The 54,048-nt window shown below is 63.5% G+C and carries 59 protein-coding genes and 1 pseudogene (2 of these 60 only partly in view); 40 read left to right on the top strand and 20 right to left on the bottom strand.

Going from position 1 to position 54,048, the window contains the following annotated elements; translation table 11 throughout:
* From PVZ80_RS21615 to PVZ80_RS21655, 9 genes are all read left to right on the top strand, one after another.
* On the top strand, positions 1-188 hold the final stretch of the coding sequence (locus PVZ80_RS21615) for a response regulator (protein ID WP_007926317.1). Its footprint begins 544 nt before the window's first position; only the last 188 of its 732 coding nucleotides appear in the window; the start codon falls outside the window, past its left edge; it ends in the stop codon at positions 186-188.
* Positions 189-219: 31 nt separating this feature from the next.
* On the top strand, positions 220-1,647 hold the full coding sequence (locus PVZ80_RS21620) for an ATP-binding protein (protein WP_198421981.1): 1,428 nt from the start codon (positions 220-222) through the stop codon (positions 1,645-1,647).
* A 244-nt stretch (positions 1,648-1,891) separates the two neighbouring features.
* A complete protein-coding gene (locus tag PVZ80_RS21625; protein ID WP_273864521.1) occupies positions 1,892-3,151 on the top strand; it encodes a D-mannose isomerase in 1,260 nt (419 codons plus the stop codon).
* A 118-nt stretch (positions 3,152-3,269) separates the two neighbouring features.
* On the top strand, positions 3,270-4,577 hold the full coding sequence (locus tag PVZ80_RS21630; protein ID WP_081360031.1) for an ABC transporter substrate-binding protein: 1,308 nt from the start codon (positions 3,270-3,272) through the stop codon (positions 4,575-4,577).
* Between the two features lie 190 nt (positions 4,578-4,767).
* Positions 4,768-5,676: a carbohydrate ABC transporter permease gene (locus tag PVZ80_RS21635; protein ID WP_008032969.1), complete on the top strand. Its 909-nt coding sequence runs from the start codon at positions 4,768-4,770 to the stop codon at positions 5,674-5,676.
* Positions 5,669-6,514, top strand: coding sequence for a carbohydrate ABC transporter permease (locus PVZ80_RS21640; protein WP_273864522.1), 846 nt, complete (start codon positions 5,669-5,671; stop codon positions 6,512-6,514). The genes PVZ80_RS21635 and PVZ80_RS21640 overlap by 8 nt, the downstream gene beginning before the upstream one ends.
* 3 nt (positions 6,515-6,517) lie before the next feature.
* Positions 6,518-7,678, top strand: a complete 1,161-nt coding sequence (locus tag PVZ80_RS21645; RefSeq protein ID WP_009050404.1) for an ABC transporter ATP-binding protein — start codon at positions 6,518-6,520, stop codon at positions 7,676-7,678.
* 121 nt (positions 7,679-7,799) lie between these two features.
* Entirely contained in the window at positions 7,800-9,149 is a 1,350-nt protein-coding gene (locus PVZ80_RS21650) for a carbohydrate porin (RefSeq protein ID WP_009050403.1), read from the top strand.
* 245 nt (positions 9,150-9,394) lie between these two features.
* Entirely contained in the window at positions 9,395-10,249 is an 855-nt protein-coding gene (locus tag PVZ80_RS21655) for a D-hexose-6-phosphate mutarotase (RefSeq protein ID WP_016703855.1), read from the top strand.
* 140 nt (positions 10,250-10,389) lie between these two features.
* On the opposite strand, the gene PVZ80_RS21660 is transcribed toward PVZ80_RS21655, so the two are convergent.
* Positions 10,390-11,250: a MurR/RpiR family transcriptional regulator gene (locus PVZ80_RS21660; protein ID WP_169914959.1), complete on the bottom strand. Its 861-nt coding sequence runs from the start codon at positions 11,248-11,250 to the stop codon at positions 10,390-10,392.
* A gap of 209 nt (positions 11,251-11,459) precedes the next feature.
* On the opposite strand from PVZ80_RS21660, the gene zwf reads away from it, so the two are divergent.
* Genes zwf through PVZ80_RS21675 form a run of 3 tightly spaced genes read left to right on the top strand, consistent with a single transcriptional unit; the run spans position 11,460 to position 14,312 of the window.
* Positions 11,460-12,929 (top strand): glucose-6-phosphate dehydrogenase, encoded by a 1,470-nt coding sequence (zwf, locus tag PVZ80_RS21665; RefSeq protein ID WP_273864523.1) that lies wholly within the window; start codon positions 11,460-11,462, stop codon positions 12,927-12,929.
* On the top strand, positions 12,916-13,629 hold the full coding sequence (pgl, locus tag PVZ80_RS21670; RefSeq protein WP_053269755.1) for a 6-phosphogluconolactonase: 714 nt from the start codon (positions 12,916-12,918) through the stop codon (positions 13,627-13,629). The genes zwf and pgl overlap by 14 nt, the downstream gene beginning before the upstream one ends.
* 17 nt (positions 13,630-13,646) lie before the next feature.
* Positions 13,647-14,312 carry a bifunctional 4-hydroxy-2-oxoglutarate aldolase/2-dehydro-3-deoxy-phosphogluconate aldolase gene (locus PVZ80_RS21675; RefSeq protein WP_007921959.1) on the top strand — a complete coding sequence of 222 codons (666 nt, stop codon included), beginning with the start codon at positions 13,647-13,649 and terminating at the stop codon, positions 14,310-14,312.
* A 228-nt stretch (positions 14,313-14,540) separates the two neighbouring features.
* Here the strand turns inward: PVZ80_RS21675 and PVZ80_RS21680 are convergent, their stop codons facing one another.
* Positions 14,541-15,722 carry an aminotransferase class V-fold PLP-dependent enzyme gene (locus PVZ80_RS21680; RefSeq protein WP_273864524.1) on the bottom strand — a complete coding sequence of 394 codons (1,182 nt, stop codon included), beginning with the start codon at positions 15,720-15,722 and terminating at the stop codon, positions 14,541-14,543.
* Between the two features lie 10 nt (positions 15,723-15,732).
* Positions 15,733-15,969, bottom strand: coding sequence for a DUF3820 family protein (locus PVZ80_RS21685; protein WP_007925076.1), 237 nt, complete (start codon positions 15,967-15,969; stop codon positions 15,733-15,735).
* Between the two features lie 205 nt (positions 15,970-16,174).
* Here PVZ80_RS21685 and PVZ80_RS21690 point away from each other — a divergent pair, with 205 nt between their 5' ends.
* The 4 genes from PVZ80_RS21690 to PVZ80_RS21705 all read left to right on the top strand — a co-directional run bounded on the left by PVZ80_RS21690 (position 16,175) and on the right by PVZ80_RS21705 (position 19,854).
* On the top strand, positions 16,175-16,642 hold the full coding sequence (locus PVZ80_RS21690; protein WP_009050397.1) for a ferritin-like domain-containing protein: 468 nt from the start codon (positions 16,175-16,177) through the stop codon (positions 16,640-16,642).
* Between the two features lie 156 nt (positions 16,643-16,798).
* The gene (locus PVZ80_RS21695; RefSeq protein WP_101283250.1) at positions 16,799-18,787 is read left to right on the top strand and encodes an FUSC family protein; all 1,989 of its coding nucleotides are present in this window, start codon (positions 16,799-16,801) and stop codon (positions 18,785-18,787) included.
* Positions 18,774-18,980, top strand: a complete 207-nt coding sequence (locus tag PVZ80_RS21700; RefSeq protein WP_007925079.1) for a DUF1656 domain-containing protein — start codon at positions 18,774-18,776, stop codon at positions 18,978-18,980. The genes PVZ80_RS21695 and PVZ80_RS21700 overlap by 14 nt, the downstream gene beginning before the upstream one ends.
* Positions 18,981-18,990: 10 nt before the next feature.
* Complete coding sequence (locus tag PVZ80_RS21705) at positions 18,991-19,854, top strand: efflux RND transporter periplasmic adaptor subunit (RefSeq protein ID WP_016703861.1); 864 nt, start codon at positions 18,991-18,993, stop codon at positions 19,852-19,854.
* A 167-nt stretch (positions 19,855-20,021) separates the two neighbouring features.
* On the opposite strand, the gene PVZ80_RS21710 is transcribed toward PVZ80_RS21705, so the two are convergent.
* A complete protein-coding gene (locus tag PVZ80_RS21710; protein ID WP_009050394.1) occupies positions 20,022-20,492 on the bottom strand; it encodes a MaoC family dehydratase in 471 nt (156 codons plus the stop codon).
* Positions 20,493-20,544: 52 nt separating this feature from the next.
* Positions 20,545-21,489: an alpha/beta hydrolase gene (locus PVZ80_RS21715; RefSeq protein ID WP_016703862.1), complete on the bottom strand. Its 945-nt coding sequence runs from the start codon at positions 21,487-21,489 to the stop codon at positions 20,545-20,547.
* 211 nt (positions 21,490-21,700) lie between these two features.
* Between PVZ80_RS21715 and fadD2 the strand changes: the two genes are divergently transcribed.
* Positions 21,701-23,389 (top strand): long-chain-fatty-acid--CoA ligase FadD2, encoded by a 1,689-nt coding sequence (fadD2, locus tag PVZ80_RS21720; protein WP_273864525.1) that lies wholly within the window; start codon positions 21,701-21,703, stop codon positions 23,387-23,389.
* 390 nt (positions 23,390-23,779) lie between these two features.
* A complete protein-coding gene (gene fadD1 / locus PVZ80_RS21725; RefSeq protein WP_009050391.1) occupies positions 23,780-25,468 on the top strand; it encodes a long-chain-fatty-acid--CoA ligase FadD1 in 1,689 nt (562 codons plus the stop codon).
* A 161-nt stretch (positions 25,469-25,629) separates the two neighbouring features.
* On the opposite strand, the gene PVZ80_RS21730 is transcribed toward fadD1, so the two are convergent.
* Positions 25,630-26,007, bottom strand: a complete 378-nt coding sequence (locus PVZ80_RS21730) for a hypothetical protein (RefSeq protein WP_009050390.1) — start codon at positions 26,005-26,007, stop codon at positions 25,630-25,632.
* A 211-nt stretch (positions 26,008-26,218) separates the two neighbouring features.
* Here PVZ80_RS21730 and PVZ80_RS21735 point away from each other — a divergent pair, with 211 nt between their 5' ends.
* From PVZ80_RS21735 to def, 3 genes are all read left to right on the top strand, one after another.
* Positions 26,219-26,410, top strand: coding sequence for a CsbD family protein (locus PVZ80_RS21735; RefSeq protein WP_009050389.1), 192 nt, complete (start codon positions 26,219-26,221; stop codon positions 26,408-26,410).
* A 172-nt stretch (positions 26,411-26,582) separates the two neighbouring features.
* Complete coding sequence (locus tag PVZ80_RS21740; RefSeq protein ID WP_007925094.1) at positions 26,583-27,530, top strand: YihY/virulence factor BrkB family protein; 948 nt, start codon at positions 26,583-26,585, stop codon at positions 27,528-27,530.
* 2 nt (positions 27,531-27,532) lie between these two features.
* A complete protein-coding gene (def, locus tag PVZ80_RS21745) occupies positions 27,533-28,072 on the top strand; it encodes a peptide deformylase (protein WP_009050388.1) in 540 nt (179 codons plus the stop codon).
* 43 nt (positions 28,073-28,115) lie between these two features.
* On the opposite strand, the gene PVZ80_RS21750 is transcribed toward def, so the two are convergent.
* Together PVZ80_RS21750 and PVZ80_RS21755 are read right to left on the bottom strand one after the other, a co-directional pair.
* Entirely contained in the window at positions 28,116-28,934 is an 819-nt protein-coding gene (locus tag PVZ80_RS21750) for a class I SAM-dependent methyltransferase (RefSeq protein WP_038634413.1), read from the bottom strand.
* 60 nt (positions 28,935-28,994) lie between these two features.
* Complete coding sequence (locus PVZ80_RS21755; protein ID WP_273864526.1) at positions 28,995-29,432, bottom strand: GNAT family N-acetyltransferase; 438 nt, start codon at positions 29,430-29,432, stop codon at positions 28,995-28,997.
* A gap of 365 nt (positions 29,433-29,797) precedes the next feature.
* On the opposite strand from PVZ80_RS21755, the pseudogene PVZ80_RS21760 reads away from it, so the two are divergent.
* Positions 29,798-29,905: pseudogene (locus tag PVZ80_RS21760) on the top strand (fatty acid desaturase); the annotation flags it as partial.
* Between the two features lie 111 nt (positions 29,906-30,016).
* On the opposite strand, the gene gstA reads toward PVZ80_RS21760, so the two are convergent.
* Positions 30,017-30,619 (bottom strand): glutathione transferase GstA, encoded by a 603-nt coding sequence (gene gstA, locus PVZ80_RS21765; protein WP_016703866.1) that lies wholly within the window; start codon positions 30,617-30,619, stop codon positions 30,017-30,019.
* A 96-nt stretch (positions 30,620-30,715) separates the two neighbouring features.
* On the opposite strand from gstA, the gene PVZ80_RS21770 reads away from it, so the two are divergent.
* Positions 30,716-31,588, top strand: a complete 873-nt coding sequence (locus PVZ80_RS21770; RefSeq protein WP_273864527.1) for a LysR family transcriptional regulator — start codon at positions 30,716-30,718, stop codon at positions 31,586-31,588.
* A 67-nt stretch (positions 31,589-31,655) separates the two neighbouring features.
* Here PVZ80_RS21770 and PVZ80_RS21775 read toward each other — a convergent pair whose 3' ends face one another.
* The 4 genes from PVZ80_RS21775 to PVZ80_RS21790 form a co-directional block, all read right to left on the bottom strand.
* Positions 31,656-32,165: a hypothetical protein gene (locus PVZ80_RS21775; RefSeq protein WP_009050381.1), complete on the bottom strand. Its 510-nt coding sequence runs from the start codon at positions 32,163-32,165 to the stop codon at positions 31,656-31,658.
* Positions 32,166-32,344: 179 nt separating this feature from the next.
* Positions 32,345-33,766, bottom strand: a complete 1,422-nt coding sequence (locus tag PVZ80_RS21780) for an MFS transporter (RefSeq protein ID WP_273864528.1) — start codon at positions 33,764-33,766, stop codon at positions 32,345-32,347.
* Between the two features lie 289 nt (positions 33,767-34,055).
* Positions 34,056-34,685 carry a glutathione S-transferase family protein gene (locus PVZ80_RS21785; protein WP_273864529.1) on the bottom strand — a complete coding sequence of 210 codons (630 nt, stop codon included), beginning with the start codon at positions 34,683-34,685 and terminating at the stop codon, positions 34,056-34,058.
* Positions 34,686-34,768: 83 nt separating this feature from the next.
* Positions 34,769-35,200 carry a PACE efflux transporter gene (locus PVZ80_RS21790; RefSeq protein WP_124325259.1) on the bottom strand — a complete coding sequence of 144 codons (432 nt, stop codon included), beginning with the start codon at positions 35,198-35,200 and terminating at the stop codon, positions 34,769-34,771.
* Between the two features lie 148 nt (positions 35,201-35,348).
* Here PVZ80_RS21790 and PVZ80_RS21795 point away from each other — a divergent pair, with 148 nt between their 5' ends.
* Complete coding sequence (locus PVZ80_RS21795; RefSeq protein WP_273864530.1) at positions 35,349-36,272, top strand: LysR family transcriptional regulator; 924 nt, start codon at positions 35,349-35,351, stop codon at positions 36,270-36,272.
* A 10-nt stretch (positions 36,273-36,282) separates the two neighbouring features.
* Here PVZ80_RS21795 and PVZ80_RS21800 read toward each other — a convergent pair whose 3' ends face one another.
* Positions 36,283-37,245 carry a LysR substrate-binding domain-containing protein gene (locus PVZ80_RS21800; RefSeq protein WP_110175330.1) on the bottom strand — a complete coding sequence of 321 codons (963 nt, stop codon included), beginning with the start codon at positions 37,243-37,245 and terminating at the stop codon, positions 36,283-36,285.
* Positions 37,246-37,311: 66 nt separating this feature from the next.
* On the opposite strand from PVZ80_RS21800, the gene PVZ80_RS21805 reads away from it, so the two are divergent.
* Positions 37,312-37,929 (top strand): LysE family transporter, encoded by a 618-nt coding sequence (locus PVZ80_RS21805; RefSeq protein WP_009050375.1) that lies wholly within the window; start codon positions 37,312-37,314, stop codon positions 37,927-37,929.
* A 7-nt stretch (positions 37,930-37,936) separates the two neighbouring features.
* On the opposite strand, the gene PVZ80_RS21810 is transcribed toward PVZ80_RS21805, so the two are convergent.
* Positions 37,937-38,968 (bottom strand): LacI family DNA-binding transcriptional regulator, encoded by a 1,032-nt coding sequence (locus PVZ80_RS21810; RefSeq protein WP_009050374.1) that lies wholly within the window; start codon positions 38,966-38,968, stop codon positions 37,937-37,939.
* Positions 38,969-39,183: 215 nt separating this feature from the next.
* Here PVZ80_RS21810 and PVZ80_RS21815 point away from each other — a divergent pair, with 215 nt between their 5' ends.
* Both PVZ80_RS21815 and PVZ80_RS21820 read left to right on the top strand, forming a co-directional pair.
* The gene (locus PVZ80_RS21815; protein WP_007925131.1) at positions 39,184-39,717 is read left to right on the top strand and encodes a gluconokinase; all 534 of its coding nucleotides are present in this window, start codon (positions 39,184-39,186) and stop codon (positions 39,715-39,717) included.
* Positions 39,718-39,800: 83 nt separating this feature from the next.
* Positions 39,801-41,153: a GntP family permease gene (locus PVZ80_RS21820; protein WP_009050373.1), complete on the top strand. Its 1,353-nt coding sequence runs from the start codon at positions 39,801-39,803 to the stop codon at positions 41,151-41,153.
* A gap of 182 nt (positions 41,154-41,335) precedes the next feature.
* Here the strand turns inward: PVZ80_RS21820 and alaC are convergent, their stop codons facing one another.
* Positions 41,336-42,547, bottom strand: a complete 1,212-nt coding sequence (gene alaC, locus PVZ80_RS21825) for an alanine transaminase (protein WP_007925133.1) — start codon at positions 42,545-42,547, stop codon at positions 41,336-41,338.
* A 256-nt stretch (positions 42,548-42,803) separates the two neighbouring features.
* On the opposite strand from alaC, the gene PVZ80_RS21830 reads away from it, so the two are divergent.
* The 5 genes from PVZ80_RS21830 to PVZ80_RS21850 all read left to right on the top strand — a co-directional run bounded on the left by PVZ80_RS21830 (position 42,804) and on the right by PVZ80_RS21850 (position 45,527).
* Complete coding sequence (locus PVZ80_RS21830; protein ID WP_273864531.1) at positions 42,804-43,466, top strand: LysE family translocator; 663 nt, start codon at positions 42,804-42,806, stop codon at positions 43,464-43,466.
* A gap of 66 nt (positions 43,467-43,532) precedes the next feature.
* On the top strand, positions 43,533-44,021 hold the full coding sequence (locus PVZ80_RS21835) for a GyrI-like domain-containing protein (protein ID WP_016703874.1): 489 nt from the start codon (positions 43,533-43,535) through the stop codon (positions 44,019-44,021).
* 309 nt (positions 44,022-44,330) lie between these two features.
* The gene (locus PVZ80_RS21840) at positions 44,331-44,834 is read left to right on the top strand and encodes a GNAT family N-acetyltransferase (protein WP_009050370.1); all 504 of its coding nucleotides are present in this window, start codon (positions 44,331-44,333) and stop codon (positions 44,832-44,834) included.
* Positions 44,835-44,926: 92 nt separating this feature from the next.
* Positions 44,927-45,208, top strand: coding sequence for a type II toxin-antitoxin system Phd/YefM family antitoxin (locus PVZ80_RS21845; RefSeq protein ID WP_009050369.1), 282 nt, complete (start codon positions 44,927-44,929; stop codon positions 45,206-45,208).
* Positions 45,186-45,527, top strand: a complete 342-nt coding sequence (locus PVZ80_RS21850; protein ID WP_038634394.1) for a hypothetical protein — start codon at positions 45,186-45,188, stop codon at positions 45,525-45,527. The genes PVZ80_RS21845 and PVZ80_RS21850 overlap by 23 nt, the downstream gene beginning before the upstream one ends.
* A gap of 167 nt (positions 45,528-45,694) precedes the next feature.
* Here PVZ80_RS21850 and PVZ80_RS21855 read toward each other — a convergent pair whose 3' ends face one another.
* Both PVZ80_RS21855 and PVZ80_RS21860 read right to left on the bottom strand, forming a co-directional pair.
* Complete coding sequence (locus PVZ80_RS21855; protein ID WP_038634391.1) at positions 45,695-46,300, bottom strand: pyridoxamine 5'-phosphate oxidase family protein; 606 nt, start codon at positions 46,298-46,300, stop codon at positions 45,695-45,697.
* A 20-nt stretch (positions 46,301-46,320) separates the two neighbouring features.
* A complete protein-coding gene (locus tag PVZ80_RS21860; protein ID WP_009050366.1) occupies positions 46,321-46,818 on the bottom strand; it encodes a GNAT family N-acetyltransferase in 498 nt (165 codons plus the stop codon).
* Positions 46,819-47,003: 185 nt separating this feature from the next.
* On the opposite strand from PVZ80_RS21860, the gene PVZ80_RS21865 reads away from it, so the two are divergent.
* The 4 genes from PVZ80_RS21865 to PVZ80_RS21880 all read left to right on the top strand — a co-directional run bounded on the left by PVZ80_RS21865 (position 47,004) and on the right by PVZ80_RS21880 (position 49,646).
* Complete coding sequence (locus PVZ80_RS21865) at positions 47,004-47,438, top strand: YybH family protein (RefSeq protein WP_009050365.1); 435 nt, start codon at positions 47,004-47,006, stop codon at positions 47,436-47,438.
* A gap of 67 nt (positions 47,439-47,505) precedes the next feature.
* Complete coding sequence (locus tag PVZ80_RS21870) at positions 47,506-47,850, top strand: YciI family protein (RefSeq protein WP_007925146.1); 345 nt, start codon at positions 47,506-47,508, stop codon at positions 47,848-47,850.
* 54 nt (positions 47,851-47,904) lie between these two features.
* Positions 47,905-48,396 carry an SRPBCC family protein gene (locus PVZ80_RS21875; RefSeq protein WP_124309340.1) on the top strand — a complete coding sequence of 164 codons (492 nt, stop codon included), beginning with the start codon at positions 47,905-47,907 and terminating at the stop codon, positions 48,394-48,396.
* Positions 48,396-49,646, top strand: coding sequence for an RNA polymerase sigma factor (locus PVZ80_RS21880; RefSeq protein ID WP_273864532.1), 1,251 nt, complete (start codon positions 48,396-48,398; stop codon positions 49,644-49,646). The genes PVZ80_RS21875 and PVZ80_RS21880 overlap by 1 nt, the downstream gene beginning before the upstream one ends.
* Before the next feature lie 104 nt (positions 49,647-49,750).
* Here PVZ80_RS21880 and PVZ80_RS21885 read toward each other — a convergent pair whose 3' ends face one another.
* A complete protein-coding gene (locus PVZ80_RS21885; protein ID WP_273864533.1) occupies positions 49,751-50,605 on the bottom strand; it encodes a LysR family transcriptional regulator in 855 nt (284 codons plus the stop codon).
* Between the two features lie 90 nt (positions 50,606-50,695).
* Between PVZ80_RS21885 and PVZ80_RS21890 the strand changes: the two genes are divergently transcribed.
* A complete protein-coding gene (locus PVZ80_RS21890; protein ID WP_028683196.1) occupies positions 50,696-51,139 on the top strand; it encodes a multidrug/biocide efflux PACE transporter in 444 nt (147 codons plus the stop codon).
* A 12-nt stretch (positions 51,140-51,151) separates the two neighbouring features.
* Here PVZ80_RS21890 and PVZ80_RS21895 read toward each other — a convergent pair whose 3' ends face one another.
* The gene (locus tag PVZ80_RS21895; protein ID WP_028683195.1) at positions 51,152-51,799 is read right to left on the bottom strand and encodes a TetR/AcrR family transcriptional regulator; all 648 of its coding nucleotides are present in this window, start codon (positions 51,797-51,799) and stop codon (positions 51,152-51,154) included.
* A 144-nt stretch (positions 51,800-51,943) separates the two neighbouring features.
* Between PVZ80_RS21895 and PVZ80_RS21900 the strand changes: the two genes are divergently transcribed.
* The 3 genes in view from PVZ80_RS21900 to PVZ80_RS21910 are tightly spaced (each overlapping or abutting the next) and all read left to right on the top strand, a layout consistent with a single transcriptional unit that may run on beyond the window.
* Entirely contained in the window at positions 51,944-52,552 is a 609-nt protein-coding gene (locus PVZ80_RS21900) for a paraquat-inducible protein A (RefSeq protein ID WP_009050359.1), read from the top strand.
* Positions 52,552-53,166 carry a paraquat-inducible protein A gene (locus PVZ80_RS21905; protein WP_009050358.1) on the top strand — a complete coding sequence of 205 codons (615 nt, stop codon included), beginning with the start codon at positions 52,552-52,554 and terminating at the stop codon, positions 53,164-53,166. The genes PVZ80_RS21900 and PVZ80_RS21905 overlap by 1 nt, the downstream gene beginning before the upstream one ends.
* On the top strand, positions 53,159-54,048 hold the 5' portion of the coding sequence (locus tag PVZ80_RS21910) for a PqiB family protein (protein WP_016703882.1). 799 nt of this gene lie beyond the right edge of the window; the window shows 890 of its 1,689 coding nt (coding positions 1-890); its start codon is at positions 53,159-53,161; its stop codon lies beyond the right edge, outside the window. Before PVZ80_RS21905 ends, PVZ80_RS21910 begins: the two co-directional genes overlap by 8 nt.

Here is a 54,048-nt window from a genome sequence, read left to right on the forward strand (position 1 = left end):
ACCGCGACACCATCGGCAATGCCACCCGCGGGCGCGAACTGATGCCCCTGGACCGCATCGTCGACATGGCGGTCAGCCGCCTGCGCCAACGCCTGCGCGACACCGAAAAGCCGCCGCGGCTGATCCGCACCGTGCGCGGCAGCGGTTACCAATTGGCAGCCAATGTGGTTGCCGGCAATGCTCACTGAGTGGCCGCGCAAGCTGCTGGCGCGGGTGCCGGTGCCGCGTTCGCTGCTGGGCCGGATGTTGCTGCTGACGCTGCTGGCGGTGTTGTTCGCGCAGACCTTGTCCAGCGTGATCTGGGTTTCCCAGCTGCGCGCCACCCAGCTCGAAGGCCTGGTCACCAGCGCCCGCAGCCTGGCCCATTCGATGACCGCCAGCGTCAGCTACTTTCGTTCGCTGCCGGTGGCGTACCGGCCGCTGGTGCTCGACCAATTGCGCAGCATGGGCGGCACCCGTTTTGTCGTGACCCTCAACGACAAGCCGCTGGGCATGGAAGTGCTGCCTATCACGCCGCGCAAGCAGGCGGTGCTCAAGGCGGTGGACGAAGTGCTGCGCCAGTCCCTGGGCAACGACGCCTATATCTCGGTGACCTTCGTCAGCCCCGAGGACCTGCGGATTTTCAACGGCGGCCTGAAGCTCGATGAGTTGCCGCGTTCCTGGGCCCACTACGCCCTGACCCTGGAGCCGGTGAACCCGCCGGTGCTGGTCACCCAGATCCAGATGGCGCCGGGCGAATGGTTGTACATCGCCTCGTTGTTGCCCGAGCCCTACACCAGCCTCGAAGAACAGGGGCTGCCGGCGCAGCAGGTGTGGTTCATCGTGCTCACCAGCGGTTTCCTGCTGCTGTTCATCGGCCTGCTGGTGCATTGGCAGAGCCGGCCACTCAAGCGCCTGGCGCGGGCCGCGCGGGACATGTCACTGGGCGCCGATGTGCAGCCGGTGGCCGAAGGCGGCGGCAGCGAAGTGGTGGAGGTCGGCCGGGCCTTCAATGCCATGCGCGAGCGCATCAGCCGTTACCTGACCGAGCGCAGCCAGCTGTTCAGTGCGATTTCCCACGACCTGCGCACGCCCATCACCCGCCTGCGGCTGCGGGTCGAACTGCTGGAAGACGAGCAGTTGCAAAGCAAGTTCGGCCGCGACCTGGATGAGCTGGAGCTGCTGGTCAAGGGCGCGCTGCAGTGCGTCAAGGACACCGACATCCACGAGAACATCGAGCCGGTGGACCTCAACCAGGTGCTCGACTGCCTGGTGGAGCCTTACCTGGCGCCCAATGGCAACGGCCGCGTGACCCAGCAGGGGCGGGCGCTGGCGCCGTATCCGGGCAAGCCCCTGGCGCTCAAGCGCTGCATGGGCAACCTGATCGACAACGCGCTGAAGTACGGGCAGAACGCCCACCTGCACATCGACGACGATGCCAACGCGTTCATCCTGCATGTCGACGACGAAGGCCCGGGCGTGCCAGAACAGCGCCTGGAGCAGGTGTTCGAGCCGCACTTTCGCCTGTCCGGCCAGCAGCAAGGCTACGGCCTGGGCCTGGGCATCGCGCGCAACATCGCCCACAGCCATGGCGGCGAGGTGAGCCTGCAGAACCTGCGCGAAGGCGGTTTGCGCGTGACCCTGTACCTGCCGCGTTCCATGGATTGATGCCCCTGTAGCCGCTGGCGAAGCCTGCGATCGGCCGCGTAGCGGTCGTAAAATTTCATGCCGCGCTTGGCTGTATGACCGAGGCGCCAGTTTTGCGAGCCCTGCGGTCTCGAGCGCAGCTTGCGGCAGCGGCTACAGGGAGTTTTGTCACGGCTTGGTGACATTTCCTGTGACCTTCGTTACCTGCCCGCGCGAACCCGTTGTTTAGACTCAAGTCCCTGATAAAAACAACAACAGGTCCGCCATGAACCCTATTCCCCTGACGTTCAGCAGCTGGCTGAACGCTCCTGCCCATCATCAATGGCTGGCCGCCGAAGGCCAGCGCCTGCTGGGTTTCGCCCGCGCGGCCCGACTGCCCGACGGCTTCGGCGACCTGGACGAACGCGGGCGCCTGCCGAGCGATGCCCGGGCCGGCACCATGAACACCGCGCGCATGACCCACAGTTTCGCCATGGCCCATATCCAGGGCATTCCCGGCTACGCCGCGTTGGTGGACCACGGCATTGCCGCGCTCAACGGCGCGCTGCGCGATGGCGAGTGCGGCGGCTGGTTCGCCACTCCCGGGCATGCCGACGGCAACAGCGGCAAGGCCGCCTACCTGCATGCCTTCGTCGCCCTGGCGGCGAGTTCCGCGGTGGTGGCCGCGCGCCCCGGCGCCGAGGCCTTGCTGGCGGAGGCGATCCGGGTCATCGAAAGGCATTTCTGGAGCGAGGAGGAGGGCGCGATGCGCGAGTCCTTCAACCGCGACTGGAGCGGCGAGGAGGCCTATCGCGGCGCCAACAGCAACATGCACGCCACCGAGGCGTTCCTCGCCCTGGCCGATGTCACCCAGGACCCGCGCTGGCTCAACCGCGCCCTGCACATTGTCGAGCGGGTCATCCATCAGCATGCCGCCGCTGGCGATTACCGGGTCATCGAGCATTTCGACCGTCAGTGGCAGCCGCTGCCGGATTACAACCAGGAGCATCCGGCCGACGGTTTCCGCCCCTATGGCACCACCCCCGGGCACGCTTTCGAGTGGGCTCGCCTGCTGCTGCACCTCGAAGCCGCGCGTTGCCAGGCCGGCATGCTCAGCCCCGGCTGGCTGCTGCTGGATGCCCAGAAACTGTTCGAAACCGCCTGCCGTGACGCCTGGGACGTCGATGGCGCGCCGGGCATTGTCTACACCCTGGACTGGCAGCAGCGCCCCGTGGTGCGCCAGCGCCTGCACTGGACCCACGCCGAGGCCGCGGCGGCGGCCAGCGCCTTGCTGCAACGCACCGGGGAAGCGCAGTACGAAACCTGGTATCGGCGCTTCTGGGAATTCACCGCCGAGCACTTCATCGACCCGCTGCACGGCAGCTGGCACCACGAGCTGGACAGCAACAACAGGCCCAGCGCCGAGATCTGGGCCGGCAAGCCGGACCTGTATCACGCCTGGCAGGCGGTGCTGATTCCGCGCCTGCCTTTGGCGCCGAGCATGGCATCGGCGCTGGCCGAAGTGTCTAGACTGCAGGCTGTGTAACCATGTGGTGACATTCGCGCATCCCTTCGTTACCTGCGCGGGTAGGCCCCCTGTTTAGAATCCTATGCAGCGCAAGCACCAGACTTGCATGCATAACAACAAGAAAGGTACACCTCAGATGAATGCGATTTCTCGTCTAGCTGCTGTCATTTCCGTTGCCTCGTTGTTTCCCCTCAGTGCATTCCCTCTCGTTTCCGTTGCCGCCGACGCCAAAGGCTCCGTGGAAGTCGTCCATTGGTGGACGTCCGGCGGTGAAAAAGCGGCGGTCGATGTGCTCAAGGCCCAGGTCGAAAAAGACGGCTTCACCTGGAAAGACGGCGCAGTCGCCGGCGGTGGCGGTGCCACAGCCATGACCGTGCTGAAAAGCCGCGCCGTTTCCGGCAACCCGCCGGGCGTTGCCCAGATCAAGGGTCCGGACATCCAGGAGTGGGGCAGCACCGGCCTGCTCAGCACCGACGCCCTGAAAGACGTGGCCAAGTCGGAAAACTGGGACGGCCTGCTCTCCAAGAAAGTCTCCGACACCGTGAAGTACGAAGGTGACTATGTTGCCGTGCCGGTGAACATCCACCGCGTCAACTGGCTGTGGATCAACCCGGAAGTCTTCAAGAAGGCCGGGATCGACAAGGCCCCGACCACCCTCGAAGAATTCTATGCCGCCGGTGACAAGCTCAAGGCCGCCGGCTTCATCGCCCTGGCCCACGGCGGCCAGCCATGGCAGGACAGCACCGTGTTCGAAGACGTGGTGCTCTCGGTCATGGGCGCCGATGGCTACAAGAAAGCCCTGGTCGACCTGGACCAGAAGACCCTCGCTGGCCCGGAGATGGCCAAGGCCTTCACCGAGCTGAAGAAAGTCACCAGCTACATGGATCAGAACCGCGCCGGGCGTGACTGGAACATCGCCGCCGCCGACGTCATCAACGGCAAGGCCGGCATGCAGATGATGGGCGACTGGGCCAAGAGCGAGTGGACCGCGGCGAAGAAAGTCGCCGGCAAGGACTACCAGTGCGTGGCCTTCCCGGGCACCGACAAGGCCTTCACCTACAACATCGACTCCCTGGCGGTGTTCAAGCTCAAGGCCGATCGCAAGGGCGATATCGCCGCGCAGCAGGACCTGGCCAAGGTCGCCCTGGGCAAGGACTTCCAGAAGGTCTTCAGCATCAACAAGGGTTCGATCCCGGTGCGCACCGACATGCTCAACGACATGGCCGCGCAAGGCTTCGACTCCTGCGCCCAGGCGGCGGCCAAGGACTTCCTGGCTGACGACAAGACCGGCGGCCTGCAACCGAGCATGGCGCACAACATGGCCACCTCCCTGGCCGTGCAGGGCGCGATCTTCGATGTGGTGACCAACTTCATGAACGACAAGGACGCGGACCCGGCCAAGGCCAGTGCGCAGCTGGCATCGGCCGTCAAGGCCGCCCAGTAACTCCGAACGCCGCAAGCCTGCTTGCGGCGATTTATCTGACGGCGCTTTCCCCCTGTAGGAGCGAGCTTGCTCGCGATAGCGATCGGTCTGTCGGCATCCATGTTGAATGTCCCGCAGTCATCGCGAGCAAGCTCGCTCCTACACAAGAGGGGATCGCTTCGGCCTTCATTTCTTCAACTGGATTATCCCGATGAGCTCTGTGGCGGTTTTCAGCAAAGCCTCACCGTTCGACGCGCTGCAGCGCTGGCTCCCCAAGTTGGTCCTGGCGCCAAGCATGCTGATCGTCCTGGTCGGTTTTTATGGTTACATCATCTGGACGTTCATTCTGTCCTTCACCAATTCCAGCTTCATGCCGAGCTACAAGTGGGTCGGCCTGCAGCAATACATGCGCCTGATGGACAACGACCGCTGGTGGGTGGCGAGCAAGAACCTGGCGCTGTTCGGCGGCATGTTCATCGGCATCAGCCTGGTGCTGGGCGTATTCCTGGCGGTGCTGCTGGACCAGCGCATCCGCAAGGAAGGCTTTATCCGCACCGTCTACCTGTACCCGATGGCGCTGTCGATGATCGTCACCGGCACCGCCTGGAAATGGCTGCTCAACCCTGGCCTGGGCCTGGACAAGATGCTGCGTGACTGGGGCTGGGAAGGCTTCCGCCTGGACTGGCTGGTGGATCAGGATCGCGTGGTGTACTGCCTGGTGATCGCCGCCGTGTGGCAGGCCTCCGGCTTTGTCATGGCGATGTTTCTCGCCGGCTTGCGTGGCGTCGATCAGTCGATCATTCGCGCCGCCCAGGTCGATGGCGCGAGCCTGCCGACCATCTACCTGAAGATCGTCCTGCCGAGCCTGCGCCCGGTGTTCTTCAGCGCCTTCATGATCCTCGCGCACATCGCGATCAAGAGCTTCGACCTGGTGGCGGCAATGACCGCCGGCGGCCCTGGCTACTCGTCCGACCTACCGGCGATGTTCATGTACTCCTTCACCTTCAGCCGTGGCCAGATGGGCATAGGTTCGGCCAGCGCCATGCTGATGCTGGGCGCCGTGCTGACCATCCTGGTGCCGTACCTGTACTCCGAACTGCGAGGCAAACGCCATGACTAACCAGCTCGGAAAACCTGCGCTGAACTTCAGCCGCATCGCCATCTACGCCACCCTGCTGCTGGCAGCGGCGGTGTACCTGGTGCCGCTGGTGGTGATGCTGCTGACCAGCTTCAAGACCCCGGAAGACATCCGCACCGGCAACCTGCTGAGCTGGCCGGCCGTGATCGACGGCATCGGCTGGATCAAGGCCTGGGACACCGTGGGCGGCTACTTCTGGAACTCGGTGAAGATCACCGTGCCGGCGGTGATCATCTCGACCTTCGTCGGCGCCATGAACGGCTACGTACTGTCGATGTGGCGCTTTCGCGGTTCGCAGCTGTTCTTCGGCCTGCTGTTGTTCGGCTGCTTCCTGCCGTTCCAGACCGTGCTGCTGCCGGCGTCCTTCACCCTCGGCAAGTTCGGCCTGGCCAACACCACCAGCGGCCTGGTGCTGGTGCACGTGGTCTATGGTCTGGCGTTCACCACTTTGTTCTTCCGCAACTACTACGTGAGCATCCCGGACGCCCTGGTCAAGGCCGCGCGCCTGGACGGCGCAGGCTTCTTCACTATCTTCGGCAAGATCCTGCTGCCGATGTCGGTGCCGATCATCATGGTCTGCCTGATCTGGCAGTTCACCCAGATCTGGAACGATTTCCTGTTCGGCGTGGTGTTCGCCAGCGGCGATGTGCAACCGATCACCGTGGCCTTGAACAACCTGGTCAACACCAGCACCGGGACCAAGGAATACAACGTTGATATGGCGGCGGCGATGATCGCCGGGCTGCCGACACTGCTGGTCTACATATTCGCTGGCAAGTATTTCCTGCGTGGGCTGACGTCCGGCGCGGTCAAGGGGTAAAAGATGGCAACTCTCGAATTACGCAACGTCAACAAGACCTACGGTACTGGCCTGCCGGATACCCTGAAGAACATCGAACTGAAGATCGATGACGGTGAGTTCCTGATTCTCGTGGGACCTTCGGGCTGCGGTAAATCCACCCTGATGAACTGCATCGCCGGCCTGGAAAACATCAGCGGCGGGGCGATCCTGGTGGACGACGCCGACATCAGCGGCATGAGCCCGAAAGACCGCGACATCGCCATGGTGTTCCAGTCCTACGCGCTGTACCCGACCATGAGCGTGCGCGACAACATCGCCTTCGGCCTGAAGATCCGCAAGATGCCGGCCGCCGAGATCGACGAGGAAGTGGCGCGGGTGGCCAAGCTGCTGCAGATCGAACACCTGCTCAGCCGCAAGCCCGGCCAACTGTCCGGCGGCCAGCAACAGCGCGTGGCCATGGGCCGGGCCCTGGCGCGGCGGCCGAAGATCTACCTGTTCGACGAACCGCTGTCCAACCTCGACGCCAAGCTGCGGGTCGAGATGCGCACCGAAATGAAACTGATGCACCAGCGCCTGAAAACCACCACGGTCTACGTCACCCACGACCAGATCGAAGCCATGACCCTGGGCGACAAGGTGGCGGTGATGAAGGACGGCATCATCCAGCAGTTCGGCACTCCGAAACAGATCTACAACGACCCGGCCAACCTGTTCGTGGCCAGCTTCATCGGTTCGCCGCCGATGAACTTCATCCCCCTGCGCCTGCAACGCAAGGACGGCCGCCTGCTGGCCCTGCTGGACAGCGGCCAGGCCCGTTGCGAGCTGCCCCTGGGCATGCAGGACGCCGGCCTGGAAGACCGGGAAGTGATCCTCGGCATCCGTCCGGAGCAGATCGGCCTGGCGAACGGCGAGGGCAACGGCCTGCCGACCCTGCGCGCCGAGGTCCAGGTCACCGAGCCGACCGGCCCCGACACCCTGGTGTTCGTCAACCTCAACGGCACCAAGGTCTGCTGCCGCCTGGCGCCGGATGTGGCGCCGCAGGTCGGCGAAACCCTGACCCTGCAATTCGATCCGGCCAAGGTTCTGCTGTTCGATGCCAAGAGTGGCGAGCGCCTGGGTGTTGCGGCCCCTGCGCAGACCGAAGCCCATGCCAGCAACGTGGCGCAGTTCAAGGGGCGTTGAAGCCGGCGTTATTGGAGCAGGGACGTACCGAATGCGCGGCGGATGGCCTGTCATCCGTCGCATCAGGTGTAAACCGCGTTAGAGAAAAACAGTTAATAACAATAAAGACGAGGATGTAGGGATGAAAAAGAAGAGCACCAATGCACGCTTGATCTGCCAGTTGTCAGCGATTGCGGCAATGACCCTGGCCGGTAGCGCGCACGCTGACGAAGCGTTCAGCGCCGATTCGAAATGGATGACCGGTGACTGGGGTGGCGAGCGGACCAAACTGCTCGAGAAAGGGATCGACATCAAGGCCGATTACGTTGGCGAAATGGGCGCCAACCTGCATGGCGGCTACAACGACGACAAGACCGGGCGCTACAGCGACCAGTTCGGCCTGGGCGTGGCGCTGGACCTGGAAAAGCTCTGGGGCTGGGATAACACCCAGGCGAAGATCCAGCTGACCAACCGTAACGGCCAGAACATCTCCAACGACCGTATCGGCGACCCGCGTGCCGGCACCTTGAGCTCCTCCCAGGAAGTCTACGGCCGTGGCCACATGGTGCGTCTGACCCAACTGTGGATCCAGCACCAGTTCCTCGACGGCAAGCTCGACGTCAAGGCCGGTTACTTCGGCGAAGGCGAAGACTTCAACACCTTCCCCTGCGACTTCCAGAACCTGGCGTTCTGCGGCTCCCAGGTGGGCAACTGGGCGACCAACATCTGGTACAACTGGCCGGTCAGCCAGGCGGCACTGCGGGTGAAGTACCACATCACGCCTGAGCTGTATGCGCAGATCGGCGCGTACAACCAGAACCCGTCGCAACTGGAGCACGGCAACGGCTTCAAGCTCAGCGGCAGCGGTACCAAGGGCACCGTGCTGCCGGTCGAGCTGGTCTGGTCGCCGAAGGTCAACAACCTGCCGGGCGAATACCGCGTCGGTTACTACAAGAGCACGGCCGATGCCAGCGACGTGCGCGAGGACGTCAATGGCCAGGACGCCGCCGTCACCCGTGACAGCTATCGCGTGCACAGCAGCAAGCACGGCTACTGGTTCGTCGGGCAGCAGCAGCTCACCACTCACAACGGCGATGCGACCCGCGGTCTGAACATCGCGGCCAACGCCACGTTCCACGACAAGGACACCAACTTCATCGACAACTACCAGTCGCTGATGCTGGTGTACAAGGGCCCGTTCGACGCACGTCCCAAGGATGACGTCGGCATCGGTTTCGCCCGTATCCATGTCAACGACGACGTGAAGAAAAACGCCCAGTTGCTCAATGACACCAACGGCGTCAGCAACTACGACGATCCGCTGTTCTCGCCGATCCGCGAGACTGAGTACAACTACGAAATCAACTACGGCTTCCATGTCACCAACTGGCTGACCGTGCGTCCCAACCTGCAGTACATCACCCATCCAGGCGGTGTGGATGAAGTCGACAACGCCCTGGTGGCCGGCCTGAAAATTCAGTCGGTGTTCTAACGCTGTTGCGATAAGCTCCTCCTCAATGTGCGCATTTTTGCGGATGGCCCAGGCTATCCGCTTTTTTTTGGGGACGAACCCGTTCCCTGTAGCCGCTACCGCAGGCTGCGATCGGCCGGGACGGCCGTAGCGTCCTCAAGATCGCTGAAGGCCTGCGGCCTTATCGCAGCCTGCGGCAGCGGCTACGGGGTTTTGCGCATCAATGATGAATATCGGTACAGCAATGATCTTCAGGACCGTGGCCCATGCATGAGCATCCGCTACAACGCTTTTTCAAATCCTTGCGCGAGCGCCCGATCTTCGCGTGGGAGCGCTATCAGATGCGCGACGTGCTGGTGATCGACCATCCGCTGTGCCAGGCGGTGTTCAGTCGCCAGGGCGCGCAGCTCCTGCATTTCCAGCCGACCGGGCAGAAGCCCTGGCTGTGGTGTGCGGCGAAGTGGCCGCAGGTCGGGGCGATCCGTGGCGGGGTGCCGGTGTGCTGGCCCTGGTACGGCCGTCACCCGAGCGAAAACGCCTGGCCATCCCATGGCTGGGCCCGGCTGATCGACTGGAAGCTGCTCGACAGCCGCAGCGATGACGAGGGCGTGTACCTGCACTGGCAGTTGCAGCTGTGCGACTGGCAGGTCGACCTGCACGCGCACCTGGGCGAAAGCATGGACCTGCGCCTGAGCACCGAGCACCAGGACAGCCTGCCGTGCCAGCTGAGCCAGGCTTTGCACGCCTACTGGCGTATTGGCGACGTCGGCGAGGTAGCGCTGTCTGGGCTCGACGGCGCCGAGGGTTACGACCAGTTGAGCCGCCAGGCGTGCCGGCAAACAGGCGAGCTGCGGGTCGATGGTGGCTGTCAGCGGGTGTTCCAGCACGAGGGCGAATTGCAGCTCAAGGATCACGCCTGGCAGCGCGAATTGCGCATCGATACTGGCGATACCGCCGACACCGTGGTCTGGCATCCGGGCAGCCGGCCGTTGCTGGGGGTGAGCTGGAGCGAGGTGTCCGGGTTCGTCTGCGTCGAAGCGGCGGCGGGGGGCACCGACAGCCTGTGCCTGGCGCCGGGGGAGCGGGCGCACCTGAGTCTGCAGGCGCGGGCGGGGGCGTAGTGGCGGGTTGGCGGTGTGGCTGGTGCCGTCATCGCGGGCAAGCCTCGCTCCTACAAGTCAATGTGTTCTGTAGGAGCGGCCGGTCGACGCTCGATTGCCCGTGATAAGGCCGAAGGGGCTGGCGCCGGGTTTCGCGAAACTCAGTTGTACTCGTCGCCCACCGGATAGCGGCTGGCGTTGAGGCTTTCCTTGATCTTGCGCAGGTGCGGCTGGAAGTCCACGCCGCGGCGCAGGGTCATGCCGGTGGCGAGGACGTCGAGCACGGTGAGCTGGATGATCCGCGAGGTCATCGGCATGTAGATGTCGGTGTCTTCCGGCAGCGGGATGTTCAGGCTCAGGGTGCTGGCCTTGGCCAGCGGCGAGCCGGCGGCGGTCAGGCCGAGTACCGAGGCGCCGTTTTCCCGGGCGATGCGCGCCACTTCCACCAGCTCGCGGGTGCGCCCGGTGTAGGAGATGATCACGAACAGCTCGCCGGTGTGGGCCACCGAGGCGATCATCCGCTGCATCAGTACATCGGCGTGGGCGGTCACCGCCAGGTTGAAGCGGAAGAACTTGTGCTGGGCATCGAGGGCCACCGGGGCCGAGGCGCCGAGACCGAAGAAGTGGATCTGCCGGGCCTGGATCAACAGGTCGACGGCACGGCTGATCAGGTTCGGGTCCAGGGCCTGGCAGGCGCTGTCCAGCGAGGCGATGGCGCTGCCGAAGATTTTCTGGGTGTAGGCTTCGGGGTTGTCGTCGGCTTCCACTGCGCGGCTGACGTAGGCCGCGCCGCTGGCCAGGCTCTGGGCCAGTTGCAGCTTGAGTTCGGGGTAGCCGCTGACACCGAACGAGCGGCAGAAACGGTTGACCGTCGGCTCGCTGACCGAAGCGGCCTGGGCGAGGGCGGCAATACTGAAGCGGGTCGCCTGCTGTGGGTTGAGCAGGATGACTTCGGCGACTTTACGTTCCGCCTTGTTCAATTCTTCAAGGCGATTCTGGATCTGTTCCAGAAGATTTCGCACGCGGTCCATTAGGGTTTTCCTGGTTCGGCAATGCAAAGGAAGCCGGTCTTAACCGGTCTTTGGCGGTGGCCTATCCTACTGATGGCTCCGACGGACCACCACTTCGAATCTGTATTTTGCTAAAATGTTGTGGTTATTACTACATTTTCCCTTGAGTGATGCCTTGAAAAAAGGTATTTGTAGCTTAACTTGATAAAAGAACAAACATCATGCCTTCGATAACGGTTGAACCGTGCACCTTCGCCTTGTTCGGCGCGCTGGGCGATCTGGCGCTTCGCAAATTGTTTCCTGCCCTCTACCAGCTCGATGGCGCCGGCCTGCTGCATGACGACACGCGCATTCTGGCCCTGGCCCGCGAGCCGGGCAGCGATCAGCAGCACCTGTCTTTCATTGAAGCGCAATTGCGCAAGTATGTAGGTGCCAAGGAGATCGACGCGGCAGTGCTGGAGCGCTTCCTGGCGCGCCTGACCTACCTGCACGTCGACTTCCTCAAGGCCGAGGATTACCTGGCCCTGGCCGAGCTGGCCGGGCGCGAGCAACGCCTGATCGCCTATTTCGCCACGCCGGCGGCGGTGTACGGGGCGATCTGCGAGAACCTGTCGAAGGCCGGGCTGGCCGAAAACACCCGCGTGGTGCTGGAAAAGCCCATCGGTTCGGACCTGGACTCGTCGCGCAAGGTCAACGACGCGGTGGCGCAGTTCTTCCCGGAGAACCGCATCTATCGCATCGACCACTACCTGGGCAAGGAGACGGTGCAGAACCTGATAGCCCTGCGTTTCGCCAACAGCCTGTTCGAGACCCAGTGGAACCAGAACTACATCTCCCATGTGGAAATCACCGTGGCCGAGAAGGTCGGGATCGAAGGCCGCTGGGGTTACTTCGACAAGGCCGGCCAACTGCGGGACATGATCCAGAACCACCTGCTGCAACTGCTCTGCCTGATTGCCATGGACCCGCCCGCCGACCTCTCGGCCGACAGCATCCGTGACGAGAAGGTCAAGGTGCTCAAGGCCCTGGCGCCGATCAGCCCGGAAGGCCTGACCACCCAGGTGGTGCGTGGCCAGTACATCGCCGGGCACAGCGAAGGCAAGGCCGTGCCGGGGTACCTGGAGGAAGAGAATTCCAACACCCAGAGCGATACCGAGACCTTCGTCGCCCTGCGGGCCGACATCCGCAACTGGCGCTGGGCCGGGGTGCCGTTCTACCTGCGCACCGGCAAGCGCATGCCGCAGAAGCTGTCGCAGATCGTCATCCACTTCAAGGAGCCGTCGCACTACATCTTCGCCCCCGAGCAGCGCCTGCAGATCAGCAACAAGCTGATCATCCGCCTGCAGCCGGACGAAGGTATCTCCCTGCGGGTGATGACCAAGGAACAAGGCCTGGACAAGGGCATGCAACTGCGCAGCGGTCCGTTGCAGCTGAATTTTTCCGACACCTATCGCAGCGCGCGGATCCCCGATGCCTACGAGCGGTTGTTGCTGGAAGTGATGCGTGGCAATCAGAACCTGTTTGTCCGCAAAGATGAAATCGAAGCCGCGTGGAAGTGGTGTGACCAGCTGATCGCCGGGTGGAAGAAATCCGGCGATGCGCCCAAGCCGTATGCGGCCGGGTCGTGGGGGCCGATGAGCTCCATCGCACTGATCACGCGGGACGGGAGGTCATGGTATGGCGATATCTAAATTGAAACTGCCCGCGGGCGTACACGCCCACGAGTTCCGCAGCCCGATGCTGCTGGCCGAAGGCCTGGCGCTGAAGGTGGCCGGGCAACTGAGCCAGGCGATCCAGGTTCGCGGCGAAGCCACGCTGGTGGTGTCCGGCGGGCGCAGCCCGGTGGCGTTTTTCCAGCACCTGGCCAAGCAGCACCTGGACTGGTCCAAGGTCCTGGTCACCCTGGCGGACGAGCGCTGGGTACCGGTGGAGCATGCCGACAGCAACGCCGGCCTGCTCAAGCGCTACTTGCTGCAGGGCCCGGCGGCCCAGGCGAAGTTCCTCAGCCTGTACAACGCCGCGGCGAACCTCGAACAGGCCGCGGAGCAAGCCGATCGTCTGCTGGCCGAGTTGTCGGCCATCGACGCGCTGGTGCTGGGCATGGGCGATGACGGTCATACCGCCTCCCTGTTCCCCAACAGCCCGAACCTGGCCGAAGCCCTGCAGGCCGACGGTCAGCGTCGCTGCTGGCCGATGCTGGCGCCGAGCGTGCCGCATCAGCGCCTGAGCATGAGCCGCGCCTTGCTGGCTTCGGCCACGTACAGCGTGCTGTCGATTTCCGGTCAATCCAAATTGACCACCCTGAGTGCCGCACTGGCCGGTGACGATGTCGCCGCGATGCCGATTCGTGCCTTCCTGCAACCTCCGTTAGAGATTTACTGGTGCCCATGAGCCAAGGATCAGCCGCTATGACAATCCCACAACCGACCGTTTCCATGGCGGACAAAGTTGCCCTGATCGACAGCCTCTGCGCCAAGGCGCGGATTCTGCCGGTGATCACCATCGCCCGCGAACAGGACGTGCTGCCCCTGGCCGACGCCCTGGCCGCCGGTGGCCTGACCGCTCTGGAAGTGACCCTGCGTTCGCAGTTCGGCCTCAAGGCCATCCAGATCCTGCGCGAGCAGCGTCCGGAGTTGGTGACCGGCGCCGGCACCGTGCTCGATCGGCAGATGCTGGCCGCCGCCGAAGCCGCCGGTTCGCAGTTCATCGTCACCCCGGGCATTACCCGTGACCTGCTGGAAGCCAGCGTCGCCAGCCCGATCCCGCTGTTGCCGGGGATCAGCAATGCCTCCGGGATCATGGAGGGTTACAGCCTGGGCTATCGCCGCTTCAAGCTGTTCCCGGCGGAAGTCAGTGGCGGCGTGGCCGCGATCAAGGCCCTGGGCGGCCCGTTCGGCGAGGTGAAGTTCTGCCCGACCGGCGGTGTCGGCCCGGCCAATATCAAGAGCTACATGGCGTTGAAGAACGTGATGTGCGTTGGCGGTAGCTGGATGCTCGATCCCGAGTGGATCAAGAACGGCGACTGGGCGCGGATCCAGGAGTGCACGGCCGAGGCCCTGGCGCTGCTGGACTGACAGGTTTCCTGCTTTTTTCAAAGATTCGTTGGTGTGTTCTACGGCTTTACGGTGCGCTTGGTCGGTGCACCGTTTTTTTTTGCCTGGAGAAAAGCTGGCCGGCTATTGCCGGGTCTTCTGTAGGAGCGAAGCTTGCTCGCGATCCGCGTAGCGGCCATTCAATCGCGTTGCCTGTTCCACCCTCATCGCGCGCAAGCTGCGCTCCTACATGAGGACGTACGAAAGATCTCAACCCAACTGCACCAGCGCCTCGACCAGCAGCTGGATATCCGAGGCTGGCGTGGTAAAGCCCGGAGTCACGCGGATACAGGGTCCGCAACGCGAACCGCTGCGCGCCACGGTGAACAGGTTGTATTCCTTGAGCAGCCGTTCGGCCATCGCCTGCTGGTCCGGCTGGCGGGTGAAGCGAAACGAGGTGATGCCGCAATACAGCCGTGGATCGTCCGGGGTCATGACTTCAATCCCGGGCAGCTCGCGCACCTGGCTCACCCACAGGTCGCGCAGGTAATTCAGGCGCGCGCCCTTGAGGGCCGAGCCGCCCATGCTGCGGTGTTCCTCGAACATCCGGGGCAAGGTCAGCCAGGCCGGGATGTTCGGCGTGCCATAAGGCGCCCGTGAGCGGATATCGTCCAGGGCATAACGTTGCTCGCCCATGTCCGGGTCGATATCGGCCAGGCGTTGCGGGTCGATGTAGACAAACCCCAGGCTCAGCGGTGCGCCAATCCATTTCTGCAGGTTGTAGCCGGCGAACGCCACGCCGAGTTCGCTGAGCTGGAAATCGACCTGGGCCAGGGCGTGGGCGCCGTCGAGGATGACGTCGATTCCCCGTTCGCGGGCCTCCAGGGCAATGGCCTGGACTGGCAGCACCAGCCCGGTGCGGTGGGTGACGTGGGTCAGGGCCATCAGCTTCAGCCTTGGGTAGCGCTCGAAGGCCTCGCGGTAGCTGGCCAGCAGGCTGTCGAAACTCGCCGGGTGGGCATGCTCGATTTCGATGACCTCGACCCCGCGATGGCGCGCCAGCCAGCGCATGGCGCCCTTGACGCTGTCGTATTCCAGGTCGCTGAACAGCACCTGGTCGCCCGGCTGCAGGCGGTTGTAGTTGCGGATCAGCGACTGCAATGCCTCTGAAGCACTGCGGGTGAGGGCGACGGCTTGGCGGTCGACGCCGAGCAGTTCGGCCAGTTGCTGTCGAATCTGCAAATTGCCGATCTGTTCGAAATGCTGGCGCACATGCACCGAGTTGCTGCGGTTCACGAAGTCGATCTGGCGCTGGTATTCCTCGACCACGGCGCGGCTCATGCGCCCGAAATAGCCGTTTTCCAGGTTGATCGGCCCGGGTTCGACGTCATAGCGCTGGGCAATGGTCAGCCAGTAATCTTCGTCGCGGGCGAGTTGGGCATTGCTGGGCATGGCGGGCTTCTTAATGACGGGGTTTGGGTTTGCCGTGTTTGGCGCGCAGCGGGTCCAGTAGATCGGAAAGACCGTTGTGATCGATTTCCTGCATCAATGCCAACAGGCCGCCCAGCTCGCCGTGGGGAAAACCTTCGCGGGCGAACCAGTTCAGGTAGGGGCCGGGCAGGTCGGCGAGGATGCGGCCCTTGTACTTGCCGTAGGGCATTTCGCGGGTGACCAGAAGTTCAAGTTTTTCGGGATTCATGGCGGCTGTCTGTAGAGGTGACGAACACCTTGGAAAATACAGGCATTCTGCATGCAGGCCAAATGACAGATCATGCAAATAACGCGGATACAGAAAGCGGTAAAAAACTTAACTTTTTGAAAAGTAATGGAAAAATTTTCATTCCAGGGCTGGCACGCAGGGTGCAACACCTATCACAACTCCCTCAACCTGGAAGGAATGGAAAATGACTGGCATCAACAAAGAAGCGATTTCGATCCTCAACGATCTGATCGAAACCAGTAAGGACGGTCAGGAGGGGTTCAAGACCTGCGCAGAAGACATCAAGCATCCTGAGTTGAAAGCGCTGTTCGTCAAGCGCTCCGCCGATTGCGCCACCGCTGCGGCCGAATTGCAGGCCAGCGTGCGTTCGTTGGGCGGCGATCCGGAAACCTCCACCAGCGTCAGTGGCGACCTGCACCGCCGTTGGGTCGACCTCAAGTCCCTGGTGACCGGCAAGGATGAAGAAGCGGTGCTCAACGAGGCCGAGCGCGGTGAAGACCATGCGCTGAAAGCCTACAAAAACGCGCTGGAGAAAATCAGCAAACACAACCTGGTCGGCATCCGCGACCTGGTGGAGCGTCAGTACCATGGCGTACAGCGCAACCACGATCAGGTCAAAGCCCTGCGCAACCAGGCCCGTGCCCGTTCATAACGGGTCAAACCTGTCAAAAACGCCAGCCTGTCTGGCGTTTTTTTATGCCTGAAAATTAATACTGGACGACTGATAGTTAGCTAGCTAATAATTTGCGGGTGTCATTTCTCGCTTCAGTACATCTATCGTTGTTTTGTCCTTCCCAGGGTTCTTTCCGTGCGTATCACTTTGCAGGCGCTGTTCGCCCCCAATCTCCCGGCCGTGCAGTTCGCGATCAAGACCGTGCTCGGCGCCGGCCTGGCGCTGTGGCTGGCCATGCGCTGGGGGCTGCAGCAGCCGTCCTGGGCGCTGATGACGGCGATCATCGTTGCCCAGCCGCTGTCCGGGATGGTCCTGCAAAAGGGCATGGCACGGCTGGTGGGGACGTTGGTGGGCACCTGCATGTCGGTGCTGTTCATGGGGCTGTTCGCCCAGACGCCCTGGCTGTTCCTGCTGGCCCTGGCGCTGTGGCTGGGGCTGTGCACCGCCAGTTCGACCCTGCTGCGCAGCGCCTGGTCCTATTCGTTCGTGCTGGCCGGCTACACCGTGGCGATCATTGCCTTGCCGGCGATCTCCCACCCGTTGTCGATATTCGACCAGGCCGTGGCGCGTTGTACGGAAATTTCCCTGGGCATTATCTGCGCCACCGCCAGCAGTGCCTTGCTCTGGCCGATGCGGGTCGAGCGGCAGTTGACCGCCCAGGCGCGCAGCGCCTGGCAAAGCGGCATGCAGGCGGCGCGGGCGACCCTGGCCGGTGATGCCCTGGCGCGCAAGGGGCTGCTGGAAATCCTCGGGCGCATTGTCGCCGTGGACTCGCAGCGCGAACATGCCTGGTTCGAAGGCCCGCTGGGCCGGCAACGGGCGCGGGCGATCAGCGCCTTGAGCCAGAAGCTGCTGATGCTGCTGCGGATCTCCCGTTCGGTGCGCCGGCAATGGAAACAATTGGACCAGGCCGAGGCGGACCAGCTGGCACCCTGGATGGAACAGGTGCAGCAGGCCCTGGCGGCCATGGACAAGCCGACCTTGCAGGCGTTGCGGCCGCAGTTGCTGGACGCTTCCCACGACGCGGCCATCAGCTCGGCGCAAAGCTATTGCCTGGCCCGCTTCACCCTGTTGCTGGATACCGCCCTGGCCGCCGGCGCGGCGCTGCAGGCGGTGGAGGAGGGCACGGCGCCGGTCGAGCAGCCGGCGACCCTGAGCCCCCATCGCGATCTGTCGCTGGCGCTGTTGTTTGGCGCGCGTAGTGCCCTGGCCTTCCTCACTGTGGCCTGCTTCTGGCTGGCCACCGCCTGGCCGGCGGCCTCGGGGGCGATGCTGCTGACCTGTGTGGTGTGCGGCCTGTTCGCCAGTCGGGAAAACGGTGCGCAGATCGGCATGAGTTTCATGCGCGGCATCTTCCTGGCGATCCCGGTGGCCTTCGTGGTCGGGCAGATCCTGCTGCCGCAGTGGAGCAGTTTTGCCTTGCTGGCGATGGCCATGGGCGTGCCGCTGTTTTTCGGCGCGCTGGGCATGGCCAAACCCCAGATCGGCGCCACGGCCACCTCGTTCTGCCTGCACTTCGTGGTGCTGATTTCGCCGCAGAACCAGATGACGTTCGACGTCGCGAACTTCCTCAACAGCGCCCAGGCGATGGTGCTCGGCGTGGGCGCCGCGGTGCTGGCGTTCCAGCTGCTGATCCTGCGCGACCCGGCCTGGCATGGGCGGCGCCTGTTGGCGGCGACCCTGCAGGATCTGGTGCGCCTGACCCGGCGCAACCTGCGCGGCGCGGAAAGCTGGTTCGGTGGGCGCATGGCCGATCGCCTGCTGCAACTGGCGCGGCACTACCCGGAATTGCCGGAGCAGGCGCGCAGCCGCTGGGACGATGGCCTGCTGGGCCTGGATATCGGCGACGAACTGATGCACCTGCGCTTGAGCCTGGCGGTGGCCCAGGTGCCCGCGGATGCTTCGCAGCGACGTTATTTCGAGTATCTGGAGCAGGTGCTGGAGCGCGGGCCGGGGGCCGGTCGCGGCGACGCGCTGGCCGACGCCAGCACCGCCTTGCTCGAGGCCCTGGACAGCCAACCGCCCAGCGATGCATTGAAGCTGGCCCAGGGCGCGGTGGTGCAGTTGCAGAAGAGCTGGCGCACCTGGTGCCGGCAGCAGGAGGAAAACCATGGGGCTGCGTGAGTGGTCGCTGGGCGGAGTATTGCTCAGCCCGTTTCTGATTTATGTGGTGCTGGCGCTGGTGCTGACCGGGGTGCTGCGCATGCTGTTGCGCGCAACGCCGCTGGGACGCTGGATCTGGCACGAAGCACTGTTCGATGTGGCCTTGTACGTCTGTGTCCTGACGTTGGTCACTGTCGTACTCGGACCTTTATAAGGAGTTGTTCATGCGTGCTTCCGTACGTATCGCTTTTACCCTGTGCCTGGTGGCGGCGGCGCTGTTTGCCGGCTTTCACCTGTGGCAGTACTACATGCTCACGCCCTGGACCCGGGATGCGCGGATTCGCGCCGACGTGGTGATAGTCGCCCCCGACGTCTCGGGCTGGGTGCGTGAGCTCAAGGCTCATGACAACCAGGCGGTGAAGGCCGGCGACCTGTTGCTGAGCATCGACCGCGATCGCTTCGAGGCGGCGCTGGAAAAGGCCCAGGCAGTGGTGCAGACCCGCCAGCAGCAACTCAACCTGAAAGAGCGCGAAGCCAGCCGCCGGGCCAGCCTCGGCCCGCAGGCGATCAGCGCCGAACTGCGGGAAAACGCGCAGATCAATGCCGGGGTGGCCCGTGGCGAGCTGCGCCAGGCCCAGGCCGACGCCAAGGTCGCCGAACTCAACCTGGCGCGCAGCCAGGTCCGCGCGCCGCGCAGCGGGCACATCACCAACCTGCGCCTGGCCGAAGGCAACTATGTGAATGCCGGGCAATCGGTGATGGCGCTGATCGACGATTCGACCTTCTACGTGCAGGCCTATTTCGAGGAAACCAAACTGCCGCGGATCAAGGTCGGCGACCCGGTCAAGGTGTGGCTGATGAGCGCTGGGGAAGCCTTGCAGGGGCATGTGGAAAGCATCAGCCGCGGCATCACCGACCGCAATGCCACGCCGGACGGGCAATTGCTGGCCGAGGTGGAGCCGACGTTCAACTGGGTGCGCCTGGCGCAGCGGATTCCGGTGCGCATCAGGCTCGACAAGGTGCCCGAAGGCGTCAACCTGAGCGCCGGGATGACGGCGAGCGTGCAGGTGGAGGAGGGGAGTCGCTAATCCCGCCTGTAGCCGCTGCCGAGCCTGCGAGGCTGCGATCGGTTTGGGCGGCACTCCGACGTAGCAATCGCAAGCCTCGAGTCCCGGATCTGCCCGGGAAACGCAGTGGCTGATTTTGCGATTGCTACGCAATCGATCGCAGGCTGCGCCAGCGGCTACAGGGCGGCTTAGCCGATATTGATGGCCGGCAAGGTCGGCAGGGTAACGGTCTGTTGTTTGCGCGGGGCGAGGATTTCGGCTTCGCCGTCCACCACCAGCTCATCGCGCTGGTTGAACACGCGGGTGGCGATACGCACACGGAACTTCGGCAGTTTTTCGAGGATTTCCAGGCGCACGGTCAGGGTGTCGCCGATCTTCACCGGCTTCTGGAAGCTCATCTTCTGGCCGATATAGATGGTGCCCGGCCCAGGCAGCTCGCAGGCCACCGCGGCGCTGATCAGCGCACCGCTGAACATGCCGTGGGCGATACGCTCCTTGAACATGCTGGCGGCAGCGAATTCGGCGTCCAGGTGCACCGGGTTGTGGTCGCCGGACATGGCGGCGAACAGCTGGATGTCACGCTCTTCCACGTGCTTGCTGTAGCTGGCGGTCTGGCCGACTTCGAGGGCTTCGTACGGGGTGTTGGTAACTTGGGTCATCTCTCTCAAGTCCTGTGCTGAGCGTTGATTGGCGTATTGATTGGAAACAGGGTCATTCAGTCTTCGGCGGTCGGCGATGCTGCAGGGCCTGGTCGAGCCAGGCCAGTACATCGGCCGTCACTTCGTCGCGGTTGCTTTCATTGAATAGTTCGTGCCGCGCCTGCGGGTAGATATTGAGCTGCAGGCACTGGCTGCCGGCCTCGCGCAAAGCACCGGCCAGATCCTTCAGACGTATGCCATTGCTCACCGGATCACATTCTCCGCCCAGTATCAGCAATGGCAGGCCCGGATCGATCTGGGCCAGGTTGGAGGCCTTGCTGATTTGCTGCAGGCCGCCCAGCAGGTCGATCCACAGCTGATTGCTGCAGCGAAAGCCGCAGAGCGGGTCCTGGGCGTATTTGTCGACTTCGTCGGGGTCGCGACTGAGCCAGTCGAAGGCCGTGCGGTTGGGCTTGAAGGCTTTGTTGAACGAGCCGAAGGACAGCCATTCGATCAACGCGCTGCGGCCCAGGGCGCCCTGGCGCCAGCGTTCGAAGCGGGCGATCTGGCGGGCGGCGCGGTACAGCGCCACCGGCTGGAAATTCGAGCCGCTGAGGATGGCCCCGTACAGGCTGGCGCTGTGGTGCAGCAGGTAGGCCTGGGCGATGTAGCTGCCCATGCTGTGGCCCAGCAGCACGATCGGGGTTCCCGGGTGCTGCTGGCCGATGTGCTGGTTGAGGCTGGCCAGGTCGCCGACCACCTTGCACCAGCCGTCATCGTCGGCGAAGTGCCCGAGTACCCCGTGCTCGGCGGTCTTGCCGTGGCCGCGCAGGTCCAGCGCATAGACGCCGTAGCCTTCATTGCACAGCGCCTCTGCCAGCCTGGCGTAGCGCCCGCTGTGTTCGGCCATGCCGTGGGCCAGCAGGATCACGGCCTTGAGCGGGGCCGCTGGGAGCCACTGGTTCACGTAGAGCTGGCTGTGGTCGCTCGCGGTCAGCCAGAAAGAGTGGTGGATCATGGCGATTCCTTTGCACGGGGTCGTTGCATTGTATAGCTCATCGTCGCGGCCCCGTCCGATCTGCGCGCGCCATGGCGGCAAGATTCACGTTGTCAATGACGCCGCCGCCCGTATTTGCCCTATTCGCCATAGCTGCTAACGTCCGCAGAGCCCCGCCTTTCGTAGCGTCAGAGAAGCGGCCCGGACAGCTCAGGTAAAGAGGACAAGAACAATGCAGCCTGATTTCTGGAATGACAAACGCCCGGCCGGAGTGCCCGTCGATATCGACCTGGGTGCCTATAAGTCGGTGATCGAGGTGTTCGAGCGTTCCTGCAAGAAATTCGCCGACCGCCCGGCCTTCAGCAACATGGGCGTGACCCTGACCTACGCCGAGCTGGAGCGCTACAGCGCGGCCTTTGCCGGTTATCTGCAGAGCAGCACCGACCTGGTGCCGGGCGATCGCATCGCGGTGCAGATGCCCAACGTCCTGCATTACCCGATCGCCGTGTTCGGCGCCCTGCGCGCCGGGCTGATCGTGGTCAACACCAACCCGCTGTACACCACCCGGGAAATGCGCCACCAGTTCAAGGATTCCGGGGCGCGGGCCCTGGTGTACATGAACCTGTTCGGGCAGAAGGTCGAGGAGGTTCTGCCCGAGACCGACATCCAGTTCCTGATCGAGGCGAAGATGGGCGACCTGATGCCGTCCGCCAAGGGCTGGCTGGTCAATACCCTGGTCGACAAGGTCAAGAAGATGGTGCCGGCCTATCGCTTGCCCCAGGCCGTGTCCTTCAAGAGCGCGCTGCGCCTGGGCCGTGGCCAGCCGATCAAGTCTTTGAACGCCCGCCTGGACGACGTCGCCGTGCTGCAATACACCGGCGGCACCACGGGGCTGGCCAAGGGCGCGATGCTGACCCACGGCAACCTGGTGGCCAACATGCAGCAGGCCCGTGCCTGCCTCGGGCAACTGGGGCCGGACGGTCATCCGCTGCTGCGCGAGGGCCAGGAGGTGATGATCGCGCCGCTGCCGCTGTACCACATCTATGCCTTCACCGCGAACTGCATGTGCATGATGGTCACCGGCAACCACAACGTGCTGATCACCAACCCGCGGGACATCGGCGGTTTCATCAAGGAGCTGAAGAAGTGGCGCTTCTCGGCGCTGCTGGGGCTGAACACGCTGTTCATGGCGCTGATGGATCATCCCGAGTTCAAGACCCTCGACTTCTCCAATCTCAAGCTCACCAACTCCGGGGGCACGGCGCTGGTCAAGGCCACCGCCGAGCGCTGGGCGCAGTTGACCGGCTGCCGCATCACCGAAGGCTACGGCCTGACCGAAACCTCGCCCGTGGCCTGCACCAACCCTTACGGTGACCAGTCGCGCCTGGGCACCGTGGGACTGCCGGTGCCGGGCACGACCCTCAAGGTCATCGATGACCAGGGCGTCGAGCAGCCGTTGGGCGAGCGCGGCGAGCTGTGCATCAAGGGGCCGCAGATCATGAAGGGCTACTGGCAGAAGCCGGAGGCCACTGAGGAGGTGCTGGATGCCGATGGCTGGTTCAAGTCCGGCGATATTGCGGTGATCGATCCGGATGGCTTCGTGCGCATCGTCGATCGCAAGAAGGACATGATCATCGTCTCGGGTTTCAACGTGTACCCCAACGAAATCGAGGACGTGGTGATGGCCCATCCGAAAGTCGCCAACTGCGCGGTGATCGGTGTGCCGGACGAGCGTTCGGGGGAGGCGGTGAAGCTGTTCGTGGTGGCCCGCGAGTCGGGGGTCAGCCTCGAAGAGCTGAAGGCCTACTGCAAGGAAAACTTCACCGGCTACAAGGTGCCGAAGCACATCGTGTTGCGTGAGTCGTTGCCGATGACGCCGGTAGGCAAGATCCTGCGTCGGGAGCTGCGCGACATCGCCTGATGTTTCACCGGATGTAACAGTCCCGCGCCAGGGCGCGACCATCGCGAGCAAGCCTCGCTTTTACCGGAACCCAGGGTTTCTGTAGGAGCGAAGCTTGCTCGCGATGCTTTTTGGGGGCCGCAAAAGCCCGTTCCAGAGCCCTATATGGTTGTATAGAATTTTTACTCTAAAAATGACTATTGAATATTCTTGAGTCACTAAAGTGACTGTTTAGGCCGATTTTGGCTCTAGGCGGCCTTTGGCAAAGCTGCTACTCTCGGCGCGCTTTGTGACTTCTCGGCCTATGTAGACAGCCAGACTCACCAACAATAGACATCAATAAAAAACACACACAAATAATAATCGCATCAAGTGCGCTGACGAATTCGCGTTGCTGAGGAGTGGGCTTCCATGATCCAAGACTTTTGGAAGGATAAGTACCCAGCTGGGATTGCTGCCGATATCAATCCAGACGAGTATCCGAATATTCAGGCGGTGTTGAAGCAGTCCTGCCAACGTTTTGCCGACAAACCGGCCTTTAGCAACCTCGGCAAGACACTCACCTACGGTGAGCTGTACGAACTGTCCGGTGCTTTTGCCGCGTACCTGCAACAGCATACCGATTTGCAACCCGGCGATCGAATCGCCGTGCAACTGCCCAACGTCCTGCAGTACCCGGTCGCAGTATTCGGCGCCATCCGCGCCGGCCTGATCGTGGTCAACACCAACCCGCTGTACACCGCGCGGGAAATGGAACACCAGTTCAACGACTCCGGCGCCAAGGCCCTGGTGTGCCTGGCCAACATGGCGCACCTGGCCGAAGCCGTGGTGCCCAAGACCAGCGTCAAGCATGTGATCGTCACCGAAGTGGCGGACCTGCTGCCACCGCTCAAGCGCTTGCTGATCAACAGCGTCATCAAGTACGTGAAGAAGATGGTGCCGGCCTATCACCTGCCCAAGGCCGTCAAGTTCAACGATGTGCTGAGCCAGGGCCATGGCCAGCCGGTCAAGGACGCCAACCCGGCCAGCAGCGATGTCGCCGTGCTGCAATACACCGGCGGCACCACCGGCGTGGCCAAGGGTGCGATGCTGACCCACCGCAACCTGGTGGCGAACATGCTGCAATGCCGGGCGCTGATGGCCTCCAACCTCAATGAGGGTTGCGAGATCCTGATCACCCCGCTGCCGCTGTACCACATCTATGCCTTCACCTTTCATTGCATGGCGATGATGCTGAGCGGCAACCACAACATCCTGATCAGCAACCCGCGCGACCTGCCGGCGATGGTCAAGGAACTGTCGAAGTGGAAGTTCAGCGGCTTCGTCGGCCTCAACACCCTGTTCGTCGCCCTGTGCAACAACGAAGCCTTCCGCAAGCTGGATTTCTCGGCGCTGAAAGTCACCCTGTCCGGCGGCATGGCGCTGCAACTGGCGGCGGCCGAGCGGTGGAAGGAGGTGACCGGTTGCCCGATCTGCGAAGGTTACGGCATGACCGAGACCAGTCCGGTGGCCACCGTCAACCCGGGCCAGAATATCCAGATCGGCACCATCGGCATCCCGGTGCCGTCGACCCTGTGCCGGATCGTCGACGATGCCGGCAACGAGCTGCCCCTGGGCGAAGTCGGCGAGCTGTGCGTCAAGGGCCCGCAGGTGATGAAGGGCTACTGGCAGCGCCAGGACGCTACCGATGAAGTGATGAGCGACGGCTGGCTGAAGACCGGCGATATCGCGTTGATCCAGCCCGATGGCTATATCCGCATTGTCGATCGCAAGAAAGACATGATCCTGGTCTCCGGCTTCAATGTGTATCCGAACGAGCTGGAAGACGTGCTGACGGCCCTGCCAGGCGTGTTGCAGTGCGCGGCGATCGGCGTGCCGGACGAGAAGTCGGGCGAGTCGATCAAGATCTTCATCGTCGCCAAGCCGGGCGTGACCCTGACCAAGGAACAGGTGATGGAGCACATGCGCGCCAACGTCACCGGCTACAAGGTGCCCAAGGCCGTCGAGTTCCGCGATGCGCTGCCGACCACCAACGTCGGCAAGATCCTGCGTCGCGAACTGCGCGACGAAGAGCTGAAGAAGCTGGGCGTGAAGAAGTAAAACGCCAGGCCAACAAAAAGCCCCGCATTCGCGGGGCTTTTTGTTGGGCGCTTGTGTAGCCGCTGCCGAAGGCTGCGATCGACCTCGCAGAGGGCGTCGTTTTTGCCGGCGCGGGAGGTCCTGCGGACCTTGCGCAGCCCGCGGCAGCGGCTACAGGTGGATCACTGCTGGAACTGCGCGAAGTTCACGCCGGTGCCGGCGGGGCGTACGTCCTTGAGGAAGGAGTCCTTGTCGGCGCTCAGCTCCAGGCTCAGGGCCGCCTTGCGCTTGCCGGCGTTGCGGACCACCAGGCCTTCGAGCTTTTCCCGCAGGAACACCGTCGGCACCTTCAGGTGCAGCAACTGGTCGGTGTTCGGGGTGTACAGCAGCAGGTGGACCCATTCGTACTGCCCGATGGCCAGGCGGCTGACCGGCAGATCGAACCACCAGATATTCCGGCTGCGGCTCAGTTCCGCGAAGTGGCAGTTGTTGACGCCCAGCACCGCACCGCCCAGTTCCTGGTTCCGGCGGGCGATGGCCAGCTTTTTATCGAGTTTCATAACATTCCTACGGGATTGGATCTTCAGCGCAGCGCCTGAATACGTTGCGCATTCTCGTGGGTTGGTCGCCAAACATAAAGCGCAACCTGCGTGCGGCGGGCAAATAAGGCGATGAAATACCCCGCTGAAAATAATTGAAACTCCGCGCGACGGCCTCGGGTCAACCTCAGGGCAGGACCCCAAACCCTCGATTGTTCTACGGAGAAATACCATGGGCAGCACAGCGGACAAGGCAAAAGGCCTGGCCAACGAGGCCGTTGGCAATATCAAGCAAGGTGTCGGCAAAGCGACCGATAACGATCGGTTGGAAACCGAAGGCAAGATTCAGGAAAAGAAAGGTGAAGCGCAGCAAGCCCTCGGCAAGGCCAAGGATGCGCTGAAAAAGACCATCGACAAGGCCTGATCCACCGGCTCGCACTGCACCACGACGGCCATCCGCGGATGGCCGTTTTTACATCGGCCATGGCACCAAATGAGACGAAACGGTTCAAAATCGCCAAACTAGGCTAGTTTGTTGTACAAAACGGCCCCTGAGTCGCCACCGACCCTGAATGCTTGCGGCGAAAGGAGACGCTATGTTCTTGCCGAATTTGAAAGGCCTGCCCCTGCATCGTGTGCTGGTGCGCACGGTCACTGAGTTCATCGACGATGAAATGTCGACCTATGCTTCGGCACTGGCCTATCAGATGCTGTTTTCGTTGTTCCCCTTCATTCTGTTCCTGATCGCCTTGATCGGTTTCCTGCACCTGCCGGACTTCTTCTCCTGGTTGCGCCTGCAATCGGAACTGGTGTTGCCGCCCCAGGCGCTGGAGCAGGTCAACCCGGTGATCGACCAGTTGCAGCAGTCCAAGGGCGGCCTGCTGTCGGTGGGTATTGTGATTGCCCTGTATACCGCCTCGGCCGGCGTGCGGCTGATGATGAGCGCGATGAACGCCGCTTATGACGTGGTCGAGAAGCGCCCGTTGTGGAAACGTTTTCCGCTGTCGATTTTCTACACCATCGGCATCGCCGGCATGCTCCTGGCGGCCGCGGCCTTGATGGTGCTCGGGCCGCAGGTGATGGGCTGGATCGCCGCGCAGGTCGGCCTGGAAGACTTCATCGTCACCGTCTGGACCATCCTGCGCTGGCCGGTGATCGTGATCCTGATGATGGTCGCCGTGGCGCTGATCTACTACGTGATGCCCGACGTGAAGCAGGAGTTCCGCTTCATCACCCCAGGCTCGGTGCTGGCGGTGGTGGTGTGGATCATCGCCTCGTTGGGCTTCGCGTTCTACGTGAAGACCTTTGCCAACTACAACGCCATGTATGGCAGTATCGGGGCGATCATCGTCCTGCTGCTGTACTTCTATATTTCCTCGGCGGTGCTGTTGCTGGGGGCCGAGATGAATGCGGCGATCGAGCACATGTCGTCCGACGGCAAGAACCCTGGAGAAAGGGTTCCCGGCGAGCACGACGAACCCAAACAACACGTATCGGGACTGGGCCGGGACCACTCGCTCAAGCCGACCACTGACGAAGTCTGATCATGATCCGTGAAATCCTCAAAATGGGCGACGAGCGCCTGCTGCGCATCGCGCCACCGGTGCCGCCCGAGATGTTCGACAGCCCCGAGCTGTGGCAACTGATCGATGACATGTTCCAGACCATGGAAAGCGTCGGCGGGGTCGGCCTGGCCGCGCCGCAGATCGGCGTCGACCTGCAACTGGTGATCTTCGGTTTCGAGCACAGCGAGCGTTACCCGCAAGCCGAGGCCGTGCCGCAGACCATCCTGATCAACCCGCTGATCACGCCCTTGAGCCCGGTGCTGGAAGAGGGCTGGGAAGGCTGCCTGTCGGTGCCGGGGCTGCGGGGCGCGGTCGAGCGCTATCAGCACATTCGCTACGAAGGCGTCGACCCCAAGGGCGAGCCGATCGTCCGGATCGCCTCGGGTTTCCATGCGCGGGTGGTGCAGCATGAATGCGATCACCTGATCGGCCGCCTGTACCCGTCGCGGATCAGCGACTTCAGCAAGTTCGGTTTTACCGAGGTGATGTTCCCCGACCTCGATCCCCACGCCGACGATTGAAGGATAAGGATCGCAGCCTGTCCGCAGGCTGCGATCCGCGCGGTTATTTCGCCGGTTTCACAAAGCGCAGCGTCATCCGGTCCGACTCGCCGATCGCCAGGTACTTGGCCTTGTCCTCGTTCCCCAGCTTGAGCGCTGGCGGCAGGGTCCAGACGCCTTGGGCGTAGTCCTTGGTGTCTTGCGGGTTGGCGTTGATCTCGCTTTGCCCCTCCAGCGCAAACCCGGCGTCGGTTGCCAGCTTCACCACGTAGGCAGTGGTCAGGTAGCCGCTGTGCTTGATGTCTTCCAGGGAGGCGCCGTCCTTGGCGCGATGATCCACCACGCCCAGCACGCCCCCCGGTTTCAGCACCTTGAAGAACGCCTGGAACATCGCCGGCGCGGTGTCGGCCAGCACCCAGTTATGCACGTTGCGAAAGGTCAGCACGGCGTCAGCCGAACCGGCCGGACCGAGCACCGGTGCCTTGGGGTCGAACTCGACGAACCGGGCCTTGGCATAGCGGGCCGGGTCGGCGCTGAATTTCTGCTTCAGGCTGTCCGCCGATTTCTGGAAATACTCGCCGCTGGACGGGGCCTGGAGGGCGGCGATGTACTGCCCGTGGTCCTTGAGCAGTGGCGCGAGGAGCTCGCTGTACCAGCCGCCACCGGGAGTGATCTCGATCAACTTCTGGTCGGCCTTGAGGCCGAAGAACTGCAGGGTCTGCTGCGGATGGCGGTAACGGTCGCGGGCACTGTTCTGCGGCGCTCGCCAGTCGCCGGCCAGGACCTTGGCGTATTGCTGGGGCGAGACCGCGGCGTCGGCGGCATGGGTGAATACGGGTAGCAGCAGGGCACTGAGGGAGACAGCCAGAAGCGTCGGTTTCATGGATCATCCTGATGGAGGCCGATTTGCCGCCGAGGCTAGCACGCGCTCCAGGGCCCGCGATCACACATTATCGCTGGTCGACCTAACCAAAGGATCTATGCCCATGGCGATCAGGCTCTTGCTCCTGCGATAACGCTCCAGGCGATCCGCCAGGGTCTGAGGCAGGGCGGGGGCCGTGGCAAAGCCCATGCGTTCGTACAGGGCTTGCAGGTCCGGGTGACAGAACAGCCACAGCGGCCCCGGCAGCTGCGCGCGTGCCCGTTCGACCAGCATTGCGGCAATGCCCTGGCCGCGACGGGCCGGGTCGACGAACAGCCCGGTCAGCCAGTGGCCCTGAGCTATGGGCGTGAGGCTCAGCCCGGCAATGATCGCTCCGCGTTTCGCCACCCAGGATTGCCCTTCGCCGGCGGCGCGCATCGGCGAATTGTGGGCGCGATAGAACTTGTTCAGCAGCGGTCGCAGGGTGTCGGCAAGCAGCAGGTATTCGGTGTCGGGCATGGGATTTCGCAGGTGGGCCGGGGCGGTGGATTATAAAAGTACGGAGCGCTCGGGATAGGTGTATACCTGATGAACGATCCCCTGCGAGTGGAGTGTGCATCATGTCCAAAGGTATGAATGCCAAAAAGACGGCGAAGAAAAAACCCAGCCGGACCGCCGATGAAAAGCGTGCGGACAAGAAAGCCAAGAAGACCGAACACAATATTTTCGGTCATTGACCCTCCCAGGAAGCCCGCCCCGCGGGCTTCCTGGTTTTTGCTTCCAAGTAAATAACCCATCGATCTGCAAGTTTCCCCTTCTCGTTGCACAGAACAGCAAGACGCCGAAGGTTCGCCCTTCGGCCAGCCCCTGTCCTGAGTAGCGCCATGGCCCATTACTTCGATCCGCTGCATCGCGAACAAATCGACACCCTGCGCCAGACCTTCACCGCCCGCACCGAATGGCCCACCTGGCTGTTGCCTCTCAACCTGCACCGGGAGCATCAAGATTTGCCAGGACCATCCTGTTTTTACTCGTCGCGATCCTATCGGGATTGCTGCGAGCGGGATAAGGCAGAGGTTGCTGCGGCATCTCTGCTTCGATCCTTACGCCGCTTCGGCCGCCAGCGCCGCTTGCACCGCTTCGCGCTGGGCGATGCGGGCCTGGAAGCGCGCCAGCGCCGGCCACTGTTCCAGGTCGATGGCAAAGCCGACGGTCCAGCGCAGCACGGTGAACAGGTAGGCGTCGGCGACACCGAAGGATTCGCCCAGCAGGTAGCTGTGCTGTTGCAGCGTGCGGTCCAGCAGCGCCAGGCGCTTGAACAGTTTTTGTCGGATCAGCGCCTGGGTCGCTTCGGGAAACTCGGGGTTGAACAGCCAGCCGAGGCCGCCATGGATCTCGCTGGAGACGAAGTTGAGCATCTCCTGCAGCCGCACCCGTTGCCAGCTGCCGTTGGCCGGCGCCAGGCCTGCTTGCGGCTTGAGGTCGGCCAGGTATTGCAGGATCGCCGGTCCTTCGGTCAGCACCTGGCCGTCCTCCAGTTCCAGCGCTGCCACATACCCCTTGGGATTGATCGCCAGGAAGTCGGCGCCGTCGGCCGTGGTCTTGTTGCGGTTGTCGACCCGCACCAGGTTGAACGGCAGGGCCAGTTCGCGCAGCACGATATGCGGGGCCAGCGAGCAGGCGTTGGGCGAGAAATACAGGTTCATCGAGGGCTCTCCAAAGGGGGGAGATCAGTGTCATAGTCCGCGCTGTTCTCAGTAAAATTAATCTTTCAGAAAAATCCCATAAGGACAGCTACTGCCATGATGAACCTGATGCACTGGCGCATGCTGGTGGCCGTGGCGGATACCGGCAACATCACCCGTGCCGCCGAGCGGGTCGGCATGACCCAGTCCGGCGCCAGCCAGGCCCTGGCGCTGCTCGAAGACAACCTGGGCGTGCAGCTGTTCACCCGGGAGAACCGCCAGACCCTGCCCACCGCCGTCGGCGAACAGGTGGTCGAGCAGGCGCGGCTGATGCTCGCGGCGTTGCAGAACATCCGCGACACCGCGGACGCCTGCCGGGACATCCAGCGCGGCACCATTCGCCTGGCGAGTTTCCCCATGGTGCTGGCGACTTTCCTGCCGCCGCTGCTACGGCGCTTCAAGCAGTTGTATCCGGGTATCCAGGTGGTGGCGCTGGAGGTCAGCGACGACGAGGTCGAGGCCTTGCTCGAAGCGCGATTGATCGATGTCGGGGTGCTGCTCAATCCTGCGCCCGAGCGCAGCGTCGGCCTGCTGGGGCGCGATGCCTGGGTGGCGGTGCTGCCGGCTGGGCATGCCCTGGCGCGCCGCGCTCAGGAGCAGGGGGTGACCTTGCAGGAACTGCTAAGCCAACCCTTCGTACTGGCCACCGGCGGCTGTTCGGTGAATGCCCGCAGCCTGGCGGCGGATGCCGGCCTGGAGCTGGCGGATGTGCGGGTCGAGGTGCGGGAGTGGAGCAGCGCCTTTACCCTGGTTCGCGAGCAGGTGGGGGTGACGCTGGTGCCGCAGATGACCTTGCCGGAGCAACGCCACGGGTTGTGCGTACTGCCGTTGGACGTGCCGATCCCGCGCACCTTTGCCCTGGTGCTGGCCGAGGGCAGCGAGCCGTCGCCGACGCTGCGGGCCTTGCTCGACATGCTGGCCCAGGGCTGAGCGCAGCCGCTCAAGCCGACCCATGAAAAAGGGTTCCCATGGGGAACCCTGTTTCGACTGGCCGTTTTTAAAGCGCCGCGAGGAACTTGTCGGTGACTTGCTTATCGACGCCGCTGGCGTCCTTCTCGACTTGCGCCAGCTTCAGCTTGTCCTGGACCCGCTGGGCAATTTCCTGAGCCACCGCCTGCTGTTTCTCCGGTGGCATGTTTTTCAGGTCTTCCTCGGTAATGCCCATCTCCTCGAGGATGCGGTCGCGCATACGCTGCTCGGGGGACTTGCTCATGTAGTCCTTGAACTCGTCCAGGGCCGAGCTCTGGGTCGCGCTATTGGCCTGCGCGGTGCTGGCGGTCGGCGGGGTGGCCTGGAGCAGCACGCGGGTCTTGGCGAAGGCCGCCGCGACATTGTCGTTGACCGTGTTGCTGGCCTGCTGCACGGCCTGGGATGTCTGGAAGCTTGCCGCGTTCTGCACGTTCTGCATCAAACCGCTGTACAGCGCGCTGGCGGCCGCGGTGCTCGGGTCCATGTCGGACCGCTGGGTGGGCTGGATCGCCGAGGTTTTCTGGGCACTGACCAACATGATTGGGTACCTGTGTGTAAGGGCTATCGCAGGCTGAGCAGCAAGTTGCATGCCGCCGTGCTGGAGCGCTCTGCAGGGCCCTGGAACAGGGCTCTGCATTGGGGCTCTGCGCCGGTTGCCCGGCAAGGCTGGCGGCACGCGGCGGACAAGCCTTGCCGCTTGCGGCCAGCGGCGACCGGTCAACGGTGGGCGATATTCTCCAGGGCCAGGTTGCGGGTACGCGGGCCGAAACGGCCGATGGTGAACATCACGATCAGCATGCTGCTGACGATGAACGCCAGGACCCCGGGCGTACCGAAGCGGTCGAGGAAAAAGCCGATCAACAGGCTGCTGAACACCGTCGACAGGCGGCTGAACGAATAGCAGAAACCTACCGCCCGGGCGCGGATATTGGTGGGGAACAACTCGCTTTGATAGGAGTGGTAACTGAAGCTCAGCCAGGCGTTGCAGAAGGTGATCATCACCCCGCAGACGATCAGCCCCAGGGCCGTGCTCTGCCAGGCGAACAGGGTGCCGAAGGTCATGGCGCCAAGGGCCGAGCCGACGATCTGCCACTTGTTCTCGAAGCGGTTGGCGAACTTGACGAACAGCAGCGGCCCCAGTGGATAGGCGAGGGTGATGATGAAGGCGTACATCAGGCTGTGGGTGACGCTCACGCCCTGGCCCGAGAGCAGCGCCGGCAGCCAGTTGCCGAAACCGAAGAAGCCGATGGCCTGGAACACATGGAACACGATCAGCATCAGCGCCCGGCGCCGATAGGGCGGTTGCCAGATATCGGCGAAGCGCCCCGAACCCTGGACGCCGAGGGCCTCGGGCTGCGGGGTGTCCAGCGGCTTGCCATGGTCCTTGGCGCAGCGTGCCTCGATGCCGTCCATGATCCGCTCGGCCTCGGCGAAGCGCCCATGCTGGGCCAGCCAGCGCGGCGACTCCGGCAGGCGTGAACGCAACCACCAGATAAACAGCGCGAACACCGCGCTGGCCAGCACCACCCAGCGCCAGCCGGCGATGCCGAACGGGTCTTGCGGCACCAGCCACCAGGACATCAGCGCCACCGCCGGCACCGAAAGAAACTGCACGAAAAAGGCAAAGGCGAAGGCCGAACTGCGCATGTGCTTGGGCACCAGTTCAGAGAGGTAGGCGTCGATGGTCACCAGCTCGATGCCCAGGCCGATACCCACCAGAAAGCGCATGCCGATGATCCCCAGGGCCGTGGTCTGCACGCCCATCAGCACCGTGGCCACGGTGTACCAGATCAGGGCGAAGGTGAAGATCGCCCGGCGCCCGAAGCGGTCGGCGATCGGGCTCAGCAGGCTGGCGCCGAGGAACAGGCCGAGAAAGGTCGCCGAGGCGAAGGCCGCCTGGTCGGAGAAACCGAACACACCCTGGCTGCCGGTGGCGAAGATCCCGTCGCGGATCAGGCCGGGGCTGATATAGGCAGTCTGGAACAGGTCATACAGCTCGAAGAAACCGCCAATGGACAGCAGCGCCACCAGGCGCCAGACCGTGGCGACGGCGGGCAGGCGATCGATGCGGGCGGAGATATCGGCGGCGCGGAGCGGGTCGAGGCCATCGGTAGCGATAGTGGGGGCGAGGGACGACATGGGCGGGATTCCAGGTTTCGATGAAGAGGAATCTTAGCTGGCTAACGGAAATCAATGATTGTGAATGCCGGCCCGGAAGATGGGCCATGCGCTGATTTATTGTCGTATTTCGTTACATTTTGCTGGTTTATGCCGCTGCATCAACCGAAGCGGCATCCAGCGTCTGTAGGAGCGAGGCTTGCCCGCGAAAGCGCCCGTAATCGCAACACCGGTTCAGGGATCGAGTTGGGTGGTGTCTGGGACGGCCTTATCGCGGGCAAGCCTCGCTCCTACAGAAGAAAAAGACGATTCAGGGAATGCCATTGCGTCCATGCAGCAGGAAGGCCGGACGCTCGCTGAGGCGTTGGTAGTAGGCGGCGACGGCGGGGAAGTCGGGGCGCTCCATGGGCGTCATCATCCAGCGATGCACCGACAGCCCGAGGACGATATCGGCCAGGCTGAACTGCTCGCCGAGCACATAGGCCCCGGTGCTTGCCAGTTGCTGTTCGAGCAGGGCCATCTTGGCGTTCCAGCCGCGAATGCCGACGGCGATCCGCTGCGGGTCCTGAAAGTCCGGGTTCTGCCGGACCAGGGCGACGAAGGCGTAGCTCCACGCGGGGTTGAGTTCCGTGGCCTGCCAGTCCATCCATTGCTCCACCAGTGCCCGGGCCCGGGGCTCGCCGGGCAGCAGTCGTTGCCCGGCGACCTTGCTGGTCAGGTAACGACAGATGCTGTTGGATTCCCAGAGCGCGCCGGCGTCATCGATCAGCACCGGCACCTGGGCGTTGGGGTTGAGCTTGAGAAAGTCCGGCGTGTGGGTCGACTGGAAGCCGCTGCCCCAATCCTCGCGTTCGTAGGACAGGCCCAGCTCTTCGCAGGTCCACAGCACTTTTCTGACGTTGATCGACGAGGCTTTACCGAGAATTCTCAGGGTTCCCATGGGAGCTTTCCTTGGCGGGTGGAGGGCCCTGGAAATCTAACAGCGTCGCCGACTCTCGGCGATGCCGATTTGCGCCGGGATGCTCAGGCCGGGTCCGGCAGCGCCGACGCCGGCAGGCCGAAGATCCGGTCGAACAGCCAGTTGAAGACGAAGGTGTAGCAAGGAATGAACAGGATCAGCGCCAGGTCCAGCAGGAAGGCCTGCACCAGGCTGATGTGCATCCACCAGGCGATCAACGGAATCAGGAACAGGATCAACGTCAGTTGGAAACCCACGGCGTGGGCGATCCGCCGCTTGACCGTGCGGGTCCGCGAGACCTGGCGGCTTTCCCAGCGCTCGAACAGGCTGGTGTAGATGAAGTTCCAGGTCACCGCGATGCTGGTGATCACCACCGCCAGCGGACCGGTGCTGCTCGGCGAGGTGCCGGACAGCAAGGCCAGGCCCAGGGCCGAGAAAGTCATGCCGAACACCTCGAACAGTGACACGTAAACCAGTTTGCGCTTGATGCCTTGCATGCTTTTTCCTCCGCGTTCGTTGGCCCGGGCCGCTCCTTTTACAGGAATGGCTGGCGAATGCGGCGCAAGATAGCTTCAATATGCCTGACAGAAAAAGTCAGAAGCTTTCAGGTTTTCTGATAGATCGGCATCCTAGACAGGCGTCCCCATGAATTTCTCCAGCGACAGCATCCAGTTGTTTCTCGCCGTGCTCGAGCGCGGTTCGTTTTCCGCGGCGGCGCGGGCCCTGGGCAAGGTGCCGTCGGCGGTGAGCATGGGTATCGCCAACCTCGAGGCGGAGCTGGGTTATCCCTTGTTCGATCGCAGCCATCGCGAGCCGGTGCCCACCGCCATGGCCAACGCCCTGGCGCCCCACGCGCGGCTGATCGCCGAGCAGCTCAAGCAGCTGCAGGTGCATGCAGTGGAGTTGTCCCTGGGGTTGGAAAGCCGGCTGTCCATCGGTGTAGTCGAGGACATCGACAAGTCCCGGGTGCTGGCGGCGATCAAGCTGATCGCCGAGCGCCATCCGTTGCTCGACATCGAGGTGCTTAGCGCGCCCCAGGACGATGTGTTGCAGCTGCTGCACACTGGCCGGATCGCGGTCGGCGTGGCTTTCGCCGGGCTCAGCCTGAACGTGCTGGAGTATTTCCAGTACGTCGGCAGCGAACGGATGATCGCCTGCATTTCCGCGCGCCATCCGTTACCCGAGGCGCCGGACGCCACCCTCTATCTGGAAGAGCTGGTCAACGTCCGCCAGGTGGTGGTTGCCAGCCGCGACCTGCCGATCCGCGACACCCGGCCGCTGATCGCCGAGTCCTACTGGCGCACCGACAGCCTGGCCATGGCCCTGGATATGGTCGAGTCCGGTATCGGCTGGGGCAACTTCCCGCAGTCGGTGATCGCCCCCTTGCTCAAGGCCGGAAGGCTCAAGCGCCTGACCTTCAAGAACATCGACAACGGCCTGCTGCTGCCGGTACACGCGGTCTGGCTGAAGAACCAGCCCCTGCAAAAGGCTGCTCAGGCGTTTGTGCAGTTGTTGGGTGGGCAGGATCCGGCACTGACCTCGGAGGCTCATGCAGAGATGAGGCTGTAGGAGCTTCCGCTCATGTGCCTGGGCGGGTGGCGTCGTGCGGCTCGCTGCCCGGCAGCGCCTGGTGGCGCAGCCATTCGAGCAAGCGGGCGACGGCTGAGTTGGGTTCGATCGTCTCGGGTGACAACAGGTAGTAAGCGCTGCCGTCGGCGATAAAGCCGAAAGGCGCGACCAGCAGGCCCGACTCCAGGTCGTCGCGCACCAGTTGCCAGGGCGCGATCGCCAGTCCCAACCCGGCGACTGCTGCTTGCAGGCTGAAGTAGAAATGCTCGAAGACCTGCTCCTTGCCCGGCGCCTGTTCCATTCCCTTGAGGGTCAACCATTGCTCCCAGGCCTGCGCCCGGGTCGCACTGTGCAGGCGCGGCGCAGTGCTCGATAACTGGGCCGTGCCTGCTGCATTGCGTGCCCAGTGGGCGGCCTGTTCCGGGCGGCATACCGGGCCGATGGCTTCATCGAACAGCCACTGCGCATGGGTGTGCGGCGGCCAGGGAAAGTCGTTGCGGCGGATTGCCAGGTCGATGCCTTGAGCAAAAGCGAAGGGCCCGCCGCCGGCCACCAGTTGCAGGGGGATATCCGGATGAGCGGCGAAGAATGCCGGGATCCGGGGAATCAGCCAGCGCATCAGCAGGGTCGGTTCGCAGGACAGCACCAGGGTCGCGGCCTTGTCCGGCGTTCGCAGTTTGCGTGCGGCGGCGTCGATCAGGTCGAAGGCATGCTCCACGCTGTGCAGCAATTCGCGGCCGGCCTCGGTGAGAAATACCCGGTGGCTGCGACGCTCGAACAACCGCGTGCCGAGGTCTTCTTCCAGGGCGCGCACGGCACGGCTGATGGCGCCGTGGGTCAGGTGCAGGGCTTCGCCGGCGCGGGTGAAGCTCTCCAGGCGAGCGGCGGCCTCGAAACAGCGCAGGGCGCTCAGGGGCGGCAGGCGGCGATTGATTGTCTGTGATTTTTTATCACCGAAAATGTCAGTTTTCATCGTTCGCTCTGTGAGGGTTCGTGCTCATAAAGTATGGGCCGGATTCTATAGCGAAGGCGTTTGAAAATGACTGAACTGTTAGTGGTAATCACCATCACTGTGCTGGCGGTGCTGAGCCCGGGGCCGGATTTTGCCATGGTCACGCGCAACAGCCTGGTGCTGTCGCGTCGGCATGGGGTGTTCACGGCACTGGGGATCGGGCTCGGGGTGATGCTGCATATCGGCTACACGCTGTTTGGCGTCGGCCTGCTGGTCAAGGAGTCGCTGCTGTTGTTCGGCGCGTTAAAGATCGCCGGGGCGCTGTACCTGGTTTATCTCGGTATCCGGATGCTGCGTACTCGCGCAGTCGAGGAGGAGGTGGCGATGGATACGCCGCGGGTTTCGGCATGGACGGCGCTGCGCACCGGCTTTTTGACCAATGCGCTGAACCCCAAGACCATGATTTTTGTGGTCAGCCTGTTCATGCAGGTGATGCAGCCGGGGACCGCGCCGGGTGTGCGGATCGGCTATGGCGCGATCATTGTCCTGGCCCATGTGCTGTGGTTCGTGGCGGTGGCGCTGTTCTTCTCGACGCCGGGCATCCGGGCCCGGCTCATGGCTTACAAGCGGCGTATCGACCAGCTGTTCGGCGTTCTGCTGGTGGGCTTCGGTGTGCTGCTCAGCGCCCTGAGCCTGCGTTCCTGAACGCGGCTCAGGTGCTCTCGCGCACCTTCAATTCGAAGCCCATGTCCACCACCGGCTTGGCCACGCTGTTACCGGCCATCAGGGTCAGCAGCTGCTCCGCGGCGCGGCGGCCGATGGCTTCGCGCGGGGTGCTGATGCTGCTCAGGCGCGGCACCATGTGCGCGGAGGCGGGCAGGTCGTTGAAGCCCATCACCGCCACTTGCTCGGGGATCCTGATGCCGCAGCGCATGGCTTCCAGCAGGGCGCCGTGGGCCAGGTCGTCGTTGCCGAAGAAGATTGCGTCGACGTCCGGGTGGCTGTGCAGCAGTTGCAGGAAGAGTTCACCACCCAGGCCCACCGACGACGGGCGCGGGGTGAGGACTTCCAGTTTCGGGTCGTACAGGCCGGCTTTCTCCAGGCCACGGCGGAAACCTTCGCCGCGCATCAGGGTGCGCTGGTCGAGCTGGGCGCCGATGTAGGCCAGGCGCTTGCGGCCGCGGGAGATCAGGTGCTCGGCGGCGGTTTCCCCGGCGTTGTGCTGGGAGAAGCCCACGCAGTTCAGGCCGGCCTCGGGGTTGAGGTCCATCATGTAGACGCAGGGGACGTTGCTGGCTTCGACCATCCGTCGGGCACTTTCGGTCCGGTCGAAGCCGGTCAGCAGCAAACCGCGTGGCTGGTAGGCCATGTAGTTGCGCAGCAGGTTTTCTTCTTCGTCGGGGGAATAGTGGAAGTTGCCGATCAGCACTTCGAAGCCCTTGGGCCGCAGAACCTGATGAATGGCTTCCAGGGTGTCGATGAACAGCAGGTTGGACAGCGACGGCACCAGCACCACCACTGAATGGCTCTGGGCCGAGGCCAGGGCGCGCGCGGCGGGGTTGACCACGTAGTTGAGTTCGCTGGCGGCCTTGCGCACCTTTTCCACCAGTTCGGTGGCCACCGTGTCGATGCCGCGCAGCGCTCGCGAGGCGGTGATCGGGCTGACGCCGGCCAGGCGCGCGACTTCGTTGAGGGTAGGGCGCCCCGTGGTGCGGGTATTTTTATCGTTCTTGGAGGAGGTCATCAGACGGCTTGCCAAACAAAATTCAAGTCACTAAGGTAGCGCTGTCTCGAAACAGCTGCAATGCGTGAGCGCGGTCGGCCTGACCCGCACTCTTTGGTTTCGCGGCCTATATACGCGGCAACCCACAAAAATGACAAGAAGGCGTCGGCAGAAACTATTTTTGCACTAGCATTTTCAAGAGCGAAGGTAGCGCTGTCTGCGCGCTGAGGTGTTACATGAGTCAACCCATCACCGCCCTGGTCATCATGGGCGTTGCCGGCTGCGGCAAGTCCAGCGTCAGTGAAGCGCTGTGCCAGCGCAGCGGCGCCACGGCCATTGAAGGCGATACGTTCCACCCTGCCGCCAATATCGCCAAGATGAGTGCCGGTATTCCCCTGAACGACGACGACCGTGCCGGCTGGCTCGACAGCCTGTGCGACGAGTTGCGTCGTGCCCTGGCCGCCGGACAGCGTCCGGTGCTGACCTGCTCGGCGCTCAAGCGCAAGTACCGCGACCGCCTGCGCAGCGCCACGCCCGGCCTGGGCTTCGTTTTCCTGCAATTGACACCACAGGTGGCCGCCGATCGCGTGGCCCACCGTCCGGGGCATTTCATGCCTTCGACCCTGATCGACAGTCAGTTCGCCACCCTCGAATCTCCCGTGGGCGAACCCCTGACCCTGGCATTGGACGCCACCATCCACAGCGTTGACCGGCTGGCCGAACAGGCCCATGGCTGGTGGCTGGAGCACGGGCTGGATTCATCCCGATAAGCTTCGGTTCACACAGATAGCGCTATCCCACTCGGCTCACGTTTTTAACGCTTGAATAAAAACAACAAACCGGAGGCAACCCCATGTTTGGCATGTCCCAAGAGACCTATCTGCTGGTAGACGCAGTGGTCACCATTATCGGGCTGATCGTACTGATCACCCGATTCAAGCTGCATCCCTTCATCGCCCTGACCATCGCCGCGGGTTTCCTCGGCCTGACTTCGGGCATGCCGGTGGACAAGATCATCAAGGCGTTCCAGGACGGCTTCGGTGGTGTACTCGGTTTCGTCGGGATCATCCTCGCGCTGGGCACCATGCTCGGCAAAATGATGGCCGAATCCGGTGGCGCGGATCAGATCGCCCAGACCCTGATCCGCTCGTTCGGCAAGGAGCGGGTGCAGTGGGCGATGATGTTCGCCGCCTTCCTGGTGGGCATCCCGCTGTTCTTCGAGATCGGCTTCGTGCTGCTGATCCCGCTGGTGTTCATCGTCGCCCGGCGTACCGGCGTGTCGATCATCAAGATCGGCATCCCGCTGCTGGCCGGCCTGTCCGCGGTGCACGGCCTGGTGCCGCCGCATCCGGGCCCGCTGCTGGCCATCGGCGTGTTCGGCGCCGACATCGGCAAGACCATTCTCTACGGCCTGATCGTTGCCCTGCCGACCGCGATCATCGCCGGTCCGATCTACGGCACCTTCATCGCCAAGCACATCCCGGGTCATCCGTCCCAGGAACTGGTCGACCAGCTGGCACGCGAAAACACCTCGGCCAACCTGCCGAGCTTCAGCGTGACCCTGCTGACCGTGCTGCTGCCGGTGTTCCTGATGCTGCTCAAGACCTTCGCCGACGTGGCCTTCCCGGACGGGCACTTCTTCCGCATCTGGATGGACATGATCGGTCACCCGATCAGCGCGCTGCTGCTGGCTTTGCTGCTGTCGCTCTACACCTTCGGTTCGCGCCAGGGCATCGGCTCCAAGCAGATCCTCAAGTTGCTCGACGCCAGCCTGGCGCCGACCGCGGCGATCATCCTGATCATCGGTGCCGGCGGTGGCTTCAAGCAGATGCTGGTGACCAGCGGCGTGGGTGACGTGATCGGCCATATGGCGGTCAACGCACAGATCTCGCCGATCCTCCTGGCGTGGCTGGTGGCGGCGGTGATTCGCATCGCCACCGGTTCGGCAACCGTGGCGACCATCACTGGCGCGGGCATCGTGGTACCGGTGGTCGGTATGATTCCCGGGGTCAACCGTGAGCTGCTGGTGCTGGCCACCGGTGCCGGTTCGCTGATCCTGTCCCACGTCAACGACGCCGGTTTCTGGCTGGTGAAGCAGTACTTCAACATGACCGTGGCGGAAACCTTCAAGACCTGGACCGCGATGGAAACCATCCTCTCGGTGGTGGGCCTGATCTTTATCCTGCTGCTGTCGCTGGTGGTGTAAGCCGAGCCCTGTAGCCGCTGCCGAAGGCTGCGATCGGCCGGCACGGCCGTAGCGATCTTGCAATCGCTGAAGGCCCTTCGGTCCTTATCGCAGCCTGCGGCAGCGGCTACGGGGTCGGCAGACAGGCACAAAAAAACCGCAGCGATGCGGTTTTTTTGTGCCTGCTTGTTTGTCGGTGGGTATCAGCCTTTCTGCACCAGGCCATCGGCGCGGAACATGCCGCGGATACCACGCACGGCCTGGCGGATGCGGTCCTGGTTTTCGATCAGGGCGAAACGCACATGGTCGTCGCCGTACTCGCCGAAACCCACCCCTGGCGAGACGCAGACCTTGGCCTCGGCCAGCAGCTTCTTGGCGAACTCCAGCGAGCCCAGGTGCGCGTAGGCCTCGGGAATCTTCGCCCAGACGTACATCGAAGCCTTGGGATTCTCGACCATCCAGCCCAGTTCATGCAGGCCCTTGACCAGCACATTGCGGCGCTGGCGGTACTGCTCGGCGATGTCTTTCACGCACTGCTGGTCGCCTTCCAGCGCAGCGATGGCCGCCACCTGCAGCGGGGTGAAGGTGCCGTAGTCGTGGTAGCTCTTGATCCGCGCCAGGGCGCTGACCAGCTCCGGGTTACCGACCATGAAGCCGATGCGCCAGCCGGCCATGTTGTAGCTCTTGGACAGGGTGAAGAACTCCACCGCGATGTCCTTGGCGCCCGGCACCTGCATGATCGACGGGGCTTTCCAGCCGTCGTAGACGATGTCGGCGTAGGCCAGGTCGTGGATCACCAGCACGTCGTACTGCTTGGCCAGGGCGATCACCCGTTCGAAGAAGTCCAGCTCGACGCACTGCGCGGTCGGGTTGGAGGGGAAGCCGAGGATCATCATCTTCGGTTTCGGGATCGAGCCGCGGATGGCCCGTTCCAGCTCGTCGAAGAAGTCCACGCCCGGCACCAGCGGCACCGAACGCACCTGGGCGCCGGCGATCACCGCGCCGTAGATATGGATCGGGTAGCTCGGGTTGGGCACCAGCACGGTGTCGCCCTGGTCCAGGGTGGCGAGCATCAGGTGCGCCAGGCCTTCCTTGGAACCGATGGTGACGATGGCTTCGCTTTCCGGGTCGATATCGACCTCGTAGCGATCCTTGTACCAGCGCGAAATGGCCCGGCGCAGACGCGGGATACCCTTGGAGGTGGAGTAGCCGTGGGTGTCTTCGCGCTGGGCGACGGTGACCAGTTTCTCGACGATGTGCGGCGGAGTCGCACCGTCGGGGTTACCCATGCTCAAGTCGATGATGTCTTCGCCGCGCCGACGCGCAGCCATCTTCAGCTCGGCAGTGATATTGAATACGTAGGGGGGGAGTCGATCTATGCGCGCAAAGCGGCGCGGCGAACCTTGTTCGGCCATTGTTGCCTCGAGTACGTGAGCGCCCGGAACCGTCCGAGCGACGTCGGCCACTGCGGTGGCCTGGGGGCAGACGATAAGGGCTGTGGCGCCAGGCTGTCCAGAGGGGGGCGACAACTATTTTTTCGCCGGCAGCGGCGCTGCCTGGACAGGGATTTGCATCGTCGTGGCGGGATTCGCAGCCTGCGCATTGTGTTTGCCGGGCCCGCCCGCGTTAAATACCCCCCCACTCGAACAACCGCATCGAACAGGATGAATGATGGAGTTTACCAGCGGCTTTCTGCTGAGCCTTTCGCTGTGCCTGGACATAGGCGTGGCCAATATCGCGATGATTACCCTGGCCATGCAGCGTGGCTACTTCCAGGGTTTCTGCCTGGGCCTGGGCACCTGTGTCGGTGACCTGGTCTACGCGGTGCTGGCGCTGGCCGGCATGACCGTGCTGCTGCAGTACGAGGCGGTGCGCTGGGTGTTGTGGATCGGCGGGTCGGCGCTGCTGGTGTATTTCGCGGCGAAGATGATCTATTCGGCGATCCACCACAGCGCGGTGTTGGCCGAGACCGGCGAGGTCGACAACGGTTCGCCGCGCAAGGAGTTTTTCCGCGGTATTTTCCTGGCCATGTCGTCCCCCAGCGCGATCCTCTGGTTCGCCGCGGTGGGCGGGACCCTGATTGCCCGTTCCGGTGGCGGCGACCTGCTCAGCTCCGGGCTGTTCCTCAGCGGTTTCTTCTGCGCCGGGCTGGCCTGGGTTGTGGGCCTGTGCTTTGCCGCGACCCAGGGCGGCAAGCTGCTGGGGGACAAGTTGTTGCGTTACTCCTACATGGCATCTGCGGCGATCTTCTGCTATTTCGCGGTCTACGTGATCCTGTCCGGTTATCAGGAGTTCATTGTCGGCGCGGCGGTCGCGGAACTTCCCGCGCTCTGATGCAGGCGATTCGGGTTTGGCCTCTATACTCCCTGCCGAACCCATTTTTCAGGCAGGAGTCGCATCATGGATGAGCAAAAACAGGTCAGCGGGCCGGTGCCGCGTTTCGAGAAGGGGCGCTTTCTGCTGATCGCCGGTCTTGGCGGGCGTTTCACTCCCGAGACGACGCAGCGCATTCCTGAACTCTGGGAAGGCTTCATTCCCCATCTCGGCAAGATACCCGGCCAGGTGGGGGAGGTGACCTACGGCCTCTGCTGCAACCCCGACGGCAAAGGCGGCTTCGAATACATCGCCGGGGTCGAGATCAGCAAGCTCGACGACCTGCCCGAGCTGTACCGCTGGGTCGAGGTGCCGCCGCAGCACTACGCGGTGTTCGAGCACCAGGGGCCGCTGGCGAGCCTGTCGCAGACCTTCCAGTACATCTGGAAAACCTGGCTGCCGCAGTCCGGGCGCGAAGCCGCCGATGCGCCGGAATTCGAACGCTACAGCGCCGACTTCAACCCCGACACCGGCCAGGGCGTGCTGGAAATCTGGCTACCGCTCAAGGAACAGTGAGCCACGGACCGGGCCTGCGACGGGCCCGGTCATTTACCCTTGCCCGGCCGGCGGGCGCGCCACAGGTCGATGGACAGGGTGACAAAACCGAACGCACTGATGCCGAACAGCACCAGCAAACCGATCTGAACATTGCTCATGGCGACTTCCGTACTCGACCAGGATGGGATTGATTGAGCCCTGATAAATAACCCGGTCGGCGTGCGGATGACAGCGACTATATGCAGGTTTTACGGGCTTGCCGCCGTTCGATATGCAAGCCTTATTACTTTATGATCGGCGGCATTTCCCATAGCCGATCTGTTCCCCATGACCTTATCCAGCCTGTTGATCCGTCAGGTCGCCGCCGCTGACCTGGACCGCTGCTTCGCCATCGAAACCCTGGCCTACGAAGGCGACGAAGCCGCCACCCGGGAGAAGATCGCCACCCGCATCGCCACCTGGCCCGAGGGTTTCATCGTCGCCGAAGTGGAGGGCGTGGTGGCCGGCTTCATCAATTCCGGCGCGGCCTTCGAGGTCGAGATGGCCGACGAGGCCTTCAAGGAACTGATCGGCCACGACCCGGCCGGGCCTCACGTGGTGATCATGTCGGTGGTGGTGCATCCGGACTATCAGGGCCAGGGTGTTTCCCGGCGTTTGCTGGAGGCCTTTATCGAGCGCATGCGCGGCCTGGGCAAGGCCAGCATCAACCTGATGTGCAAGGAACGGCATGTGCCGCTGTACGAGCGTTTTGGCTTCGTCTACCTCAAGGCCTCGGCGTCGGACCATGGCGGCATGGCCTGGCATGAGATGGTGCTGAATCTTCCTCGGTAACACATGTCATTTGCTGCTGGTTCTTTTGTAGTCTAAATTCAGACCAGCTTCTGCGCTGGATTCACCGCTGCGCAAAGCGCAGGAGATAAACCATGCGCATTAAAACCATCAGTTTTGTCAAAAAGAACGCTGCTGATCTCGACCTCTCCGAGCCCATGCTGGTCACGCAGAACGGGGTTCCGGCTTATGTGATCGAGTCCTACGAAGAGCGTAAGCGCCGAGATGAGGCGATAGCCTTGATCAAGCTGCTTTCGTTCGCCGGGCGCGACAAGGAGCAAGGCAAGCTGATCAGCGGTGATACGCTGCTGGAGCGCCTGGCCCAGCGCCGTCAAGCGCAACAAGAAGACGAAGATGCAGAAAACCTGCAGGGTTGAGTTCGCCACTGCGGCCGAACACGGTGTGATTGCCCTGGAGCAGTACCTGATTCAGCAGTGCGGCGCCCGCAAGGCTGGGCCATTCGTTGACCAGTTGGTTATGCAGATCATCTCGACCCTGAGTGAGCAGGCCCATACCTATGCTGTTTGCCAGCAAGCGGCCTCCCTGGGGGTGACGCATTTCCATGAGTTTCTGCCCATGGGCCAGCGGGTTCTGTATGAAATCTATCCGGCAGAAAACCTGGTTGTGGTAGCGCTGGTGATCGGCCAACGACAGAGCGTTGAAAAGCAGTTGATCGACTACTGCTTGCAGCTGTGATCAATACAAATGCCCAAGGGCTGCAGCGATGCAGCCCTTTTTTCTGCCTGCCATTCCACGACACCCCCCTGTAGGAGCGAGGCTTGCCCGCGATAGGGACGCCGCGGTCTGGCTGATGTACCGCGTTAACCTTCATCACGAGCAAGCTTCGCTCCTACAAGAACCCCTCAATACAGGCTGTTGCGCACCCGCTCCGGCATTTCCCGGTCGTAGCGGTCGGCGTCGAACTGGCCGTCGCAGAGGCGCTTGAGGATGGCGCCGGCCGAGGGCAGGGCCGAGCGTTCCAGGTAGTGCTCGGGGTTCCACAGGTCGGAACGCACGATGGCCTTGGAACAATGGAAGTAGGCCGCCTCGACGTCCACCAGGATCACCGTGCGCGCCGGTTTGCCATTCACCGCGAAGCTGTCCAGTAGCGCCGGCTCGGCCGAGATCCGCGCCCGGCCGTTGACCCGCAGGGTCTCGCCGATGCCCGGGATGATGAACAGCAGCGCCACCCGCGGGTCGCTGACGATATTGCGCAGGCTGTCGATGCGGTTGTTGCCCGGGCGGTCGGGCAGGGCCAGGGTGCGTTCGTCGATGATCCGCACGAAGCCCGGGACATCGCCGCGGGGCGAGCCGTCCATGCCGTCGGGGCCGCTGGTGCTCAGGATCACCAGCGGCGAGGCGCGCACCATGGCCTGGTAGTCCGGGTTGAGGAAGGGGATTTCCTTGCGCACGGCCCGTTCGAGGGGGTGGCCGTAGATCGCTTCCAGTTGCTCGAGGGTGGTCAGCATCATGCTTCTCCTGGGTAACGTCAGAAAATCAGGGCCAGGCGGCGTTCGTAGCCGATGCGGCCCCGGTAGGCCTCGCCGCTGTCGACCCAGCCTTGCTTCAGGTAGAGGTTGAAGGCCGCTGCGTTGTCCGCGTCCACCGACAGCATCAGCCCCTTGATCTCCGGCCAGGCCTGGCGAGCGGCGGCGGGCAGGGCTTGCAGGCAGGCGCGGCCATAGCCCTGGCCCTGGACCCGGTGATCGACCTGCAAGGCATGCAGGGTGGCGGTGTCGGGGTCGGCCCAATGGGGCAGGAACGGCGGGCGCTTGAGCAGCAGGAACGCCACCGGAACTTCGTCGGCCAATAGGGCGAAGCCCTTGATCCCGGGCTCCGGCGCCTTGAGCAGGGTATGCAGCGCGGTGTAGATATCGCCGGAATAACTCTTCTGCTGCGGGTGCACCTCGAGCGCGTCGAGCTGCTGCAATTGCGTGGCGTCGAGCTGTTCGTAGGGCACGAGTCGGGTGGTCGTTGGGCTATCCATATCCGGGCACTGAGGGTGGGCTGCGGGAGTGGCGATTCTAGCGATTTTGCCCGGGGTCCCGGTTTTTTTTCCTGGCCTTGTCGATTTGCCGGGCGGCCAGACGACTAAGGGTGTCTTCACGATTTAACGGTCGCCCTGCGGCGGCCACCTTGAGCCCGTGTCACTCAATCGCAAGGAGAACTGCCATGAACGCCCAAACCACCGAAAGCGAAATCCGCAGCCTGATCGACGCCTGGCGCCAGGCCGTGATGGTCAAGGACATCGACCGCATCGTCAGCTACTACGCCGACGACATCACCTCGTTCGACGCCGTGACCGCGTTGCAATTCAAGGGCAAGGAAGCCTACCGCGCGCACTGGAAGGCCTGCATGGAAGTCTGCCCCGGCCCTGGCATCTTCGACTTCGAGCAACTGCACATAGTCGGCGCCAACGACATCGCCTTCGCCCACTGGCTGGCCCACTGTGGCGGCACTGACGACAAGGGCGAGACCAAGGCCTGCTGGATGCGCGTGACCGCGGGTTACCAGCGTATTGGTGGGCAGTGGAAAGTGGTCCACGAACACTGGTCGGCGCCGTTCGACATGATGAGCGGCACCGCATTGTTCGACCTGCAACCCTGATCGTCGGGTTTTTCGCCAAAGCCTGAAACTGCAGCCATAGTTGATCAGCTCGATCGAGGAGAGCCCCATGAAATACCTATGCCTGGTCTACAGCGACGAACAGCTGTTGCACAGCCTGCCGGAGAGCCCGAAGGACGCCGAGTGCATGGCCTACGCCGAATCGGTGCAGGGCAGCGGCCGGATGCTTGCCGCCGAGGCCCTGGAGTCGGTGCAGACCGCGACCACGGTGCGCATGCGCGGCGGCCGGCTGTCGATCACCGACGGCCCGTTCGCCGAAACCAAGGAACAGTTGGCCGGGTTCTACCTGATCGATGCCAAGGACCTCAACGAAGCCATCCAGGTCGCCGGCAACATCCCGGCGGCCCGGGTCGGCAGCGTCGAGGTGCGCCCGGTGCGTGAGTTGAATCCCTGATCGCCACCTTGGAAAACGAGCTCTGAAAAAACAATCATAAGCAGGAGTTTCGCAATGACCGACCGCAGCCTGGGCCCTGCGCCCGCCCAATATGAGCTGTCCATCAGTCGCCTGATCGATGCGCCGCCCGGCAAGCTGTTCCGCGCCTGGACCGAACCGCAGTTGCTGGTGCAATGGTGGGGCCCCCACGGCATGACCACCCCGGAGTGTGAAATGGACCTGTGGGTCGGCGGCCAGTTTCGCACCCTGATGCGCGCGCCCGACGGCAATGAGTACCCGACCATGGGCGTGTTCCTGGAGATAGTCGCGCCACGGCGGCTGGTGTTCACCGACGCCTTCCTGCCGGGCTGGATCCCTTCGGGCAAGGCCTTCATGAGCGCCGAGGTGACCTTCGACGACCTGGACGGCAAGACCCTCTACACCGCCCGCGCCATGCACTGGAGCGAAGAGGACCGCCAGGCCCATGAAGCCATGGGTTTCCACGAGGGCTGGGGGCAGAGCCTGGATCGCCTGGAAAGCCTGGTGACCCGAGGCATGCCGGACTGATGCCGACGGCCGCGCAAGACAGCGTCAAGGCGCTGGTGGAGAGGGTCTACCGCAACGAGTCGCGGCGGATCCTGGCGACCCTGATCCGCCTGCTGGGGGATTTCGACCTCGCCGAAGAAGCCTTGCACGAGGCGTTCTTCGTCGCGGTCGAGCGCTGGCAGCGCGACGGCGTACCGGACAACCCGCGGGCCTGGCTGGTGTCGGCCGGGCGTTTCAAGGCCATCGACGGTTTGCGCCGGCGGGCGCGCTTCGCCGCGTCCCAGGCGGCGCTGGTCAGCCAGCTCGAAGAGCTGGAGCAGGCTGACTGGAGCGAGGAGGACCTGGAAGACGACCGCCTGCGCCTGATCTTCACCTGCTGCCACCCGGCGCTGGCGGCGGACGCCCAGGTGCCGCTGACCCTGCGGGAAATCTGCGACCTGACCACCGAGGAAATCGCCCGCGCCTTTCTCTCGACGCCGGCCACCATCGCCCAGCGCATCGTGCGCGCCAAGGCCAAGATCCGCGATGCGCACATCCCTTATCAGGTGCCGTCCCTGGGTGAGCTGCCCGAGCGCCTGGACAGCGTGTTGCGGGTGATTTACCTGGTGTTCAACGAAGGCTATTCGGCGTCGATGGGCGCCGAGCTGACCCGCGAGGACCTGACCCATGAGGCGATCCGCCTCGGACGCTTGTTGCTGGAACTGCTGCCGGAACCGGAAGTGATGGGCTTGCTGGCCTTGATGCTGCTGCATGAGTCGCGGCGCCCGGCGCGAACCTCGGCCACCGGGGAGCTGGTGCTGCTGGACGAACAGGACCGCTCGCTGTGGGATCGCGAACTGATCGCCGAGGGCTGCGCCCTGGTGGAGCACGCCCTGGGCACCCGACGTTTCGGCCCGTACTGCCTGCAAGCGGCGATCGCCGCGGTGCATGCCGAGGCGGCGACGGCCGGGGAAACCGACTGGCAGCAGATCATCGGCCTGTATGACGTATTGTTGCGCGCCATGCCCTCGCCGGTGATCGAGCTCAATCGCGCGGCCGCCATCGCCCAGCGGGACGGACCGCTGGCCGGCCTGGAGCGGGTCGAGGCGATCCTGGCCCGGGGCGAATTGCAGGATTACCACCTGGCCCATTCGGCGCGGGCTGAGTTCTGCCGGCAATTGGGCCGCGTCGAACTGGCGCGGCAAGCCTATCTGCGGGCCCTGGAACTGACTCGCCAGGAACCGGAGCGGCGCTTTATCGAGAACAGGCTCGAAGCACTGAAAGCCCTCTGAATTGAATCCTGCCGTACCCTGTAGCCGCTGCCGCAGGCTGCGATAAGGCCGAAGGCCTTCGGCGATTTCGAATACGCCGCAGCCGTTCCAGCCGATCGTCGCGACTATTCCAGCATCCGCCCCAGCAACCAGCTGCCCGCCGGGCCAGGCGGATGCAGGCGCGACCACAGGGCATCGACCGCCACGTTACGCGGCCAGCCGCGGGCATCGAGCTCCACCAGGCTGCCGGCGCCGAAACGTTCCACCAGCCAACGCGGCAGGGGTGCCCAGCCAAAACCGCCCTGGGCCATTTCCAACAGCATCAGGTAGCTCGGCGCCGACCATACCCGGCCCTTGGCCCGGCTGTCGTAGGGATTGACGATGGTCGCCAGGCGCAGTTCGCGGTGCTGTTGCAGCCGGGCCTGGTCGATATGCTGCAGGGCCGCCAAAGGGTGATTACGCGATACGAACAGGGCGATTTCCGTGCGCTCGTCCACCGTCGCATGGTCGAGGTCCGCCGGGTAGTCGGGCTGCATTTCGGCGAAGGCGATCTGCGCCCGGCCGCGCTGGACCAGCTCGATCAGGTCGTCGCATTCGGCGATCAGGCATTCCAGCTCCAGGTCCGGGTAGCGCTGTTCGAAGGCGCTCAGCGAGGTTTCGAAACGATCCGACTGATAGGTGTCGGACAGGGCCACTGTGAGCTTGGCTTCCACGCCCTGGGCCAGCTGGCTGGCGGCCATTTCCAGGCGGCTGGTGGCGGCCAGGATGTCTTCGGCCCGTTGCAGCATGACGTGGCCTTGCGGGGTGAGGGCGGGCTTGCGGCTGCTGCGGTCGAACAGTTGCAGGTCGAGGTCGATCTCCAGGCTCGCCACCGCCGCGCTGATGGTCGACTGGCTCTTGCCGAGCTTGCGCGCGGCGGCGGAAAACGAGCCTTGGGTGGCCGCCTGGACAAAGGCCAGCAGTACTTCGTGTGAGGCCATGAACTATCGCCTTGGTCGATGGTTAATGATTATGAAGTATCGGGAGGGGAGGTGATCATGGCAACCACATTCACTGGCGGGAGCCGGATCATGAGCAGCACCAAATCCTTGACCGAACGCGTTTTCCAGGCCGTGGGCTTCGAGTTGCTGGCGTTCGCGCTGTGTACACCGCTGCTGGCCTGGATCATGGACAAGCCGTTTGTCGACATGGGCGTGGCGACCATCGCCATCGGCCTGATCGCCCTGGCCTGGAACGTGGTCTTCAATGGCCTGTTCGACCGTCTGCTCAAGCGCCTGGCCCTGGCGCCCAGCGGCTGGACCCGGGTCGCCCATGCGCTGCTGTTCGAGGGTGGCCTGGTGGCGGTGAGCGTGCCGCTGATTGCCTGGTGGCTGCAGGTCAGCCTGATGCAGGCGCTGATTCTCGACCTCGGCGTGCTGCTGTTCTTCCTGCCGTACACCTATGTCTATCACTGGGGTTACGACCTGGTGCGGGAGCGGTTGATGCTGCGTCGCCCGCTCGATCGCACCAGTTGAAAACAGCAGGGGTCAGCGGGCGGCGTGGTGCCGTTCGATGGCCTCGAGGTAGGCCTTCATCGCCCTGGGCACTTCCTGCAGCAGCAGAATGCTCTTGAGCTGACTATTCTCCAGAGCAACCTGGAACAGGCCGATGGGCAATCCGCGCATGGCCGTCACGTAGGCGTCGCGTTCCGTGGCGCTGGCGGTGGGCAGGCGCAGGGCGAGCATGCGGTCGTAGGTTTCCTGGATCCGTGCATGAACGTCCGGGGCCTGGAGCTGGCCTGGGGCGAAGGTGGGGCTGATCATCTGCAGCAGGTCGGGGTGGGTCTCGAGGTATTCCATGATCGGCATGATCATCCGATCGATCACCTCCTGGCTGCTCAACTCGACCCAGGTGGCCGGGTCGATGGCCAGGAGGTTGGCGGTGATCTGGTCGATGGCGTCGATATGGCGCTGGCCCAGGGCGTCGAGCACGCTCTGCTTGTCGCTGAAGAAGTGGTACAGCGAACCGATGGAGGTGCCGGCTTCGCGCGCGATGCCATGCATGGTCAGGCTGGCCACTCCCTGGCTGACCAGCAGGTGGGCGCAGGCGTCGAGAATCGCCGTGACCCGTTCATGGCCACGAGTCTGTTTCGGCGAGCGCGGGTTTTTGGCCGGGAGCATTTTTGAATCGTTCATGGTCTGAGAGGCGGCAAGGAGCATACATTATGGCGCACCAGAGCGTTTGCAGTCCTCAGGTAAAACTAGACACCATCCTCTACTTTTGCAGAGAATACGCGCCATGGATCAGCGCCCTCCGCTGTCCCACCTGACTCGAAGACCATGACACTCTCTCCCAACTGGATCATCTGCGAGCATTGCGATTCGCTGTACGAATCCGTGCCGCTTGCAAAAGGCCAGACCTCCCAGTGCTCGCGCTGCGGGGCGGTGCTGGAGCGCGCCCAACATCTGAACGTGCAGCAGTTGCTGGCTCTGTCGATCACCGCGGCGCTGCTGTTCGTGTTTGCCAACGCCTTCCCGGTGATCGGCATCAGCCTCGAAGGCCTGAGCAACGAAGCCACCCTCTGGCAGTCGGTCGAAGCCCTGGCCCAGGGCCGCATCAGCCTGATCGCCGCCGTCACCGGCCTGGCCATCATCCTTGCGCCCGGCCTGCAGATCGCCTTGCTCTGCTGGGTGCTGGGGTTCGCCAATATCGGGCGCGCGGCGCCGGGCTTCAAGGCCTGCATGCGTGCCCTGGAGCACCTGCGGCCGTGGAGCATGCTGGAGGTGTGCCTGCTGGGCATCCTGGTGGCCATCGTCAAGCTGGCCGGCATGCTCGACGTGCACCCGGGCCTGGGGTTGTGGTCGCTGGCGATGCTGACGGTGCTGATCATCCTGATTTCCGGCAAGGGCATCCGCCGCCTCTGGACCGACCTGGAGGGCCGTTACTGATGAGCCAGCCTCCCTACGCCCGCGACCTGGGCCTGATGCTGTGCCACACCTGCGGCCAGACCTGCCCGCAGGACGTTCACTACTGCCCGCGCTGCGAGGCCGTGGTGCATGCGCGCAAACCCAACAGCCTGAGCCGCACCTGGGCCTTCCTGGTGGCCAGCCTGATTTTCTACATCCCGGCCAATGTGCTGCCGGTGATGTATACCCAGATCTTCGGCAGCGGCAGCGAAAACACTATTCTCAGTGGCGTGCTGGAGTTCTGGCAGCACGGCTCCTGGGACATTGCCCTGCTGATCTTTATCGCCAGCGTGGTGGTGCCGTGCATCAAGTTCTTCGTCCTGGGGATGCTGCTGATCACCTGTCAGCGCCGCAGCCATTGGGCGATGCGCGAGCGCGCCAAGCTGTACCGTTTTATCGAGGTGATCGGCTACTGGTCGATGCTCGATGTGCTGGTGGTCGCCCTGGTGGCGGCGCTGGTGCAATTCCACGCCCTGAGCTCGATCGAGCCACGCATGGGCATCCTGTTCTTTGGTTTGGTCGTGGTCCTGACGATGTTCGCGGCCATGAGTTTCGATCCCCGGCTCATCTGGGATGTAGAGGTTGAAGATGTCTGATCATCCAGGTTCCAACGCTTCAAGCGCGCCAGCGAGGCCGGGCACCCCCGCGGTCAGGACGCGCCGGTTCAATGTTTCGCTGGTGTGGATCGTGCCCATAGTCGCGGCCCTGGTCGGCCTGTCGATGCTGGTGCACAAGTCGCTGTCGGCCGGGCCCGAGATATCCATCAGCTTCCAGACCGCCGAAGGCCTGGAAGCCAACAAGACCCAGGTCAAATACAAGAACGTGGTGATCGGCAAGGTCACCTCCATCGCCCTGAGCAAGAACCGCAGCAAGGTGATCGCCAAGGTCGAGCTGGACCAGTCGGCGGAGTCCTTCACCGCCGCCGACTCGATGTTCTGGGTGGTGCGCCCGCGCATTGGCGCCGGCGGTGTGTCCGGGGTCGACACCCTGCTGTCGGGGGCCTTTATCGGCGCCGACGCCGGCCGGGAAGAGAAGCGCAAGAAAAGCTTCGTCGGCCTGGAAACGCCACCACCGGTGACTTACGGGCAAAAGGGCAAGCGCTTTACCCTGCGCACCGATGACCTGGGCTCGCTGGACGTCGGTTCGCCGGTCTATTACCGGCGCATCGAAGTGGGCCAGGTGATTTCCTACAAACTGTCGGAAAACGGCAAGGGCGTGGACGTGCGGATCTTCGTCAACGCGCCCAACGACCAGTTCGTCACCACCGACTCACGCTTCTGGAACGCCAGCGGCGTCGACGTGACCCTGGGCGCCAACGGCCTGAAGGTCAACACCGAATCCATCTCGTCGATCCTCGCCGGCGGCATCGCCTTCGTCGAACCCAAGTACAGCCCCAACGCCAAGCCGGCCGAGGAAAACGCCAGCTACCAGCTGTTCGCCGACCCGGACACCGCACTGGCGCCGCCCGATGGCGACCC

The sequence above is a fragment of the Pseudomonas sp. B3G-3 genome (assembly GCF_028640915.1).
Classification (GTDB): domain Bacteria; phylum Pseudomonadota; class Gammaproteobacteria; order Pseudomonadales; family Pseudomonadaceae; genus Aquipseudomonas; species Aquipseudomonas chlororaphis_I.

Bases quoted from the DNA above. Each gene is read 5' to 3' on its own strand.
- PVZ80_RS21625 (WP_273864521.1), top strand. From the start codon at position 1,892: ATGAACCCTATTCCCCTGACGTTCAGCAGCTGGCTGAACGCTCCTGCC.
- PVZ80_RS21630 (WP_081360031.1), top strand. From the start codon at position 3,270: ATGAATGCGATTTCTCGTCTAGCTGCTGTCATTTCCGTTGCCTCGTTG.
- PVZ80_RS21635 (WP_008032969.1), top strand. From the start codon at position 4,768: ATGAGCTCTGTGGCGGTTTTCAGCAAAGCCTCACCGTTCGACGCGCTG.
- PVZ80_RS21640 (WP_273864522.1), top strand. From the start codon at position 5,669: ATGACTAACCAGCTCGGAAAACCTGCGCTGAACTTCAGCCGCATCGCC.
- PVZ80_RS21645 (WP_009050404.1), top strand. From the start codon at position 6,518: ATGGCAACTCTCGAATTACGCAACGTCAACAAGACCTACGGTACTGGC.
- PVZ80_RS21650 (WP_009050403.1), top strand. From the start codon at position 7,800: ATGAAAAAGAAGAGCACCAATGCACGCTTGATCTGCCAGTTGTCAGCG.
- PVZ80_RS21655 (WP_016703855.1), top strand. From the start codon at position 9,395: ATGCATGAGCATCCGCTACAACGCTTTTTCAAATCCTTGCGCGAGCGC.
- zwf (WP_273864523.1), top strand. From the start codon at position 11,460: ATGCCTTCGATAACGGTTGAACCGTGCACCTTCGCCTTGTTCGGCGCG.
- pgl (WP_053269755.1), top strand. From the start codon at position 12,916: ATGGCGATATCTAAATTGAAACTGCCCGCGGGCGTACACGCCCACGAG.
- PVZ80_RS21675 (WP_007921959.1), top strand. From the start codon at position 13,647: ATGACAATCCCACAACCGACCGTTTCCATGGCGGACAAAGTTGCCCTG.
- PVZ80_RS21680 (WP_273864524.1), bottom strand. From the start codon at position 15,722: ATGCCCAGCAATGCCCAACTCGCCCGCGACGAAGATTACTGGCTGACC.
- PVZ80_RS21685 (WP_007925076.1), bottom strand. From the start codon at position 15,969: ATGAATCCCGAAAAACTTGAACTTCTGGTCACCCGCGAAATGCCCTAC.
- PVZ80_RS21690 (WP_009050397.1), top strand. From the start codon at position 16,175: ATGACTGGCATCAACAAAGAAGCGATTTCGATCCTCAACGATCTGATC.
- PVZ80_RS21700 (WP_007925079.1), top strand. From the start codon at position 18,774: ATGGGGCTGCGTGAGTGGTCGCTGGGCGGAGTATTGCTCAGCCCGTTT.
- PVZ80_RS21705 (WP_016703861.1), top strand. From the start codon at position 18,991: ATGCGTGCTTCCGTACGTATCGCTTTTACCCTGTGCCTGGTGGCGGCG.
- PVZ80_RS21710 (WP_009050394.1), bottom strand. From the start codon at position 20,492: ATGACCCAAGTTACCAACACCCCGTACGAAGCCCTCGAAGTCGGCCAG.
- PVZ80_RS21715 (WP_016703862.1), bottom strand. From the start codon at position 21,489: ATGATCCACCACTCTTTCTGGCTGACCGCGAGCGACCACAGCCAGCTC.
- fadD2 (WP_273864525.1), top strand. From the start codon at position 21,701: ATGCAGCCTGATTTCTGGAATGACAAACGCCCGGCCGGAGTGCCCGTC.
- fadD1 (WP_009050391.1), top strand. From the start codon at position 23,780: ATGATCCAAGACTTTTGGAAGGATAAGTACCCAGCTGGGATTGCTGCC.
- PVZ80_RS21730 (WP_009050390.1), bottom strand. From the start codon at position 26,007: ATGAAACTCGATAAAAAGCTGGCCATCGCCCGCCGGAACCAGGAACTG.
- PVZ80_RS21735 (WP_009050389.1), top strand. From the start codon at position 26,219: ATGGGCAGCACAGCGGACAAGGCAAAAGGCCTGGCCAACGAGGCCGTT.
- PVZ80_RS21740 (WP_007925094.1), top strand. From the start codon at position 26,583: ATGTTCTTGCCGAATTTGAAAGGCCTGCCCCTGCATCGTGTGCTGGTG.
- def (WP_009050388.1), top strand. From the start codon at position 27,533: ATGATCCGTGAAATCCTCAAAATGGGCGACGAGCGCCTGCTGCGCATC.
- PVZ80_RS21750 (WP_038634413.1), bottom strand. From the start codon at position 28,934: ATGAAACCGACGCTTCTGGCTGTCTCCCTCAGTGCCCTGCTGCTACCC.
- PVZ80_RS21755 (WP_273864526.1), bottom strand. From the start codon at position 29,432: ATGCCCGACACCGAATACCTGCTGCTTGCCGACACCCTGCGACCGCTG.
- gstA (WP_016703866.1), bottom strand. From the start codon at position 30,619: ATGAACCTGTATTTCTCGCCCAACGCCTGCTCGCTGGCCCCGCATATC.
- PVZ80_RS21770 (WP_273864527.1), top strand. From the start codon at position 30,716: ATGATGAACCTGATGCACTGGCGCATGCTGGTGGCCGTGGCGGATACC.
- PVZ80_RS21775 (WP_009050381.1), bottom strand. From the start codon at position 32,165: ATGTTGGTCAGTGCCCAGAAAACCTCGGCGATCCAGCCCACCCAGCGG.
- PVZ80_RS21780 (WP_273864528.1), bottom strand. From the start codon at position 33,766: ATGTCGTCCCTCGCCCCCACTATCGCTACCGATGGCCTCGACCCGCTC.
- PVZ80_RS21785 (WP_273864529.1), bottom strand. From the start codon at position 34,685: ATGGGAACCCTGAGAATTCTCGGTAAAGCCTCGTCGATCAACGTCAGA.
- PVZ80_RS21790 (WP_124325259.1), bottom strand. From the start codon at position 35,200: ATGCAAGGCATCAAGCGCAAACTGGTTTACGTGTCACTGTTCGAGGTG.
- PVZ80_RS21795 (WP_273864530.1), top strand. From the start codon at position 35,349: ATGAATTTCTCCAGCGACAGCATCCAGTTGTTTCTCGCCGTGCTCGAG.
- PVZ80_RS21800 (WP_110175330.1), bottom strand. From the start codon at position 37,245: ATGAAAACTGACATTTTCGGTGATAAAAAATCACAGACAATCAATCGC.
- PVZ80_RS21805 (WP_009050375.1), top strand. From the start codon at position 37,312: ATGACTGAACTGTTAGTGGTAATCACCATCACTGTGCTGGCGGTGCTG.
- PVZ80_RS21810 (WP_009050374.1), bottom strand. From the start codon at position 38,968: ATGACCTCCTCCAAGAACGATAAAAATACCCGCACCACGGGGCGCCCT.
- PVZ80_RS21815 (WP_007925131.1), top strand. From the start codon at position 39,184: ATGAGTCAACCCATCACCGCCCTGGTCATCATGGGCGTTGCCGGCTGC.
- PVZ80_RS21820 (WP_009050373.1), top strand. From the start codon at position 39,801: ATGTTTGGCATGTCCCAAGAGACCTATCTGCTGGTAGACGCAGTGGTC.
- alaC (WP_007925133.1), bottom strand. From the start codon at position 42,547: ATGGCCGAACAAGGTTCGCCGCGCCGCTTTGCGCGCATAGATCGACTC.
- PVZ80_RS21830 (WP_273864531.1), top strand. From the start codon at position 42,804: ATGGAGTTTACCAGCGGCTTTCTGCTGAGCCTTTCGCTGTGCCTGGAC.
- PVZ80_RS21835 (WP_016703874.1), top strand. From the start codon at position 43,533: ATGGATGAGCAAAAACAGGTCAGCGGGCCGGTGCCGCGTTTCGAGAAG.
- PVZ80_RS21840 (WP_009050370.1), top strand. From the start codon at position 44,331: ATGACCTTATCCAGCCTGTTGATCCGTCAGGTCGCCGCCGCTGACCTG.
- PVZ80_RS21845 (WP_009050369.1), top strand. From the start codon at position 44,927: ATGCGCATTAAAACCATCAGTTTTGTCAAAAAGAACGCTGCTGATCTC.
- PVZ80_RS21850 (WP_038634394.1), top strand. From the start codon at position 45,186: ATGCAGAAAACCTGCAGGGTTGAGTTCGCCACTGCGGCCGAACACGGT.
- PVZ80_RS21855 (WP_038634391.1), bottom strand. From the start codon at position 46,300: ATGCTGACCACCCTCGAGCAACTGGAAGCGATCTACGGCCACCCCCTC.
- PVZ80_RS21860 (WP_009050366.1), bottom strand. From the start codon at position 46,818: ATGGATAGCCCAACGACCACCCGACTCGTGCCCTACGAACAGCTCGAC.
- PVZ80_RS21865 (WP_009050365.1), top strand. From the start codon at position 47,004: ATGAACGCCCAAACCACCGAAAGCGAAATCCGCAGCCTGATCGACGCC.
- PVZ80_RS21870 (WP_007925146.1), top strand. From the start codon at position 47,506: ATGAAATACCTATGCCTGGTCTACAGCGACGAACAGCTGTTGCACAGC.
- PVZ80_RS21875 (WP_124309340.1), top strand. From the start codon at position 47,905: ATGACCGACCGCAGCCTGGGCCCTGCGCCCGCCCAATATGAGCTGTCC.
- PVZ80_RS21880 (WP_273864532.1), top strand. From the start codon at position 48,396: ATGCCGACGGCCGCGCAAGACAGCGTCAAGGCGCTGGTGGAGAGGGTC.
- PVZ80_RS21885 (WP_273864533.1), bottom strand. From the start codon at position 50,605: ATGGCCTCACACGAAGTACTGCTGGCCTTTGTCCAGGCGGCCACCCAA.
- PVZ80_RS21890 (WP_028683196.1), top strand. From the start codon at position 50,696: ATGAGCAGCACCAAATCCTTGACCGAACGCGTTTTCCAGGCCGTGGGC.
- PVZ80_RS21895 (WP_028683195.1), bottom strand. From the start codon at position 51,799: ATGAACGATTCAAAAATGCTCCCGGCCAAAAACCCGCGCTCGCCGAAA.
- PVZ80_RS21900 (WP_009050359.1), top strand. From the start codon at position 51,944: ATGACACTCTCTCCCAACTGGATCATCTGCGAGCATTGCGATTCGCTG.
- PVZ80_RS21905 (WP_009050358.1), top strand. From the start codon at position 52,552: ATGAGCCAGCCTCCCTACGCCCGCGACCTGGGCCTGATGCTGTGCCAC.